Genomic DNA, 56,511 nt, shown 5'->3' on the forward strand with positions numbered 1-56,511 from the left:
TAAAGCCTTGCCTTTGTCAGACATCGAAAGTGTGTTACAAGCAAACCCTGATGTAGTGGTTTTGGTAGATGAAGCTTATGTGGATTTTGGTGCTGAAAGCGCGAGTCGTTTGATTCATCAATATCCGAATTTACTGGTCGTGCAAACCTTCTCTAAATCTCGCGCTTTGGCCGGTATTCGAGTGGGCTACGCATTAGGGCACCCAGACTTGATCGAAGGGCTTGAGCGCCTGAAGAACTCGTTTAACAGCTACCCAATCGACCGCATCGCCCTTGCTGGCGCCACCGCTGCCGTTGAAGATGCGGACTATTTAAAAGAAATCTGTGACAAAACCATCGCCACCCGCAAATGGACTCACACCCAGCTCACGGACCTTGGCTTCAACGTTCTGCCATCCGCTACTAACTTCGTTTTTGTGACCCACCCAGAAAAAGACGCAGAAAGTGTGTATGCAACCTTGAAAGAGCAGGGTATCCTGGTGCGTTTCTTTGGCAGCAATAAAGCCCGTATTGGCAACTACCTCCGCATCACCATCGGCACCGATGCTGAAATGCGAGCGCTGATCGACGCCCTAAAAGCACTCTAATACACCAAATGTAGGTCGGCATTTATGCCGACAAATACCTGCACGGTATCAAATACCTTTGAAGCACAAAAAGCCTGCGTCTTTTCTGCTTGCGTCACTGTCGTCGTCAGCGCAGAAAAAACGCAGACTTTTCATCTAGCATCACATCACACCTAAAATGAACACCTACTGTAGGTCGGCATTTATGCCGACAAATACCTGCTCGGTATCAAATACCTTTGAAACACAAAAAGCCTGCGTCTTTTCTGCTTGCGTCACACCTAAAATGAGAGCCTGCTGTAGGTCGGCATTTATGCCGACAAATACCTGCACGGTATCAAATACCTTTGAAGCTCAAAAAGCCTGCGTCTTTTCTGCCTGCGTCACTGTCGTCGTCAGCGCAGAAAAAACGCAGACTTTTCCACACCTAAAATGAACATCTACTGTAGGTCGGCATTTATGCCGACAAATACCCGCACGGTATCAAATACCTTTGAAGCACAAAAAGCCTGCGTCTTTTCTGCTTGCGTCACTGTCGTCGTCAGCGCAGAAAAAACGCAGACTTTTCATCTAGCATCACATCACACCTAAAATGAACACCTACTGTAGGTCGGCATTTATGCCGACAAATACCCGCACGGTATCAAATACCTTTGAAACACAAAAAGCCTGCGTCTTTTCTGCTTGCGTCACTGTCGTCGTCAGCGCAGAAAAAACACAGACTTTTTATCTAGCATCACATCACACCTAAAATGAACACCTACTGTAGGTCGGCATTTATGCCGACAAAACCATCTAACCCCGCGACCCCCTCTAGGAACATAAAATGTAAATCCGGCCTTCAGACCAACAACCGTTTTAGAGGCACGATGGTAATCGAATTACGCCAAGCCTATGAACAAGGAGCGTTATCGACGATTGAAAAAACAACATTGGGTGGCACACTGAGACATTTTATGAGCCGTCCATGGGTTGTTTATTGCAAATCGACATGAGAAAAGAATGGCATTAAGTCGTGACAAGAGAAAAAATATCAAGTAATGAGACCTGAGGGATCTTACTTGCCTAATGCTTAAAATTCGAGTAATAGTATTAAACAGCAATATGAAAAAGTCTAAAAACACGAAGGTGTTTTAAAAGTCACCTTCGAAGAGTACAAAAAAACACCGCGATTTAAACAGGGGCGTCGCCAATCTTGAAAAAGCAAATTCCCTATAAATAAAGCGGCCGTTCAACAGAGAGTTGTAACCTAATTAAATGAGGAGATACACGAATATGGAAGCGATAGGAATTATCGGAATGATATTTGGTTTGGCTGCATTTTATCGAGTTCATAAGCTTGAAAAAGAGTTAAAAAAATCAGGGGTACTTGATAAAGATTTTGATATAAAGAAATAATTCGCTATACCGAAACTAGTTATAACAAGTTTGTCAACTATCCTCGCTTCGTGACTGGATAGCTAAAAGCGTCAATAACCATTGAATTCATCATACAAGGTCCGGCCTTCAGGCCGACAAAGCGCTTTGAGTCATCCAAACTCTCTTGGAGCGCATGAATACAAAAAACTGCGTCTTTTCATGCAGCATCACATCATACCTAAAATGAGCATCTTCTGTAGGTCCGGCCTTCAGGCCGACAAAGCACTTTTGAGTCATCCAAACTCTCTTGGAACGCATAAACACAAAAAACTTACTTCTTTTCATGTCGCATCGCATCACACCTAAAATGAGCGTCTTCTGTAGGTCCGGCCTTCAGGCCGACAAAACTATCTAACTCCGAAAACCCTATTGGAACATAAAATTTAGGTTTGTCTTTAGGCCAACAAAGCGCTTTTAAGTCATCCAAACTCTCTTGGAACGCTTTTAACTTAAAAAGCCTGCGTCTTTTATGCTTGCGTCACTGTCGTCGTCAGCGCAGAAAAAACGCAGACTTTTCATCCACACCTAAAATGAGCATCTTCTGTAGGCTCGGCCTTTAGGCCGACAAAACTATCTACCCCCGCAAACCCTATTGGAACATAAAATTTAGGTTGGTCTTTAGGCCAACAAAGTGTTTTAGAGGCGCGATGCCAAGCCTACCAACAAGGAGCGTTATCGACGGTTGAAAAGGCAACGTTAGATGGCACACTGAGTCATTTAATGACTCATCCATGGGTTGTTTATTGCAAGTCCGCTTTGGAATATCGAGAAACTTTAGTCAGCTATTTAGCGCGTTATACTTATCGAGTTGGTTTAAGTAATCATCGCCTTGAGTCATGGAAAGACAATCAAGTGACCTTGTCCTATTTTGATAATAAAGCCAAAAAGGCAAGTCGATTGTCACTTGAACCCGCGGAACTGATTAGGCGTTTTCTTTTGCATATCTTGCTCAAAAGTTGCCCAGAGGGTTCATGCGTATTCGTCATTATGGTTATTTATCGAATGCTGTAAAAAAGCGATCTTTGGAAAAGATTAAACGACACAGCGGTGAACCAACAAAGAAGGCAGAAAAAGTAGAGACAGATACGGCACTAACAGGGTGTCGATGCCCATCCTGTGGTGAATCAAAGGTAGTTTATCTAGGAGATAACAACCATGATACTCAGTTGAGGTTAAATAGTAGTTAGAAAAGAATGGCATTAAGTCATGACAAGGGAAAAATATCAGGTAGTGAGACCTGAGGGCTCTTACTTGCCTAATACTTAGAATTCGAGTAAAAGTATTAGGCAGCAATATGAAAAATCTAAAAACACGAAGGTTTTTTAAAAGAAACCTTTGAAGAGCACAAAAAAACACCGCGATTTAAACAGGGACGTCGCCAATCTTGAAAAAGCAAATTCCCTATAAATAAAGCGGCCGTTCAACAGACGGTTATAGCCATGGCTTCGCCACTGTATAACCGCTTAGTAGTTATAACTACAAGGAGGTTTCATGCCAGATTTAGCGTCAATATCTACAGCATTTCAGTCCCTAAAATTAGCATCAGATATGGTAAAAGATATAAGGCAGTCAACTACGACATTAAAAGATGCAACTATCAACTTTAAGATAGCTGAACTTACAAATGCACTTGCTGACCTTCAATTAGCATTAGCTGATGTTAAAGTAGAAAACCTGGAACTAAGAGAAGAGTTAGCTGAACTATCTAAAACAGAGGATTTACGTAATTTATTACGGTTAACTGATAATGCTTATTGGCCTAAAGGTGATGAAATCATGGGATATGGTAGTGGCCCATGGTGTTCAAAAATGTTTTGATACTGAAGAAAAGTTGATTATGCTTCATCATAAAGTAGCTTCAATGTTTAACGATTTTGTTAGCTATAAATGGGAATGTCCAAGTTGTAAATCAGCAATATCTTCCTCTAAAAAGTAGTTATAACAAGCTGTTTAACAAGGACAAAATACAGTTGGCTTTTGCTCCTTCGTCGCTTATTTTAGCCAACTATATTTTGCCCATTAACAGGGCGTTACATGCTCAAAATATAAGGAGTCAATTTTGAGGTTCATTTTTGTAGATGCAGAAAATATTGGTCTAAAGGAAGTAGAAGCAATAAACGCGTCTATTTCGGATAAGGTTCTGGTTTTCTCAAAGAATGATGCAATAAAAAGCGTTTGTGAAAGAAAGTTATTCCTTTTAAATTCAAGTTATCCTACAGGACCTAATCAAGCCGACTTTTATATCATTGGTAATTTGGTAGGTATTATTGCTTCTATAACAGAGCAACAGCGAACAGCTTGTCAATTTGTTTTATATTCCCAAGATAACTCTTTGGTAACGGCTTTTTCTTTTCAGTGTAAACTCCATAAAGTTCAATGTATTATATCTTTAGAGCCAAAAGAAAAACCCAAAGCCCAACCTGTTATTGAACAAAAAAATCCTGCACCAACTCTTGAGCAGCAAATTTTTGAACACTTTAAATCTGAGACCAAAACTGAAACGGTTAGAAAAAAACTTAAGCAACCAAAGTCTGACTTTACTAGAGCATTAAATAATTTAATTAACTCAAATAAAATCCAACGAGTTTCAAAAAATAAGAAAACATGGATTCGTGCAAAATGCATGTAACAAGCGCATTAAAAACGCACCAATAGTGCTGGATTCGCAACAAGTTGCTCGCCTTTTATGTGGGCGTTAGGCGCCAACTGTTGAGTTGTGGTGCGCATCACGCTACACTTGCGCCATGATTAAATCATTTAAACATAAAGGTCTGAAGTTATTTTACGAGAAAGGTAAAACTTCAGGTATCCAATCAAAGCATTCGAAGAAACTCAGAATGCAATTAGCTGCAATTGATACTGCAAAAGAAATTGAAGATATCAATTTGCCAGGGTTCTCGTTACATCAATTGAAAGGAGAACGCGACAGTATATGGTCAATATCAGTTAATGGTAATTGGAGAGTTACATTTGAATTTAAGGATGGTAATGCTTTCATCCTGAACTACGAGGATTATCACTAATGAACATGTATAACCCCCCTCATCCTGGTGAATTTATTGAATCTATCTACCTTGAACCACATGGTGTTAGCTGCAGAACACTCGCTACCCATTTAGGCGTCGCTGCGTCAACATTGAGCCGTGTAGTTAAAGGGAAGAGCGCAATAAGCCCTGAGATGGCGTTGCGTCTTTCTAAAGTTTTGGGAAGAAGCCCTGAAAGTTGGTTAAGTATGCAGGATAACTATGAATTATGGCAGGCAAAAAAAAGTGTAGATCTACAACATTTACACCCACTAGATTTGCATGTCGCCTAACAATCCATTCAACTGGACCCATACTCGCTGGCTGGCGCTCGTGCCTCGCAATTTTAGCCAGCAAGTCTGTGCCGTTTAATAGGGGCGTTCAGGCTGTAGAAAAATAGCCACAGCCCACGACGGATTCCATTGTTTTCGGTAAAATCGTATTTTACCGCTGATAGGCAATCCCATGGCTAATTTTTTAGACGATAACTTAAATCAAAGTGTCTTTTTGGATACCAACTATCTGGAAGTGCTCGGTAAAAATACATTCGAATTTTGTGTCTATCAACTCGTAACACATCAGTTTGATCTAACTGAATTCACCGATCGTTATAAAAATCAATCCGTTGGCTGAAAAGCCTATCCGCCAGCATTATTGTTACGTGTTATTTTTTACGCTTACTATCGTGGGATTACCTCAAATCGCGCGATAGAACGAAGTTGTAAAACCGATTTGAAATTTATGGCATTGGCTTCAGGGCGAACACCACACTTCACCACCATCGCAGACTTTGCCAGTGATCATTGTGATGAAATTAAAAATCTTTTTCATAAACTACTCATGATCTGCTGTAAAAGTGGCTTAGTTGGCAGAGAACACTTTGCCATTGATGGCTGCAAGCTTCCTTCGGATGCCTCAAAAGAATGGAGTGGTACTCACGCTGACTTAAAAAAGAAATCAATAATCACAAGCAATAAAAGATTAAACAAACTGAGCTTACGAGGCCAAGCAAAGGTTACCTGCCAGTGGATGATGCTTTGTATGATTCATAATATTGAAAAGTTGTGGCGTTATGGGAATAAAAAAGAAGAAGTAAGCCTGATTTAAGGGTTACAAATAGCCAAAGCAACGCTCATTGAGGTCAATATGACTGTATTAGACAATTATTGGTGATATATTGGCCTAAAGTTCCGGCCAAGCGGTTTTTTTACAAGCAAGGTCGAGATTTCAATAAAATTGTCGCTGTAGGGAAACGTGCTGGCTTCAAAGTTAATTTTTCTACAGCTTGGTCAGTTGCTCCTCTAGTTTTTGTGACATTATAACGCTATAGTGCTATAGTCTTTTCATTAAATAAATGGAGCAATTTATTATGAGTAACTTATCTAAACGTTCGACTGTTTATTTTGAACCCGACATACATCAAGCTTTAAAAATGCGTGCGGCCACAACACACCTTTCTGTATCTGAATTAGTTGATGAAGCTGTACGACTTTTAATGCGTGAAGATCAAGAAGATTTAGCTGCAGTTTCAGAGCGAGCAAATGAACCTGAAATATCTTATGAGGATTTGTTAAACGATTTGAAGTCACATGGCAAAATATAAAATAACGTTTAAAAAATCTGTTGCTAAAGATTTACGAGTTATACCTAAAAGCGATATACAAAAAATATTAAGTAAAATAGATTCTTTATCTGAAAACCCTCGTGGTGAAGGGTGTATAAAATTATCAGGTAAGGATAGTTATAGAGTTCGACAAGGGTTATATCGAATCATATATGATATTAAAGATGATCTGCTAGTTGTTAATGTCGTTAAAGTAGCTCACAGATCGCATGTTTATAAGAGCAACTAAAAACAGTAGGCTTTTGCTCCTGCGTCGCTAATTTTAACCAACTGTTTTTTGCTGCTTAGTAAAGCCTTAGCCTTATAGTTGTAACCTCGAGTTTGCGTGATACTATAGTGATACATTGTTTGATTTTAAATAGGTCTTATCATGAAAGTTGAGCTCGTAACAACACTGAAACGTCAAGCGACTAAAATCTTGGCTGATCTTCATACTTCCAAAGAACCCGTCTTAATTACGGAACATGGGCAACCATCCGCTTACTTAGTTGATGTTGATGATTATGAGTTTATGCAACAGAGAATGGCTATCCTTGAAGGAATTGCACGCGGTGAGCAAGCAATTAAAAATGGTAATACATTTTCAAATCAAGTTGCGAAAGAGAAAATGAGTAAATGGCTGAAGTAGTATGGTCATCTCCAGCGCTTGATGATTTAAATGGTATAGCTGAATACATTGCTGTAAGTAATATTCCTGCGGCTAAAAAGTTGGTTCAAGACCTATTTGATAAAATATCAAGGTTAGTAAGTCATCCTGAATCAGGGAAAAGATCACAGGAGTTAGTTAACTTAAATTATCGCGAAATTAATGCTAATCCCTGTCGAATTTTCTATAAAGTTGATGGTGACAAAGTGTATATTTTGCATGTTATGCGGCAAGAACGAGATCTACGTAGATTTCTTCTACAGAGCTAAATACGGCTAACAAGCCATTAAAGCAGGACAAAAAACAGTTATTTTTGCGCCTTCGTTGCTTATTTTAACCAACTATTCTATTGCTTCTTAATGAGGTGTTAGCTGTATGGAAACGGTATGTTGTTGATCGGAACTATCTTACTTTTAATCATTGGTATTATTCATTCATATTTAGGTGAAAAATATTTATTAATCCGTTTGTTTCGACGTGATGATTTACCTAAATTACTTGGTAGTGATTGGTTTACTAAACGTGTTCTAAGGTTTGCTTGGCACTTAACTACCCTAGCTTGGTGGGGGTTTGCTGCCATACTGTATGTTTTATCAAATCCAACCGTAAATGTTCAAAACGAAATACTCATAATAATTGCAGTAGTATTTGCATTAAGTGGGGTAGTTTCATTCTCATTTACTCGTGGTAAACATTTGTCTTGGTTGTTCTTTTTTACAATAGCCGCAATAAGTTACTACGGTGTAGCATACAGCTAATAAGGCGTTCAAACGGACAAAAAGCAGTTAGCTGTTTCACTTCGTTCACAATTTTTATTAACTATTTTATTACCTCTTCATGAGGCGTTATAAAGCTACGGAAGGTTTAGCATATGCGTAAATTATTTACATCACTATTTCTAGTCTTCGTTCTATTGCAATCGATTTGTCTGGTTCAAGCCGCTTCAATAAAATCAGCATATGAAAATCATCAAAGTAATGTACAAGTTAAAGGAAGTGGTATAGTTATTCGCATTCTTAACGATGACAATAAAGGTTCTCGTCATCAAAAATTCATTTTAAAGTTGTCCTCAGGACAAACCGTTTTAATTGCACATAACATTGATCTTTCCCCTAGAATCAATTCAATATCTAAAGGCGATCAGGTTCAATTTTACGGTGAATATGAATGGAATAAAAAAGGTGGTGTAGTTCATTGGACTCATCATGATCCTGATGGTCGCCATATTGGCGGCTGGTTAAAGCATAACGGTAGTATGTACCAATAGCTTTGTAACAAGTCGTTAAAGCAGTGCAATACAGGACATCCATCGGGTTATTGAAGTTTCACGTTGAGCGTCTTTGATTTCGTCGGATGGCACACTGAGCTCATTTACTGAGCCGTCCATGGGTTGTTTATTGCAAATTAACATGAGAAAAGAATGGCATTAAGTCATGACAAGGATAAAAATATCAGGTAGTGAGACCTGAGGGCTCTTACTTGCCTAATACTTAAAATTCGAGTAAAAGTATAAGAATGTAAAATATAAGAAACACGAAGGATTTTTAAAAGTCACCTTCGTAGAGTACAAAAAAACACCGCGATATAAACAGGGACGTCGCCAATCTTGAAAAAGCAAATTCCCTATAAATAAAGCGGCCGTTCAACAGACGGTTATAACCATGGCTACGCCACTGTATAACCGCTTAGTAGTTAGCTTTAAGAGTAACTAGATAATGAAAATTTGGTATTTTCCAATTCTATTGTTGTTGGTAGCTTTAACGTACTCTTATTGGGCGGGTTATACTCCGGCATTTCTAGGCGTGGCTTATTTCATTGTAAGCTTAGTATCCTATCTGCTATATGCAAAAGATAAAAAGGCAGCTAGATCCGGAGCTTGGAGGGTATCGGAAAATACTTTGCACCTCTCTGCTCTGGTCGGTGGCTGGCCAGGTTCAATAGTCGGACAGCAAAGGCTTCGTCATAAAACCCAAAAGGTCAGTTTTCGTATCGTATTTTATATTATGCTTTTATTAAACGTTGGACTGCTTTCGTTCTTACATACTCCTTACGGTTCGCATAAGTTACATACTTATATCTATAACATGGAGAACTGGACTGTCAGTCAATTTGATAGCAATCTAGGCGTTACAGTTTTATTAAAATTAACTAAATTTCGCTATGACGAGTGAAGTTGCTACAAGCTGGCAAGGCCATACACTGGAAAACAAAAGCTACGCGTTCACTATAAAAACACGGAGACCTGATGGAGACTGGATCTCATTATTTTTGGCATTGATAGCGACAGCGTCTGCCACAATCATTTAGGTTGTTTACTGGTCCGCAACTGATTCTGAAGTAATTGTCTAGGAATTAAAAGGACCGGGGTCCTTTAAACTGAAACGCCTACGAGCCACATTGGAGGCATCGATAATGACATTAAAAACAGTATCATTTGCACTTGGCCTGCTAGCAACCAGCAGCGGATCGGTGGTCGCAGAAGAAGACTATGCGGACCTATGCGGAAGCAACATTGAAGGCGTGAACCTCTCTATGCCGAAGGCCGAGGTTCAGTTAACGTTGGCAAGCGGTGGCTACGAAAAAACCTCTGATAGTGACGATAGTAAGAAGAAAAAAAGAATCGGCCCGAATCGATACAATCGTTGCTCTTTCAAACTGAAGACCGGCAACCCAATGCCGATTTCATCCGTTCTGTAAGTTGGAAGCGTACTCTTTCGACCGGACATAATACAATCTATGCGACCTATGTTGCGCCGACCGATCCTGCTCGATTGAAAACCTATGAAGCGTTCTGGCGTTCTAAGATAACTGACTATTGCATGCATGAGATCGACACATTACGTGCGACATCCTCAACCTCGAGTGTTTCGAAAGTGTCGAGAATGACCCCGAACTCCATGTCACCTATGCATGAATTTTGCGAGAACGCCTTGCAGGGCGTGTTTCGCACTAACGGTATAGGCCATGCTCAAACACCTCCAGATGCATTGCATATCACCGATGCACAGGGCTGCAGAGCTTTTTACAGAAACGTCAATCTTCGAGGTTTTACTTCTAGTTTCATCATCGGTATTGAGCACACACGATAATGGTTTGTGAATGACGTCATAATGTCTAGAGTAAAAAGGGCTGACTCCTTTAACCTCCTATCGAGTTATTGAAATATCCGCGTTGGGTGTTTTTTGTGATTTTTTCTTGTTAATTGACATTTAATCATCATTTATTTATCATTTTTCTGTGATTGAAAATAAACAAGGATTTTATATTTTAATCACTCTCTACTATGAATTAATTTTATAACCATTATTTTTATATATTTATAAGTAATAAGGTAGTCAATTATGAATAGTAGACAAGATTTTTGAATCAAATAATACTTAGAGCATTTTCTGAACCATAAGGTTTACCTGGGTATTAAAATGAGATTAATCAATTTAGAAAGGAGTTCTATCTATGTCACGAATCTATAAAAAATACCATTCTATAAACTCAATCTCTGTATCGAACATCGCTTTTGGCGGTGGCGGCGGTGGCGGCGGTGGTGGCAGCAGCAGTCGCGAATATTCAGCCACACCAGTATCATCCTTTTACTCAGATATTGACTCTGATTGCCTTTGGGGGGAGCGGGTGCTGTAGTGGCAACGGCTGCGGCAACGGCGGCACCAAGCCCTATAACAGTTGCGGCCGCCGCTATTGCATGGGGAAATGCGATAGACCAATGTTCCGGAGATAATTAAATTTATACCGTCTTACCTTCAAAGTAAGACGGTATTTTTTGGTATGAAAAATGAAATTAAAAATTAGCTATTACGTAATATTTGTTTTGTCTTCTGTCGGTGTTTTTTTCAAGGACTATTTGAATATGATTCACCTGTTCTTTTAATTATAATGATTTATTTTGGAATAAAAATATCAGATTTAGAAAAAATAAATGACCGATTAACGAAATTAGAAAAAAACATGAGAAATGATATAAAGTAATAAAATCTTTATTCAATTATCTAATGAACTGGTTTTCTTAATTTTGTATTTTAAATATTTTCCAGTAAGTGTTGGGTGATATTGGGTCTTTGTTGAGTTTTTTAAAGAAAGTGGTGGATAGTGTGAAAGACAGCGCTGGAAAAGGAACTCCCCAAGCCACCCATATGCCTAATCTCTATATTTCAATTGGTTACGATTTTTCATTCGAATGACCCAGTAAAATGCATTGCCAATATTTTGAAATTAAATTGAACCGTATTTTGTACACGTATTCATTTTCAAGCTGAAGTATGTCATCGATTCCTCAAAATAAAACCTTATGATCGGTATTTTTGGTTTGGAGTTTGGTGCGCTTTGTTGGTTTAATGAGGTACACCACCTTATGGTAGACGGTATGATTTTTATTGGAATAGGCCGCTTTTATGACAATATCATTTGACACTCAGAGGCTGAAAGTAGAGGAAATTTCAGGTGAGTTACGCTGGACGGACCAGTCGGTTCTACTTGAAAAGATACCTAGTATTCTAACGTCATTAGTCGTTGAAAACCTACCTCCATATTTACATGACATTACTTCTAGCGAGTCGGCAGAAATTTGGCTTGACCGAATGTTGTTGGAGAGTCGGCTTCTTCAAGTGAAATCTAAGCAGCACGAGTTAATTGGTTTTCTGTTCGCCTATGTAGAAAATGGCAGCGATGCACATATCGGTTATTTACTCTCTAAAGAAAATTGGGGAAAAGGGCTGGCGAGTGAGTTATTGCAAAGCTTTATCGAAGAGGTGGCTAAGACTGAGCCGTGGTCAAAGCTTATTGGTGGTGTTGAAAAAGCAAATGTTGTATCCGCTAACTTACTTAAAAAGTTAGGTTTTGTAGAGCAACCCATAAATGAAAATAGTGTGGTTTTCTATGAATATACGATTTCCAGACAACCATCATGATCACTCACCATGTCCCCCATCCCTATAGGACAGGTTGAAGGATTATGTCTGTATTCGATTTCGACCTGTTTGTTTAGCGCGATACATTTTCTGGTCTATTTCTACCAAAATACTTTCTAAAGAGTGGTTGATGGTAAATTCTGATAGCCCGAGACTAACAGTAACGTTAATTTGCAAGGGAAAAGTGTGTGAGTGAATCGCTAAAAATACATTTTCAGCGATGGTTAGTGCCATTTTTTGATCTGTATTTGGGCATACGATAACAAATTCTTCACCACCCCATCGTCCTAATGTGTCTGTTTTGCGAATCGTTGTTTTAATGACTTGAGCAAGCTTCACTAGCACCTGATCACCCACTTCGTGCCCGAACGAATCATTCACTCGCTTAAAGTGGTCTATATCAAACATAAGTACACTAAAGGGACGATGTTTTCGCTGATAAAGGCTGACTTCCGCATGAAGTACTTCCATCATTTTGCGACGGTTTGCTATCGATGTTAACTGATCCGTATGAGAGATCGTACTGAGCAAGGCGTTTTTGTCTTTCAACTCAATGTTTTTCTGAATCAATGCTTTTTCAGTGAGCTTTTCAATGGCTTCCGAGATCTTACCTATTTCGTTGTTAGGGAAAACGTATTTGTCTAATTCATCTTTTCCTTCGGTAATGTCTTGTACCCTTTTTTGTAATTTTTTCAGTGGTAAAATCAGGTGTCTACTTAATATAGAACTCATTAACCAGGTGGTAAAAAGAGACCCTATAACAATCATCAATAAAGTAGATGTAATGGTTTTTACAATCGGTTGGCGAATATCAGACAAATTAACTTCAGTAACAACAATCCAGCCTAACTCATCAATACGATTAAAGTGAGCCAATCTTTTCTGTTCTCCATCGCTGTAGGAAAGGCTTCCTGAAGCATGCATTTTACCTGGTAAATGAGAAAAAATTTGTTGATGCAGTGTATCGGGGAGCGTTTTATCAGGATGTATCAGTATCTTACCTTCAGTGTCCATAACAAAGTTGTATATAGTCGGATACTTTTCATCCGGAATGGCCAGCGCTTTAACAATGGCATCCATGCCTGCATCGATGGATATTACACCAACAATCTTGTTACCAGCGTCTACCAGTGTTTTCCCAAACGAAACCACCCACTTTTTGGAGTTAATGTCTTGGTAAGGGATGCCATCAGACATAAATGGGTGTGATTTTATCGCCGCTTGATACCAAGGACGAATAACGGCATTGAAATCTGAGGGGGGAGTGTAATCATTGATCAGTAAAGAGCCGTCTTCATAGCCAGAAAAAATGAAGTGTATGTTAGGTATTGTGTTTTGCAGTATCTCAAACAGACTTCGGATTTTTTCTTGTGTTTCTTGCTCACGAAAGTGATTATGATCAATACCTGAAGTAGGGCGGCTAGTGTATTCGACCGCTTTACGTAAGGGAGCAACATAACCATTTATCAGTGTTGTGACAGATCGATTTTTGTTGCGAAGTACTGATTCAGCGTTATCTATCCCTTGTGTATACAAAAGAGAGGCAATACCGACACTTATAATAACAATGGTTATCAAAGCTAAAGTGGTTGTGATAGAAAAAATTTGGCGATGTAACTTGGAAAACTGTTTCATATAGAATGTCGAATAAGCTCGAGTCTCCGCTTCAGAAACGAAGCGCTATTTAGACGGGTTTACGGCGGTAAATTAACCAATCTTGTCAAGAAAAACTCAATTTGTCCACCTATACTTCGTCAAGGTCGAAGGAGGGCCCATCACTTCATAGATGTTTCTTTGATCAGCGATTATATGAAGTGATAAAGTTTTTAATCTATATATTTCAATGGCTTATTCTCTTTTTTAGACTGAGGATCGACACAAAATGTAGGGCCAAAATTTATTCAATAATGATAATGACATTGCATAAAGAGTGGAGAGGGACATTATCGACTTCCTAGATTTATGCTGTTTTCTATCGATGTGTCTTGAGCAATAGATAGGCCTGTTAGCGTTTAGTCATTTTGGATTGCAGAGTGCTTCAAAGGGTTGGCTCGTGACATTTTTAATTAAAGGATCCATTTACTTAAATACTTTACGTCAGACACTGGGCGATACTTGAATCTTTAGATTGCGCCTACAGGCGATAACACTCTCTAGTTGTTTCATCGTTTCTTAGAATAGAATTTGTACTGGTAGGTAATGTAAAAACGTTTTAGTATCGAAGAATAAGCAATCCCAGAGTGTTTGAATTTAGGAAGTAACGCCCTGTGGTTAAGTGAAAAACACGTATGCTCGTTTTACCGTTCCCTATTTTTTTAATAGTTTTATAAAAATAGTATTTTTCATGTATTTATAAGAATTTTTTGACGGTTTTTAAGTGTTCTAAACGTGTATACGGATTATGAAAACGTTAGCGGATAAAAAGTCTTTCTTATAAAAAATTGGAGTACCTATGAAAGGTCATGGTGAGTGTTTGTGTGGTTCAGTAGTTTTAGAGTTGGAATATACTAGCAGTGAGGTAGCGGCGTGCCATTGTAGTATGTGTCGCAATTGGGGTGGTGGCCCCATGATGGCAATCGACTGCTCTGATTCTGTAAAAATCTCTGATGAGGCAAATGTCGTAAGGTATTCATCGTCAGAGTGGGCGGAGAGAGGGTTTTGTAATAAATGCGGAACACATTTATTTTATTACCTTAAACCCGCTAATCAATACCATATTCCTATTGGTTTGCTACAAGCAAATAACGATTTCACGTTTACCCACCAAATATTTATCGATGAAAAACCTGAATATTACGACTTTAAAAATGAAACTCACAATATGACAGGTGCTGAGGTATTTGCTCATTTTGAAGAAGGGTAGGTCGTTGGCATATCATTCCGCGCAGACACACAAAGTTAGGTTATTTCAGAGGGCTAGAATGAATATATATTTTTATAAATGCGTCTAGAACCTCTATTATTTTGGTGAGAGTACAAGTCAAAGCGACACGACGAAACGAAATAAATCAAACTCAAAGATGAGGAGGCTTGTGTCATCCTCATCTTTTTCACAGTCGTTATTCTCAGGGTTTTACCCTAGCTAGCCATAAATTTTTCAAGCTTAGGTTTTAGCACCAGTGACATCATTAATGCCATGAACAACCCAAAAGGCAGAGCCGCAGTAAAAGCGGGTAGCCATGCGCTGACAAAAGCCGCCGAGCTTGTAAATCCTATTAAATTTACCGTGGTACTAGCGGCCAATATTGATTCCATAAAGAGCGCCATGCAAACGCCAGTAATGATTTGATGGAGAATTTTATGACCATTAGGTAGAGCCCATTTAAGGAATTTACCAATGAGGCTCATAAACACTAAGCCAATCGGAGCCATGACCAAGGCGGCAATAGCAAATGAAGAAAACCAGTCAATCCAGAAGCTTTCTCTGAAACCTACATTCATGTAAGTCATGATCCCAGTTAAAGAACCAATAACAAAGCTTATGAGACAGGCTAATATGAGTATTTTTTGGTACAGGGGATGTTTCGGTGCATTCATTTTTATGACGGTATCTGACATGGGTTTTTCCTCTAAATCTTGAACTTGCTTGCTAGTTAGTTGATAATGACAACTATAATAAGAGTGGTTGACATTGTCAACTACTATAATTTGAGGATTGTACTATGTTCAATGCCATCACTATCGAGGCGACTTTTCATTTAGCCCACGCCATTAAGCAACAACTTAGCAGTTTGCTGGAAAACCAAGACCTTGGAGTTGCGTCCATGCACGTACGGGTCTTAAAGGTTATAGGTAAATCAAATGCTTCTACGGCAATGGATATTGCAGGGCTTTTTAAACGTGACAAAGCGCAGATTACTCGCTTAATTAATCAGCTTATTGATCAAGGACTTGTGCAAAAGAAGCCGAATCCTGACGACAAACGAAGTCAACTTCTGGCACTGACCTCTGCTGGTCAAGCATTACAGGAAATATTACGCACTCTCTCTGATGAGATGGAAAGTAAAATGACCCAGGGCATTGAGGCGGAGGATCTAGCGACTTTTACTAGGGTTGCTCAGAAGATGACAAGAAACCTCGAAAATTCGTAAATGCATGGGAATTATAGGGTTAAACGAGTTATTCTAAAATCTCACTCAGTGTATTTTACTAACAATTCATCCCCCTAATTACGGAGATTTCATATGGTACACGATCTACAATTGAATAAAGAAAATGCTGTGGCATTTTACCGGACCGCCTATTTAGGTAATCCATCTAAGGCTGTTGAAATGTATGTTGGAGAGGAGTACATACAGCACAACCCTGTAGTCGGTGATGGGAAGAGAGCATTTATTGACTACTTCGATGAAATGGCCCGAGATTATCCTAATAAATCAATAGAATTTGTGCGGGTCATTGCAGAGGGTGATCTTGTTGCTCTTCATACACATCAAACTTGGCCAGGAAATGATCAGTATGTCACGATGGACTTTTTTCGTTTTGATACGAATGGAAAAATAGTTGAGCACTGGGATTCAATACAAGAAGTGCCAAGTGAATCAAAGAATGGCAACCCAATGTTCTAAGCATATACATAGTAAGGCGAATTGTTGCTCAAGTTCATTTTTTGCGGACTTACCGCTATGCGAGTTATATCATTATTAATAAGATACTCATAATATGAAAGGGGTCAGAATGCTTAAAACGTAATCCCGTCTGATTTTATAGCACCTTAGTGATTTAGGTCTCTTTCTTCAAAATCGTAAGTCTTTTAGTATCGATATCTATACAATCTCTCCTTAATTCTTGCTTATTTCTACAACATTTCTGACTTAATCTTACCTGCGTTTGACTATATGATACGACACCAAATTATGGCGTGATTGTCATGTCGCAATTTAGTTATATTAATCGATTTATGAGAGCGCTTTTTTGAAATCATTCTTTACTTCCTTGTCCTATTTTTCTCCAAAACCGTTAGTGTTACTAAAGGTGTCTGTTTTGGCATCTTTGCTTATAAATACATTTGGTATGGTCTATGCTCAACAAGACATGGATTCGAAAGACTATATTTTTTCTCACCAGACAGTGATTGATTTAGCGAAAGACCTGTCCTTATCGCCTATGTTGCCCGCTGAAAAAGCGCCCAAAACTTTGATTAATATGGATTATTCCACGTACCGACAGATTAATTATCAGCAGAATCAGGCGGTTTGGGGAAATACCCCGACAAAATTTTCAGTGCAATTGTTTGCTCCGGGCTTTTTATTCCAAGACTTAGTGTCAATTGATGTGGTTGAGAATGGACGCGCTTTTCCTTTAAGTGTGTCATCTAACTCTTTTATTACGCCAAACGAAGAAATTAGTGAATTGATTTCAAAAGTCGGAAAGTATGCTGGGTTGCGTTTGCATTATCCGATAAATAACGCCGAACGTAATGATGAGTTTGTGGTGTTTCAAGGCGCGAGCTATTTTAGAGCCGTATCGAAGGGGCAGTCTTATGGATTGTCTGCACGTGGGCTGGCGGTGGATGTGGCCCAACCGAAAGGGGAAGAGTTTCCGATGTTCAAGCAGTTTTGGATTGAAAGACCGTCTTCGAGTCAGGAGGCAATTGTTGTTCATGCATTGCTGGATAGTAAAAGCATAACGGGAGCCTATCGCTTTGGTATATACCCTGGGAAGCCAACTCGTATCGAGGTAAAAACAACGCTTTTTCCAAGAGTGGATTTAAAGCATATTGGGATAGCGCCATTAACGTCAATGTTTATGCATAACCGTGCTCTTGATGTTCCTGACTTCCCTGATTATCGACCAGCAGTCCATGATTCCGAAGGGCTGCAAATATTAACCAGTAAAGATGAAATGATTTGGCGTCCTTTAAATAATCCAAAAACCTTACAAGTCAGTGCATTTAGTGACATTTCACCAAAAGGATTTGGCTTAATTCAACGTCACCGGAATTTTGAGGATTATCAGGATTTAGAAGCCCGTTACGATACTCGTCCATCTGCCTGGGTTAAACCGGTTAATGATTGGGGGGAGGGGCACATCGAATTAGTGGAAATCCCTTCTGATGCAGAAACGAACGATAACATTGTGGCGTTTTGGCAACCTAAAGATGGATTGAAAAAGGATCAACTTTATACGTACCAATATTTAATGACGTGGTCCAACGACACGCCTGTATCCATGGATGTACCAAGGACGGTTCGCAGTGCCAAAGGGGCTAAAATATTCACCGATCTCCCAGAAGTGGTGATTGATTACAATAAAATGGCGGATATAGATATTGATGAATTGGCGCTAGATACCTATATTAGTAAAGGTAAAATAGTGGAAGCTATAGTACTTAAGAATCCTAATAATAGAGGGGTTAGAGTATTTGTTACTTTTGATCCTGAAGAGGCTAAGCTGGCCGAATTAAGAATACAATTGAAACAGGGTGAGGTCGCCGCCGCGCCAACGTGGTTGTATCGTTGGATAAAGGAATGAGTACTGTTGTTAAAGGCATGTTGGATAACCACAAGATAGCGCAACGGGCGTTGCCTCTAGAGTCTCCTATGGCGATGCCAAGGCATGAGGTCAATGAAAAGTCCCTAGCTAGAAAAGTAGCTTTTACACCGAGTTATCTTCTTACTCTATTGTCTCGCTTGTTGGTCTTAATGGGGACTCTAGGTTTATCCTGGTATGGTGCCAGTGAAATGTATGCTGTCTTGAGTACGAATGGTATTGCAGGGTTGCAATGGTTATTTCTCGTTTTATTTTGTATCAACTTTACCTGGATATCCTTTGCCTTTTCTCAAGCCACTCTGGGGTTGTTTTATCAGATTTGGCCTTTCTCACGTAAACGAAAAGAGAAAGAGGTTGATCGCATTACGGCGGTTTTACTGCCAGTATACAATGAAGATCCCTTAAGAATCAGAGCCAATCTTCAAGCCATGTACGAAGATATTATGGAAAAAGCGCCAGGTAAATTTGCTTTCTTTATCCTCAGTGATACGAATAAGGCGGATGCTTGGATTTCTGAGGAGCAGGCCTTTTACCCTATCCTAAATGACGATTCAACTGGCTGCCCTATTTTTTATCGTCGACGATACGATAACTCTGAACGTAAAGCCGGTAATATCGCTGAATGGGTGACACGTTTCGGTGGTCATTATGAATGCATGATAGTCCTAGATGCAGACAGTTTGATGGGAGCGGATTGTTTTGTTTCCTTAACTCGCCGAATGAGTGCCGATCAAAACCTAGGTTTGATTCAAACCTTACCGACGATAATTCGTGCAAATACTTTATACAGTCGTTTACAGCAGTTTGCTAACCACTGCTTTGGGCCTATTTATGCTTCTGGACTGGCTGCATGGCATGGTAACTCATCTAATTTTTGGGGACACAATGCGATTATTAGAACCAAGGCATTTGCCGACGCCTGTGGTTTACCTATTTTGGCAGGCAAAGCGCCATTTGGTGGTCATGTTATGAGCCATGACTTTATGGAAGCGGCGTTGTTACGTCGAGCGGGTTGGGGAGTGCGTTTTGATACTGATCTCACCGCTTCTTATGAAGAAGCGCCGCCTTCTTTAGTGGATGTGATCGTACGTGATCGTCGCTGGTGCCAAGGCAATCTGCAGCATAAGGCGTTTGTTTTTGCCAACGGGTTTCATTTGGCCACTCGTTTGCATCTGCTTTCCGGCATTATGTCTTATTTAAGTGCTGTATTTTGGCTGTTATTAATCGTGGTTGGCTTTGCATTAGCGGTGCAGGCGTATTTTGTGCGTCCGGAGTACTTTGCTAATCCATCCTTATTTCCCACTTGGCCTGTATTTGATTTTGAAAAGGCGCGATCTCTATTTATTTTATCCATGGCGCTTGTTCTGGCGCCTAAGGTATATGGCTGGTTGGCCGCCATGCTCAACATTCGTCGTTGCTTTCAGTTTGGTGGCCCCATTTTACTGACACTGAGCACGCTTATTGAAGCGATATTATCGGCTCTGTATGCCCCTATTTTAATGCTTTCTCAGTTTCAAGTGGTTTATAGTGTTTTTAAGGGCAAAGACAGTGGTTGGAAGCCTCAGGTCCGTGATGACGGCGCAACCTCATGGAAAGTCGTGGCTCGTGCACATTATAGCCATACCTTATTAGGCATAGGTTTAGCGAGTGGGGCGTTTTTTTTAAGTGAAGCACTTTTTTATTGGTCTTTACCTATTAGCTTTGGTTTAGTCTTTTCTATACCTCTTTCTTGGTTGAGTGGGGGGAGCAAACGAGGCAATCTAATTCGTTTTTTCGGGCTTCTACGGGCCCCAGAAGAAAAAAGACCACATCCCATTGTCACACGACAACAGCAGCATACGACGAGCTTAGAAAATCTGTCTTCTTCTGACGCATTACCCTCTCTGAAGCGCTTATTAGCAAATCCATCACTATTTTACTGGCACCTTGCTCAGATGCCTGTAGATAAGGTTAATAAAGAGTTCTGTCGTGATTGGATTTGCGCCGAATGGCAGATTTTAAACAGTGACAGCCTAACTAGCTTACTCGATCATTTAAGTGAAGCTGAGTGTTTAGCTATTTTACAGCATCAAACTCTTATGAAAGCCATGCAGAAATATCTACCATCATAGAAGGTGGAGACGCGTCGTCTTTGTATTTAAGATAGCTCTGTATCAATGAGAGTAAGAGGTGAAATACCTAACAGTTTAGGTTATCGATAACGGGGCGATATGAATAGGAAACGCCATGCTCTTGAAGATAGCCTACTGCTTAAAAATAGGAATATTTAGCGCCATTAGCTAGATTTTTATCAACAATACTTTTTTGGTTACTCTATTTATCTCTTCTTTAATCCGCAGGTTAAGTCGTTTTTTATGAGTACTATTAGGTATCTTTAATTGAAGTGTAATGAATTCGTTACAATGATTTCTTTGTGATGCCCTAAAATGGTTCATTTTTTTTGCAGCATGAGGTAAGGTGCGGTTCCGAAAATTTCAATGGACTCTTTTCTAATGACGTTAAATCAAAAACCATCGTTATTACAGCGCTATCTGAATGGTAGTTTGGTACTGCAAATTGCCATCGGCATTGTCTGTGGTATTGCCTTGGCCTACGTTGCTCCGAATGCGGCCCTGTCAGCGAGCTTACTGGGCGATTTCTTTGTTAAAGCATTAAAAGCCATCGCACCTATCTTGGTCTTTTTATTGGTAATCGCTTCTATTGCCAATCACAAGCAAGCCCAGCAGAGTCATATTCGCCCGGTGCTTGTACTGTATTTGTTAGGCACTTTTATTGCGGCATTAACCGCCGTCGTATTCAGTTTTGTATTTCCAACACAACTGCATTTAGTGGCCTCTGACTTTAGCCAAAGCGCACCTCAAGGTGTTGGTGAAGTGTTGCGAACATTGGTTTTTAAAATGGTTGATAACCCTGTGAATGCCTTAGTGCAGGGTAATTATGTGGGTATTTTAACTTGGGCGATTGGCTTTGGTTTAGGTCTTCGCCATGCGTCTGAGGGGACGAAGGCCCTGCTACAACATTTATCAGGTGGCGTAACGAGTATTGTGTCGGTCATTATTCGACTAGCGCCATTTGGTATCTTTGGCTTGGTAGCGAGTACTATTGCGACAACAGGTTTTGATGCTTTATTGGGCTACTCTCATTTGCTAGCGGTTCTGATTGGTGCCATGTTATTTATTGCATTTGTAACGAATCCGCTATTAGTGTTTTGGAAGCTTCGCCGTAATCCTTATCCTTTAGTATTCAAATGTTTAAAAGAGAGCGGAGTTACGGCCTTCTTTACACGTAGTTCAGCCGCAAATATTCCGGTTAACTTAGATCTTTGTAAGCGCTTGGATTTGGATGAAGATACTTATTCTGTATCCATTCCTTTGGGTGCGACTATTAATATGGCGGGTGCAGCAATTACCATTACGGTACTGACTTTAGCTGCAGTACATACGTTAGGCATTACATTGGATTTTGGGACTGCATTGCTGCTTAGTGTAATTGCGGCCGTATCCGCATGTGGTGCATCCGGTGTGGCTGGGGGATCATTATTATTGATTCCATTGGCTTGTAGCTTATTCAATATTCCCAATGAAATAGCCATGCAAGTAGTGGCTGTTGGCTTTATTATTGGTGTATTACAAGATTCAGCAGAGACGGGGCTTAATAGCTCGACAGATGTTTTGTTCACCGCAGCCGCCTGTCTGGCCAACGGTAAACGCTAGTAAATAGGTTAAGTTAGAGAAGGGGATCATAACATTCCCCTTCTTTATAGACCTGAGTATCTTCTTTAAGTTTTAAACCATTCAGCTAACCTACGGGACACGACTCTGGCGGCTGAAGAAGCGGGTTCGGACTCACGAATTAAAGCGGACCAATTAAGATCAAGTTTTTCTTTACCCACACTGACGGCAGATACGGAACCGTTTTTAATCGCTGACTGCACCGCCCAGCGAGAAAGGATACTAACGCCAAACCCCGCCGCAATCAGTTCGATAATGGCGTCAGTCACTTCGACTACTGTGACGAGATGAGGTACGACACCAGAAGGGCGGATAAAACGTTCGTATTCAAACCCCGGCTGTGCTGATTTGCTGTATGTTAGGTAATCTTCACCCGTTAAATCCGTTGCTTCAATAAACGCTTTACTGGCTAACCTGTGTTGATTTGGTGTAATTAAAACCAGCTCATCTTGGAAGGTTGGAATGGCATCAATGCCTGGAATAGCCAGATGACCAGGAGCTAATATGACGTCTACATCACCATGTTGAAGGTTTTTCATAGGGTTTTGTGTCGCAGAGGCAACCAATTCTAACTGAATATCAGGTTCCTTTTTAGACATTACTTTTAAAAATGCAGGTAACCAATGGTAGTAGCTATAAGCCGCGATACCAAAGCGGACAACGGTGGTTTTATTTAATGCCATTTGTTGAAAATCAAATTCCGCCCGTTGCAATGCTGGTATGATCTGATTTGCTGTTTGTGTCATGGCTCGTCCAGCGGCCGTTTGTCTAAGTCGACGACCTTCTCTTTCAAATAATAATCCTCCCAAACGTCTTTCTGCTTCTGCAAGTCGATGGCTTAATGCGGACTGTGTTATACCAAGAACAAAGGCGGCTTGTCGTAATGTGCCAGTTTTATCGATTGCATTGAGCATCTCCCAGTGTTTGATATCTAATCTCATGAACGAGCCTCATGTTTTATCGATAGGACGTATTTTATACATGCATAGTATTAATCAGTAAGGTAATTTATTCACTATTTATTTAATCAATGACGCGTTATTGTTTTGATCTAAACCAATCCAATGGAATGTTATTGAGATGCATAAAAAAATCACATTAGACGGTCAGTACTTGGTCTTAATAGCCGCTTGCTTTTATGGACTAAATCCGTTTTTTGCTCAGATGCTATTTAGCGACGGTTTGGGTGCGGAAATGGTCAGCTTGTATCGATTTATTTTACCTGCTTTATTCTTGGTCTTCTTTCTACGAACACCAAGAGAAAACCTAACTGAAGCGGTGAGAAGCCTAGTGCTTGGTGTGGTGAGTGGCATTTCTATTTTTGGTTATTTCTATGCTCTGGAGACACTTCCAGCGGCAACGGCTATTTTAATTTATTACAGCTATCCTGTTTTTAGCGTATTGATTGGTTGGCTGGTGTTTAATCGAATTCCAACTCAAAACACCCTAGTTTCTGCGGCGTTGGTGGCTATTGCCGCCTCTTTAACAATACGACCAGAAACACTGACTGAAGGGGCATTTGTCGCTGTAGCCGCTTGTTTTCTGGCGCCTTTAGCAGTGGCTACTCAAGTGCAGTATTTATCTAATCCTAGCCAGCATATACCTACTAAAAATAGACTAGCTTGGATTACGATAGGGCATGTATTGGTGTTGTTGCCTATTGCTATGTGGGTTGATCCTATACAAGTCTTCCCCGTTTCTCTTATTGGCATAGTGTCTGTTTTGGGCATAGCCGTACTGGCAGCGGCCTTACCTCAAATTCTCTTTATGATTGGAGCACCTAGATCCTGTGCGGACAAAAATGCCTTAACCGGGTCTCTCGAGTTAGTGGTGGCCTTAATCACAGGAGCCATATTACTTGGAGACAGTTTAGATAGGCTTGAGGTAACGGCTATGGTACTTATCGTATTGGCGCTATTTATTAAGCAAGTGAAAAATAAGCCTCAGTCTGCCAGCGTAATCAACAATCGACCACAACGATATTAACCTGAAAGTTCTCGATATTCTGTTTTTATCTATAGGGTGAGTTCTTCATGATAGAGAAATTTTCTTGGTTCTTGTGTTAATGGGTCAATGAACAGAATCTTGTTTTCTACTTTCCTATAATACACTCTTTGTTGTGCTTGAAAGGGCGTTTGTGCCGTGATGAGTGTGCCGTGATGCCAATGAACCTTTCCATCTGCGAGGCGCTGTTGCCATGTTTTAGCACTAATGTAAGGGAGTTTCATGATAAGGTATTCCAGTACTGTGGCGACGCTTGGGTTTGTCTGCGGTAAACTTAGTTGTGAAGAATACTTAGAAGTGGCCATTTTCTCGCTTAAATTTTTGACTATAACATAGGGTTAAAAATCCCATTGATGATTCATGTGTTATCGCTGGTTTTTTTCATTTATTAACTGATTACGATTTCAAAAAGGCTTAAAATGGAGCGTCCTACTAAGGAAGAGATTAGAACATTACCCCTGTATGTTGGGCTTGATCTTGGGAAGATACATATAGTTGAAACTGATCTGGATGCAAAAAAAGCATTGGAAGAATTAAAAGGCGAAACCCACCTTGGTTTTGATACGGAAAGCAAACCCATTTTTTTGAAAGGGGAGGTAAGTCCTGGGCCGATGTTAATTCAACTTGCGACCGAATTTAAGGCGTATTTATTTCCTACTCGGTTTCCCTTTGCTGTTTCTGCGGCGGCGGCTGTGTTAAACAATCCCGCTATTCAAAAAGTAGGTTTTGGCCTTAAGGATGATAATAGAGAACTGCGTGGCAAGCTCAATATAGACATAGTAAACACCAAAGATTTATCGATAGTGTTAAAGCATCTTGCTGGTGAAAAAAATAGTATAGGGGCTCGGGCGGCAGTGGCTATGATGCTGAAGGCCCGTTTAGGAAAAGGGGCACAAAAATCCAATTGGGGCGCTTATCCGCTGAAGGATAATCAAATTCTGTATGCGGCAAATGATGCTCATGCAGCGATCTCTATTGAAAGAATACTTCATAAAATGAATAAATTTTACCATTTAACGTGAGATACCTAAAAAACCATCTATGACCTATGGTAAAGAGAGGGCTGCTTGAGTTTATCTAAAATGACATTTTTCGAACGCTTTGAAGCCGATATTTTATCGTGTAAAAAAACCATTACTATTAGAGATGAGCTAGAAAAAGATTATGCTGAAAATAGCTTAGTTCAGGCGTCGACTTATGAAGATGACCGATGGTTTTGTGCTCTGTTAATAAAAAGTGTTGAAGCCATTTGCTTGTCTCAGTTATCAGAGTTTCATGCAGAACAAGAAAACATGACATTGTCAGAACTGCAAACCGTGATTCAAGAAATCTACCCTGATCAGCAACACTTGTATGTTATTTCATACGAACTTGCTAGGTAAACGGAATCACTGAACCTGAAACGATTCTGGGTTGTTAGCATCGATCAGGTCTTATTCTTATTACCAATAGAGTAACAATAAATGCACGTAGAATCAGAGTGTTTTAGTGTTTTGCTCTGGTAGTATTGTGTAAATTTATCACTCTACTCTTCTTTGAGTTCTATGGTTTATTGGCCGTGTCCTTGAGTGGGTAACGTGCAAGTATTCTTTTAACAGAAAACCAAATTATACTGGTAAGCATTAAAGCAAAATATCCATCTACAGCATAATGCCAACCTAAATGTACAGAGCCAACCATAATAAGTAAGGCATAACCCCATGCTATACCTCCAAATGTCTTATTAAAATGATAGATCGTCATAGCAATAAGAGAGGCGACAGAAATATGCATGCTTGGCATTGCGGAAATGCCTGATGTGATTCCATGATTACTTTGGACATAGCTTTCCCATAATATGTCCTGTGTTTTTAAGGCCCACACATTGAAAAAACGGTTGTTGTTAAGTAACCAGTCATTCTGTTCATTTAATCTGCTCATTAGTTCGATGTAGGTATCTGAACCTGAGCCAATCATAGAATAAAAGCAAGGTCCTGCAGAAGACAGTAATACTGCTAGCACATTGCCATTAATAATCCATATAAGGCAAAAACAAATGAGGGCTTGCCTTCTAATCCCTGGTCGATTTACCCAGCACATTAAGACTATAAGGAAACTCCAGCATAAGAAAAACCAGAAATTATATAAAAAATTAAGTATTGCTGTAGAAACAGGTGAAGAAAATATAAAGTGTGTAATCTCCCAAGGTGCATATCCAAAATGTAAAAATAGATCAAGTTCGACGAGAGTAGAATCTAAGTAAAAAGGGATCGCAATTGGTATTGAGGATTTAACAGAAGAAAATACGGATAAAATTATAGAGATAGCTATACAGAGCAGAAAGAAATTGATGCTCTCTCTCCAATAAATAAAGGGAAGTTTTATAAGCCTTAAATATGAATTAATTGGATGAGGGTCAAGTTTTATCATTAGATAAAAGAAGTACATAATTATAAAAGCAATGCCAGTAAATACGGTTGCTTGCATAAAAATTAATAGGAACTTGTTTAAATCATAAGGGAATCCTCCTAAAAATAAATAGTAAATACTATAAGCTATGGATGTAAAAATACAAATTAAATAAATTGATTTGTCTCTAAGTATAGGCTGAAATATGGACTTTAATAATAGAATCACGTTTTGACTCTTCTGATTATAATTAATAGTATATGTTTATATGAATGTAACGTTTAAAAATATTTTTGCTTTATAATTTTTAATATAATAAATTAGCGAGTGAATCTCTATTGTTGACATGAGAGAGATTAAATAGAATATAAAAGATAATAAAATCCTATATAACTATACTAACTGAAAATGTAGAGAAAAATTATGTAGTGTTATATATAAAACTATCTTTTATTATAGGATCAATTGCTGACTTTTAAAAGTTGACATAGATGAGTTTGGAATTATAAAAGTCTTATTAATACTGTTCAATAGTTTAAAGAGCCTTATTGTTACCGTATGTCCGCCTAAAGTTCCTTTTTTTATGATCAGTCATAGGCTACATTGTATCAAGCCTCTCTGCCTTTTATTAGATATACCTCGAAATTAATTCCATTAAGTGCATTAGTAAACTAAGATTAACGTAAGTTTTAAGCTTCTTGGGAGAGTCGTTTTTGATGTTTTCAAGCACTTTTTGTTCAGACAATCTATCCCAAAAAATGATGCGTGTTATTTTCTCCATCTATTTGGGTGTAACTAGCTTAATTACAGGTATGCAGTTTACAACTGAATATCTAAAAACTCAGAATTCAATTTTAAATGAGCTGAGGCAGTTGGAAGAAACCGTTCGTGACCCCATGTCTATTAGTTTATGGCAATATAACCAGAATCAGTTGGATGTTCTCATTGCTGGACTTGTTAAAATGCCGATTATCGAAGGGGTAGATGTTTTAGATGATCACCTAATAAATAAGGTGACTGAACGATCTTACTCCCCAGGCTCCGCTCCTTTGTCAGTCTTCGATGTACAATCGGATTTATATTGGGACTTAAATGGTGAGAAGGTCTTTCTTGGTACCTTAGTACTTTATTCCTCTTCCGAGGTTGTTTTGGATAGAGTCCTATTTGGTTTTGCTTTGATTGCAATTACGGCCATCATCAAAATGTCCGTTTTGTTTTGGCTGTTTATATGGGCTTTTAATCGGTATTTAGCTATTCCGCTTAAAGAGTTGATGTCTCAAGTGAATGACATTCAATTAAATCAAAATATATCTAAGAGAATAAGCCTTTCAAACTTAGAAAATAACGAGTTAAAACAGCTGCAGGAACATATGAATAATATGCTTTCTGCTATTGAGATAGATAGAGAAAAACTCTTAGAAGATGAACAAGCTAAACGCAATTGGTTAGAAGATGCGGTAGCAAAACGGACAGAAGCACTGCAGTTTTCTAATGACGTGCTTAAAGAGCTGGCAACGAGAGACTCTTTAACGGGGGTGTTAAACAGAGGCAGTTTTTTCGAAAGCGCACAACATCAACTTGTACTTTCTCAAGAGCAAAAATCGCCAACTTCTTTTGTTTTAATGGATTTAGATTATTTTAAAACCATTAATGACACTTATGGGCATTTTATTGGTGACCAAGTACTTATTCATTTTACGAAAACAATTCAAAGGTTATTAAGGAAATCTGATCTAATAGGAAGAGTTGGAGGAGAAGAATTTGCTCTATTTCTCATAAATACAGATATTGATGGCGCTTTCTTACTTGCAGATAAAATACGTGAGGCCGTTGCGGATTCAACGTTGGATATTGATGGCAAACAGGTCTCCTATACTGTCAGCCTCGGTGTTGAGTCAGCACTTCCAGCAGATCATCTAATTGGAGACCTTTTTAAACGTGCAGATGTAAAACTTTACGGAGCGAAAGATAAGGGGCGTGACCGTGTCGAAAAATAGCAAACAGGCCGTTAAAAAGTTGCAGGCATTCGTTACACTTTCTTTGTGTCTTATCTTAGCTGGGGTGGCGAGTATTGGTCACACTAAAACATTGAAAGTCTGCTATGACCACTGGGCACCAATGACTATTTTTCCATCAGAATCATCCCCTGATCGTGGTGTTGTTATTGATATGTTAGAGCAAATCTATGAATCAGAGGGATATACACTGATCTATTATGAGGTTCCTCTAGCGAGAGGTCTGAATATGGTGGAGGAAGGCCTGTGTGACATGCTACCCGAGTACCTTTTCTCGAAAAAATCGACGGTAGGTTTTGCCTATGCAAAAGAGGAAACGTTTTCTTATACAACCGCATTTGTTGTCAGAAAAGACGATCCCTGGGTTTATAGTGGAATTCAATCTATAAAAGGGAGACGTATTGCGACGGGCCCTGGTTGGGATTACAGCTCTATGAGTATGGATTACCAAGATTATCTGGATGATCCGAAAAATGCTAAGAGTGTCGAAGTTATCGCAGGTTATGATGATGTAGTTGACCGAATTTTTAGGATGATAAAAGAAGGTAGAATTGATTTGTATGCGGATAATGAGCTTGTTCTTCAGCATGTGTTAAATCAAGTAGATCTTAATAATGAACTTAAAATTGTGTATCCTGGTTTAGAAAATAAATTGATTGAAATGCCTATTTTTTCCAAAAAAATACCTCTTATAAAAAGACAGGAAATTATAAAAATTTGGAATAAAGGACGATTGTCTATGAGAGGGAAAGAAGAGACTTTGCTCAAAAAATATAAGATAAAGTTTGAGGAGTAGTATTTTATACTTTAAATGAGAATAATGTGAGTGTGTAAGTTTGTTTATTGGTAAATAATCAAAGTATAATTCATATTATCGTTCATATTAATGGCTGCATTATATTTAACCCGTTATTATAGGCGTTATTGAAGTGGATTGATTCTGCTTTGCCTACTTAATTTAGGATACTAATGAAAAAGACGTTTGTTCTATCTAACCCTAAAATGTCGTATCAGCGCATTATTGAAACGGCAAAAAATGATGTTAAAAAACACATAAAAGCAGAACGCAACAAAGATTTGCCTGACAATGCCGATTATTGGGGATTTGAGTGTAAATTTGGTCAAACTGCCGAGAATGCTAAACATATTCATGAAGGCGACATCAATAGCAATATCAGTTCTGCACAAAGCCAACACTGGAAGTCTTTTTACCTAGAAGTCGTCTCCGTAGCCAAGGTTCGTACCAAGAGTATAGATGTTGATGCTAACAGCGCTAATGGTTAACAGAATGAAAACACTATAATTGTGTTTTACTGGAAATACAGGATAAATAGGCAGATAAGGATTGTCTGCTATTCGCTCCTCCCTCAGGCTCTATTTGTTAAGAATGGGATCTTAAGTCTAAAATTTTCTTATCCACTGCGGTATATCTCTATTCTCTTCACACTTTAAAATTAGTATTTTCTAATACCAATTTCATTATAATCAGAATTTTTATTTTCTCTCTACTACTTATATATTTTAAGTAAAGGATAAGAGGTTTTGGATATTTAACGCTATTCTCTAATCAGTGAAGCGTTAGAAGTTCAATTTTTTATTGTCTTTTTTATAACGAATGCTTTGTAGGTTTAAATTCTATGATTAAGAAAAAATTCTTTTAATATAATATTATTTAATCTAACCTGTAGTAACGTAATAAATTCTATCAAGGTGTGAATATGAAAGCAGTTAATGAAGAGTGGTTTCAACACCCATTTAATGGCCCATACATAAATACCTCATATAAGAACAATAGGTTAGGAGTGGCTCACTGGAGAAGTTATATGGAAGCGACCGGTGGCGGCTTTAATAAAGGTGGGATTGCAGGACCATTTGTTTTGCCGGCAGGGATGGAGTTATGGAAACTGTCTGCTTATAAAGTCGGTGGTCCGAAAGCAAAAGTATCTGAATGGTGGTGTGCAAAAAATCCTTTTAAAGAACAAACTCATGGATTACGACGTTCTCTTGAAGAAGCAGCGCTTAATGGCGTGCCTCTGAATGTGTATGCTCGTATTGCAAGCTGTGTAAAAATCGAATGGAACACATTAGATACGTTGCAAATTATTAAATTGAACAAACCTGTTAAGGCATTATGGGGGAAGTTTGCCCCTATGAATCTTCATGATATAAAAAATCCAAAATATTGGACGGATAAGAATGATGCACGCTTAAAGCAAATGCAGCAAAGTGGGTATGATCCCGCTTTAGGGGATGCTGTCCTAGGTGGATTAGGCGCATATCAGCTATTTATTCCTGGAATGATAGGAGAGGATGTGACGGTTGTCGGCTATGCAAATGCGAATGAACAAAATTATTCTGAGATAAAAAGACTTCTCGGTATTAATAGTTTGCCTAGTGGTCCTAATGATTTAGGTTGGAGTAGGTCTAAGTAATCCGGTTTTTAAACATGTTCTAAAAATTAGTAAGGTAATTAATCATTGCTGTCTATTTTAATCTTTATATGCTCAGGGATGAGTATTTTATAATAATGAAGATGCTTTTTGGGCTTTTAGTTTCTACTATCAATCCTATTCTTTCTTAATAAAAATCATTCTCTTCTTTCTTTATATCGTGTCTTATACCAACTTGCTTTAAAGGCAATACTCTACTTCTATTGCTCCTCAATAATTCAAATTAAACTATTTTTTTAACGAATACTGAATAGGTTGACTATATCGGTACTTTCTTAATTCATTTGGTAGTAGGGTATCTTTAAGATATCGATCTAAACTAAAGACATATTGTTGTATTTATCTATTTTGACGGTGGTAATGACCATAGAAGGGACTAACCATGAACTCACGATTTACTGTTCCACTGCTGCTACTGTTTACACTTGCTCTGTTTGGATGTCAGGAGGCGGAATACACTTATGCTATGGGGAATATTGAGCGAGATCGAATTAGTTTATCAGCCCCCAGCTCAGAACAAATTGTTACCGTGATGGTTAGCGAGGGAGAAGTTGTTGAGAAAGGAGATGTGTTGTTGCAATTAGAAGACCGCAGTGTCAATGCTTTAGTGGCTCAGCGAGAAGCAGAGCTTATTCAGGCCAAGGCGGCGCTGAGTATGTTAACGGCTGGTACTCGACCTGAGCAGTTAAGTGCGGCGTTAGCGGCGTTAGATGCAACTCAGGCAGCGAGCACCGAGGCTGAATTGAAATATCAGCGTTATAGCAAACTTTATCAGAGTAACGTTATCGGGAAAGCGGATTTGGACGCAACAAAAGCGAATAGAGACAGCACTAAAGCAAAGGCTCAGCAATCCTATGACCAATGGCTTGAATTAAAAAATGGTGCACGAGAAGAAGATATTCAACAAGCGAGCGCTAGGGTTCAAGGGGCTCAGGCGGCGTTATTATGGCAGCGAAAAATGCTTGAAGACTTAACGATTAGAGCGCCAGTAGACGGTATTATCGATACACTGCCTTGGCATGAAGGTGATAGAGTTGTGTCGGGTACTCAGTTGGTTAGTTTACTTTCAGCGGCATTACCTTATGCTCGAGTTTACTTACCTGCAAACGCTTTAACTAAGGTTAAAGCGGGAGAGACTATTGAAGTTTTTGTAGATGGGGTAGAGGATTCGCTTCAAGGAAGAATACGAAATATCCGTTCACAACCTGCATACACGCCTTTTTATGCCTTAAATGAACGAGACAGGGCCCGTTTAATGTATTTAACCGACATTGAGTTGTTTGAAGCTGATGCCTTGCCTACTGGCTTGGCTGTTGAGGTACGTATACCATGACAGGTAAGGTCTTTAAGGAAGGGGGACATCTTGAGTATGCTATAGAAGCGAAAGGGCTGAGTAAAAGCTTTGGTCAACATATAGCGATAAATCAGTTAGATTTACAAATACCCAAGGGTCGTATCTATGGCTTTTTAGGGCCTAATGGTTGCGGCAAATCCACTTGTATTCGTCTACTTACAGGTTTGTTAGAGGCGAGCAATGGAGAGGTAAATATCCTAGGCAAACCTCTGCTAGGGAATGAAGAGTCTCTAAAGCAACGTATAGGTTATATGACACAGAAATTTTCCTTGTACGATGATCTCACTGTCAAAGAAAACTTGAGTTTTGTTGGGGCTATTTATGGTTTTACTGGTAAACAAAAAAAAGCCCGTATAAACGAGCTGCTTTCTTTGTATGATTTAGAAAAACAAACCAAGCAGTTTGCCGGGTCCATGAGCGGAGGTCAAAAGCAACGTCTTGCTTTAGCTTGTGCCACTTTACATTCACCGGAGCTGTTATTTCTTGATGAGCCTACTTCCGCCGTGGATCCTGAGAATCGAAGAGAGTTCTGGGAGCGACTGTTTGACCTTTGTGACGCTGGGACGACGATTTTGGTATCCACTCACTATATGGATGAAGCTGAACGTTGCCATGCTTTAGCCATCTTAGAAGAAGGAAATAAGCGTGCGGATGGCTCTCCTCAGCAGTTAATGGAGGCTATGCCGGCTAAAGTAGTCGAGGTTAGTGGTGATAATTTAAGGCGCCTTAAGCAAAACTTAATACAACACCCTGACATTATGTCTGCAGCGCAAATCGGCGCACACTTGAGGGTGTTGGTTAAACAAAAAGTAGCAAATCCACTTCGCTTCATTTCACAGCTGAGTGATGGCCGAGTAGCTGTATTAGCTCGCCCCAGTCTTGAAGATGTGTTTGTCGCTTGTACTGGTGGTCGTCATGTGGATTAGAATTTATGCGGTTTTTATAAAAGAGTTAAAACAACTCTCCCGCGATAAAATGACCTTTGGCATGATTGTAATGATTCCTCTGGTACAGTTGATGCTCTTTGGTTATGCCATTAATACGGATGCAAGACACATCCCCGTCGGTCTTGTGGATCTTAGTCAAACATCAGAGAGTCGTGCCATTGAGCAAGCGGTTATGGCAACGCAATCGGTGGATTTCATCGCTCGTTATGCCTCTATAAAAGCCGCTGAAATGGCGATTACTAAGGGTGAAATTAGAGCCGTACTTTATTTGCCTGTGGATCTTCCCCGTCGTTTATTTTTACATCCCAGCTATGACCATATGCAAATGCATTCAGCACTGACTTTACCCATTGGCCAATGGATTGTAGATGGCTCAGATACGGTGATTGCCTCTAGCATTCGAGTATTAAGAAATATGCCATTAGATGAAGTGGCTGGTCATGAAGTGACCCAAACATCAGCGAGTTTTGAAGTCGTGCAATATTTTAATCCTGAACAAAGAACCGTAGTTAATATCGTTCCAGGGTTGGTGGCAGTGATTCTTACTATGACAATGATTTTGTTCACTTCTGCGGCGATTGTTAGAGAGCATGAGCATGGAAATATGGAGTTCTTGATCACAACGCCAATACGTCCGATGGAATTAATGGTCGGTAAAATCACGCCTTATGTCATAGTTGGACTTATACAGGTTGCCATTATTTTAAGTGTTGGCTATTGGGTCTTCTCTGTCCCAATTAAAGGTGGGTTATTTTCTCTTTTTTGTGCCTCAATCCTATTTATTTTTGCTAGTTTAACGCTCGGGTTAGTGATTTCAACAGTGGTCAAAAACCAGCTGCAGGCAATGCAGATGACGATTTTTATATTGTTGCCATCCATTTTGTTATCGGGATTTATGTTTCCTTACGATGCCATGCCAGTAGCGGCCCAATGGGTTGCTGAGTCGTTACCTGTTACTCATTTCATGCGTATGATTCGAGCCATCGCATTAAGAGAAGCGAGTATTATGCTCTTAGGGAAAGACGCGCTTTGGCTCGCGGTGTTTACAATAGTTGGGATTATTATTGCCTCATTACGCTTTAAAAAGAAGCTAGAATAAAGTGGGAGCAGCAAAGGCGATTAATCTTATTGACGTTCTTATACATATCTTAACGGAACTCCCCTAAACACAGACTGGTTTTAGGCATATTATCCTGCACCTAATTATACCTTTACAGAAAAATACATTTTAAAGAAGGATTACTACTATGTCGGAACTTCTAGAAAACCTAGATGTTAATCAATATGTACCTCTTGCGTTAGATTGGACCACAAATATTTTACTTGCTGTAGCGTTACTTTTAATTGGGTTGTGGGTCGCCAGCAGTGTTAATAAACTCGTGGTTGGTATTAGTAAAAAGCACGCTCAGTTAGACGATACATTATTTCGCTTTCTAGGCAGTGTCGCACGTTATATTGTGTTGGCTTTTGTTGTTATTGCCATTCTGAATAACTTTGGCGTACAAACAGCATCGATTGTTGCTCTATTAGGCGCAGCCGGTTTGGCGGTTGGTCTCGCTTTGCAAGGTGCTATGTCTAACCTTGCTGCGGGTGTGATGTTGCTTATTTTTCGACCATATAAAGTGGGTGATTTTATCGATGCGGCTGGGCGTTTTGGTAACGTTACTGAAATAGATATGTTTACGACTATTTTGCAAACATTTGATAATCAACAAATCATCATTCCAAACAGCCAAATTTGGGGTGAACAAATTATTAACCACTCGCACTATAGTGAACGTGGTGTTGATATGCGTTTTAGTGTTGCTTATGCTGAGAATACGGATAAAGCGCGTGGGGTTATTGATGCTGTATTGGCCAATCATCCACATATTTTAAAAACACCAGCGCCATTTGTTGAAGTCGAAACGCTGAATGACAGTTCCGTTGATTTTATTGTTCGTCCTTTTTGTAAAGGTGAGCATTATTTTGATGTGCTTTATAGTGTACCAGAATTGATCAAAAAAGCGCTTGATGAGAATGGTATTGAGATTCCGTTCCCACATCGTAAAGTTATTTTAGTGAATGAAAAACCATAACGTTTTATTTACAGAAATACCTTATTAAAAAATACTAATGAAGAGGCCAAAATCTTTTAAATTAAGCATTCACTTTTGATGTGCTGTGCTGCTATTTAAGATTTTGGCTGATTTATAAAAGATCTCTTTATCAGTCAACCCCATATAATCATCTTAGCTTTTATTCAAAAGCGAATTGACCTTCCCCGTTCTTTGTTAGACTGTTTTTATAATCATTGATAACAGAACTAAGCATGATTAAACTCATATCTTCTAAGAATGCATTCCATTTATCTTGGTTAGCCGTATCGGCTCAAGGGTTTTTAAGACTTACTTTAGGTGAAACCGCTTACTAAAGGATTAGCAGGGCGCTCAGGTCGATGGCTCATGTATACTCATATGCTGTGATCTAGTTTACGCAGGCTACTTTATGTCGAGTCAAGCTAAAGCCAGCTAGAGCGACGAAGAATAAAATCAACCAAGATCCCATGATAACACCTGTCCAGCCATTCGCTTGCCAAAAGGGATCAAGATAAAATCCGCCTAAACTAGCGCCTAAATAGTAAAAGACTAAATATAAAGAAGAGGCGCTGGCTTTTGCGTGTTTTGCCGTACGACTGACAAAGCTGCTGGCGGTGGAGTGGCAAAGAAAGAACCCTAAACTGTTGATCAACAATCCTAAAATAATGGCCTGTAACGAATCACCTAGTGTGACCAAGGAACCAAAAATAAAAATGCAAGTTCCTAACACCATGATGTTGGCTTGACCCCAACGCTTAGCTAATTTTCCAGACATAGCCGAACCGAGAGTGCCTGACAGATAGGTTAAAAACAGTAAACCAACGTATTTCGCGGAAAGATGATAAGGGGCGGCTTCGAGTAAGAAAGTGACGTAGCTATATTGATTGATGAAAATAAAGAAACTAAACCCGCCAATGAAATAGCAGGTTAATAAGCGGCGGTTTTGTAGATGATCTTTCATATTCATCAGAATATGGCCAATTTTTAATGTCTTAGGCTCAAAGTGCTGCGATTTTGGTAGTAAGATATAAAAAGCTAATAGACAAATAAGACTGATGCCACTCATTACCGCAAAGGTAGCTGATTGACCTAACCACTCGCCAACGAACCCTCCAATTAATCGACCGCCAATACCTCCTAACGTGTTACCACTAATGTACAAACCAACAGCGACCATTAACGCTTCTGGTGTGTATTCATCGCCTAAATAAGCTACAGCGATAGCAGGCAAGCCGGCTAAGAAGAACCCCTGTAGTGCTCGTAATGCTAATAACGATTCATAGCTTTGGACCAAGGATAAGCAAAATGTGGTTAGAGTTATGCCTGCCATTGTCATTACCATAATGCCTTTTCGACCTAAGGCGTCAGAGATAGGCCCATAAAAAAGTAATGAAAGCCCTAGGGTTAATGTCGTAATGGTAAAGCTGGCACTGGCTTGTAATGGACTAATGGAAAACTCATTGGCAATCATGGGAAGCAAAGGTTGAGTGACATACACATTGGCAAACACCATAAAAGAGCCAATCACTAAGGCGAGAGTGCCACGCCAAAATACAGAACTGCCTACTTCGATCACACTTCACTCCAATGAGATAGAACTCAAAAATCATATTGATATTATAGATTGACTATACGCCTAGATAATTTATCAATAAAATATATCTATCTTATCTAAACCATAAGGATTATTGATGGATATTAAACCTTTACGTTATTTTATGGCCATTGCCAATACGGAGAGCTTTACCAAGGCGGCACAACAACTAGGGGTAGCTCAGCCGGCCGTTAGTATGGCCATCAAAAAGTTAGAGGCTGATTTAGGACTGACCTTAATTCACCGTGCAGATCGAAATGTCGGTCTTACGGATGAAGGCAAAAAATTACTTTTGCATGCCGAAAAGATCATTCAAGCAACGGACGATGCCTTATTAGAAATGCGAGAACTCAAAGGATTAAGTCAAGGTGAAGTGCGAGTGGGGATTCCAAGTATGCTAGGTTCTTATTATTTTCCTCCAATTCTTATGGCATTTCGCCATCGTTACCCCACTATTATGTTAAAAGTCATCGAAGGCGGTACCTGGCAGTTACAAAAAATGCTTGAGAATGGAGAGCTAGATTTAAGTGTTATTGTTGCTGAAACCTTGCCTGACAGTTTACAAACACAGGCGCTTATTCGAGAAGAAATGTTAGTAACCATAGCAACGGACCATCCTTTTAGTACTTTGGATAGAGTGACTCCAGAAACCTTTTTCGAAGAAGAGCTGGTGATGTTTAAAGAAGGCTATTTTCATCGACGTATTGTTGATAAGTTGGCAAAAGCCTGTAAAAAAACACCTAAAATAGGTTTTGAAACCAACTTAATTCCTCTTATCAAGTCTATTACTCAACAAGGTTTTGGCATTTCGACGTTATTAGCCATGGTGATTGAAGACGACGATGAATTGATCACACGCTCTTTTGATCCGCCTATCTGGCTAGATCTTGGAATCGCATGGCGTAAAGACAGTTATCTCTCTAAAGCCAATCGCGCTTTTCTCGAATTTGTTAGTGAACATGGGCGTGGTTAAAGTGCATCAATAAAGGCGGTGATAAAAAGTTCTCAAGTGATACACTTTGGTAACAGTTAACTTTAGCTGGTTGGTTTTATAATGAACTACTCCTCTCTTTATATGAAGCATTAAGTACTATGAGCAAATTTGATTTTTCCGTCGTTAATAGAGAAACAAGCGATTCATTTCATAAGCAAAAAGCAAAAATAAAAAAGGTGTTGGCCGGTAAGGCTGTGGTATGTGATGTTTGTCAGCAAGGGCTTACTTTGGTGCCAGCGAATAAGGAAGGGCGTGCTTACATTAATTGCAAAAAAGGTTGTACCAATATTGAATTAGAAGTTGATGTCTAATATTTGTTATTAAAAATAAAAAAGCATTTGAGAGTATCAAATGCTTTTCATTTTCAGTCGCTTTTTTTAGGTTATTACAGCGAGTTTTGATCAACCGTTATATCAGGGCGCTTTGAGAAGATTCTTCTGACTATGACAAAAAACAAAGGCACAAAGAAAATCGCTAACACAGTCGCTGTTAAGGTGCCTCCAACAATGGCTGAGCCGATGGAAATACGACTGTTAGCGCCCGCACCAGTAGAGAGGACTAATGGAAGCGTGCCGACAATAAACGCCATCGAGGTCATAATAATTGGACGTAAACGAAGACGCGCGGCTTGAGAGGCGGAATCCCAGACATTTGCCCCGTTACGATAAGCCGCTTCGGCAAATTCTACAATCAAGATGGCATTCTTGGACGAGAGGCCAATGGTTGTTAATAACGCCACCTGAAAATACACATCATTTTCGAGCCCACGTAGATGAGCGGCCGCCGCAGCTCCAATCACGCCTAATGGAATAACTAAGATAACCGACAAGGGAACTGTCCAGCTCTCATAAAGTGCGGCAAGGCATAAGAAAACCACCAGAATAGAGATGGCGTATAGCATCTGCGTTTGCCCACTGGATAAGCGTTCTTGATAGGATAACCCACTCCAAGAACCTGTTACTCCGCCAGACATAGCGTCAGAAATACGTTGTAATTCGTCCATCGCGGCACCAGAGCTTACACCTGTAGCACCTGAACCTTGTATTTCATAAGAGGCCGCACCATTAAAACGACTTAAGCTCTTTGGTCCATAAGTCCATTCGCTTTCAGCAAAAGCAGAGAAAGGTGTCATGGTGTTATCACTACCGCGAACATACCAATTTTGTAAGTCTTCAGGGGATGAGCGGTATTGCGCAGCACCTTGCATGTAAACGGTTTTAACACGGCCACGATCAATAAAGTCGTTTATGTATCTACCTGCCCATGCACTGCTTAAGGTTGAGCTGATGTCAGAAAGGGACAAGCCGAGAGCAGAGGCTTTTTCTTGGTCAATATCAATATGTAATTGAGGCGCTTCTGATTGAGACCCTAAACGAACCCCATTTAAAAGAGGGCTGGCGTTGGCGTCATTTAATAGTGCATCACGCATTTCCAGTAGTGTTGCTCGATCCGTATTACCCGTCGCTTGCAGTTGGAACGTAAAGCCACTACTTTGTCCTAAACCTCGGATAGATGGCGGAATGAGAGAAAAGATACGAGCATCGCGTAAACCTGCGAAAGCACCATATGAACGACCTACAATAGCACTCGCCGTGTTTGCTGGACCAATACGTTCACTCCAATCCTTTAAGGCGATAAACGCCATTCCTGCATTTTGACCGCTACCCATAAAATTGAAGCCAGAAATAGTAAAAATGTCGCTAACATTATTCTTTTCTGTTTCTAAAAAATAGTCTTCTACTTCTCTCATGACTTTATCAGTACGAGACATTGCAGCCCCTTCAGGTAGCGATACCATCACCATGACTCGGCCTTGATCTTCTGTTGGTAGAAAACCAGATGGTAGTGAGGTCATTAATCCTGTTAGGCCAGCCACAATAAAGCCGTAGATCAGCATCCAACGAATGGGTTGTTTAATGATTCGGCTGACTCCGCCAAAATATTTGCCAGTGGCACGGTCAAAGGTACGGTTAAACCAGCCACCTAATCCTTTCTTATTGGTTGTGTGATTGGCTTTTAATAGAGTTGCGCACAAGGCTGGCGTTAGCGTAAGTGCCACAATAACGGAAAGCACCATAGAGGCAACAATAGTGATTGAAAACTGACGATAGATAACCCCAGTAGAGCCACTGAAAAACGCCATAGGTAAAAATACAGCAGAAAGTACAACGGCAATACCAATTAGGGCACTGGTTATTTCTTTCATTGATTTTATCGTTGCGGCTTTAGGGGAGAGTTTTTCTTCTTCCATTACCCTTTCAACGTTTTCAACGACCACAATGGCATCATCGACAAGTAAGCCGATAGATAGAACGACACCAAACATCGTTAAGGTATTGATGGAGAACCCAAACAGCTCTAAAACACCAAACGTCCCTAAAAGTACAACAGGTACCGCAATGGCTGGGATTAATGTGGCGCGCCAACTTTGCAAGAAGATAAACATGACAACGATAACTAAAGCGATGGCTTCAAATAGCGTTTTTACCACTTCTTCAATAGAGATACGAATAAAGTCGGTATTATCCACCGGATAGGCAAGTTTATAACCATCGGGTAAATTCTTAGAAAAATCGTCTAATACACTTTTTACACCTTCGGAAGTAGAAAGTGCGTTGCCTTCAGGTGAAAGCATCACTGCTAAACCGGACGCAGGGTGACCATTTAAACGGGTGATAAAGGAATAGGATTCATTCCCTAGCTCTACTTTAGCGACATTGCTTAAACGTACCGTTGCGCCACTATTGTCGTAGGTTAAGATAATGTCTTGAAACTGTTCCGCTGTTTGCAGTTTAGACTGAGCGGTCACGGTGACATTTAATTCTTGTCCCTCAATAATTGGATAACCACCAATACTACCTGCGGCTACTTGAGTGTTTTGTGCAAGGATAGCCGCAGAAATATCGGATGGCATCAATTTATACGATGCGAGTTTTAACGGGTCCAGCCAAATTCTCATGGAATATTCAGAGCCAAAAACCTGCAGACTACCAACGCCTTCCACACGAGAAATCGGGTCTTGAAGACTGGCAACAAGAAAGTCTGAAATATCACCAGATGAATTTTTATCCGTTTCATCATAAATCGCAACGACCATTAAAAAGTCAGAATTCGATTTTTTTACCGACACACCGCTTTGTTGTACGGATGTGGGGAGATTAGAGGACACCTGTTGGATCTTATTTTGTATTTGAACCTGAGCGATATCCGCGTCTGTGCCTTGTTCAAAAGTAACATTGATACTGGTACGACCACTGGAACTACTTGATGAAGAGAAGTACAGTAATCCGTCCAATCCGGTGAGTTGTTGCTCTAGGATTTGAGTAACACTGTTTTCGACGGTTTCTGCAGAAGCGCCAGAGTAAGTCGCTGAGATGTTAATTGTGGGTGGTGCCACATTTGGGTATTGGGATATGGGCAAGGTCGTAATCGATGCAATACCTGCAAGCATAATGGCAATAGAAATCACCCATGCAAAAACCGGTCGATTGATAAAGAAATGAGCAATCATAAATTAATTCCCTTGAGTTGAAGCAACACTAGCATTTTCCAAAACAATCGAACCGGTTAGGCTATCTCGTTTCATATTTACCATAGTCACCTCGGTGCCGGTTCTGGCTTTTAATGTGCCTTCAACAATCACCTTGTCTCCTGCTTCAATCCCAGAAAGTACTAACCATTGATTACCGATAGTACGTTCAACGGTCAAATCTCGACTTTCTACAATATTGTCTTTATTAACGATGTAAGCAATAGGATTGCCTTTTACGTCTCTAAAAACACCCTGTTGTGGAACTAAAATGGCGGCATTATGAGTGAGCTCATGAATCAAGCCACGAACAAACATACCCGGTAATAAAAGGTTATCAGGATTAGGAAACTCTGCTCTCAAGGTAACACTGCCTGTGGATTCATCTACGCTGATTTCTCGTGCTTTCAGAGAACCTTCATATTGATATTGAGAGCCGTCTTCTAGAATTAATGACACTTTATTAGAACCTTTATCAACATTGTCTTTAGATAAAAACGTACGTTGTTTAAGTTGGTCTAAACTGGTTTGTGCCAAATCAACAAAAATAGGGTCTAGGGAGCGAACCGTTGTCATTACCGTCGACTGATTACTGGTGACCAAAGCCCCAACGGTTACTTGAGATATGCCAATGCGCCCATCAATTGGGGATCTGATTTTTGTATAATCTAGGTTTATTTTGGCTCGTTCTAATGCCGCTTCAGAGCCTTTTTGTTTCGCAATGGCTTCTAAATAAGCCACGTGAGCATCATCTAGGTCCTGTTGAGAAACATTATTTTGTTTGCGCAGTTCGGTATAACGTGTATTTTTTAGTTGTGCCGATTTTAGGCTGGCGTTAGCGGACTCTAAATCGGCTTGAGCTTGCTTATAAGAAGAGACATAGGTTGAATCATCCAGTTCATAAAGTAGGTCGCCAGTATTCACATTTTGGCCTTCTTCAAAGAAACGCTTCTTGACTATGCCACCAACTTGAGGACGAATTTCTGCTACTAAGCTGGACGTTGTGCGCCCTGGTAACTCTGTCATCAGATCGGTTTTGTGTGTTTCTATAGTGACTACGCCCACTTCCACTTTAGGCTTTGGTGGTGGTGCTGATTTCGCTTTTTCTTCCTGACAACCAACCAGTAATAAAACCAGTAACACACTTGAAGCATATTTTAATTTAGGCAACATTGAGATGACTTCCTTTCGAAAACATGAAAAACGGCTATTGACCGATACTATAAACTAAGCTGAAGGGTTTTATACATTTTAAAAAGTGCAATAAATCAGCATTAGCATTATGAAAACGGCATTTATTCATTTAACTTATAGTAATTACAAAGCAAGTTTAATGCCATGCAATGCTAATAAAATCGTTTTAAAGGCTAGTCATAATGAATGATTGAGTTGAACCTAGATTTTTGGCTTAAAGTAAGAGTATGGTAAATGTTGAACAGGGATTTTAATAAAGAAAGTAAACCATCTAATAGTAAGAGAGTGAACATGCTTATTGACCCAACATCCTTGCGCTTATTTGTTTGTGTTATAGAGCAGGGGTCAATTGCTAAGGCGGCGGAATTGAATTTTATAGCGGCCTCAGCCATATCAAAACGCATTAAAGAATTAGAACAATTACTGCATACTCCATTAATGATGCGGACGAACAGAGGCGTGGTGGCAACTCCAGCAGGAAAAGCATTGTTGCAAATGTCACGTGGTGTATTGCATCAATTAGATGACATTTACAATCAGATGAATGAATTTTCACATGGCCTTCGTGGTCAAGTGAGAATGGTGGCGAACATCTCCGCTATTAGTCAGTTCCTTCCTAAGCAGTTACGTTCTTTTCTAAATCAAAATCCCCAAGTGCAAATCCATTTAGAGGAAAAGATAAGTAGTGAAATAGTCCGCGCCGTTGCTGAAAATTCAGCCGATATTGGTATTGTAACCATCGCTTCTCGAGAATATACAGACTTATCTATTTACCCTTATAAAACGGATAGATTGGTTGTTATCACACCTGTTGGTCATCCTTTAGGCCAATTTAAAGAAATAAATTATATTGATACTTTAGATTATGATTATGTTGGTTTACACACTGGCAGTGCGATTAATAATCAAATGCTGAAGGCGTCTGAAGCAGAAAGCTTACCACTTAATATGCGCATACAAGTCACTAGCTATGAAGCGCTTTGTAGCATGGTAGAGTCAGGCCTTGGCATAGGGCTTATGCCTATTGATATTGCTCGACCTTATATTAAAGCTTCACGAATAGAAGCCTTGCCTTTGTTAGACAGCTGGGCGCATCGAGAGTTGAAAATCTGTGTTCGTAGCTCCGATCAATTGTTTGATGCGGCGCACCATTTGTTGAATCATTTACGAACAACGTAAACGCTTCTTTTTAGCCATCTCTTTAGGAGATGGCAGCCTAACATATCAGTGCTTTTCTCCGGTTATTGTTTGGATGATGATATTTGTATCCAATAACAATAAACAGATAAGGGAAACGAGAATGAGCCAATGCGACTCGTCATCTAAAACGGACTCTCCTCATTCTACCGAACTGCCATTGAAAGGTGTTCGAGTTTTAGAATTAGGGTCTCTGATCGCCGGCCCTTATGCTGGCAGTATCTTTGCCCAGTTTGGTGCAGAAGTGATTAAGGTAGAACCGCCAGGAAGCGGTGATCCATTACGCAAATGGCGCAAAATGTACAAAGATACTTCACTTTGGTGGTATTCCCAAAGCCGGAATAAAAAATCGATCACTCTTGATCTTAAATCTCCAGATGCACAAGCAATTATTCATGATCTTGTCAAAGACGTTGATATTGTTATCGAGAACTTTCGCCCCGGAACATTAGAAAAATGGAACCTTGGGTGGGAACAGCTCTCCGCCATCAAACCTGAGCTGATTATGCTACGGGTTTCTGGATACGGACAGGATGGACCTTATTCCTCTCGTCCAGGGTTTGCCGCAATTGCGGAATCCATTGGTGGTTTACGTCACCTAGTCGGTTACCCAGATCAACCTCCTGTCCGTGTTGGCGTAAGTATAGGGGATACGTTAGCTTCCTTGTATGGTGTGATCGGCGCCATGATGGCTATGCACCACCTGAAAGTGAACAAAGGAACTGGCCAATTTATCGATGTGGCCTTGTATGAATCTGTGTTTGGGGTCATGGAGAGCTTAATTCCAGAATACGGCATGTTTGGCTTCATCCGTGAACGTACGGGGGCCAGTATGCCTGGTATTGCTCCATCAGGTTCTTATATGAGTAAAGATCAACGTTATATTGTAATAGCGGCAAATAGTGACAGCATTTTTAAACGCTTGATGAATGCAATGGAACGTCCTGACTTAGCGAACGACCCAGAATTATCTCAAAACGATGGCCGTGCTAAGCGATCCGATGAGTTAGATGAAGCCATTCAGGCATGGACATCACAACATACATTGAAAAGTGCCCTGGCTATTTTGGAAGCGGCGGCGGTGCCTTCAAGTGGTATTAATAATGCAGAAGACATTTATAATGACCCTCACTTCCATGCACGTGAAATGATTGTTGAGCATCCTTTATCAGGTGATGACAAAATTTCTTTGCCGGGTATTGTTCCGAAACTTAGCTTAACGCCTGGTCAAACTAAATGGCTAGGCCCTAAGTTGGGAGAGCATACGGAAGAAGTGCTGGGATCCTTGGGCCTTGATGAAGACAAAATTATGTCTTTGCGCGAAAGCGGTGTGATTTAGGAGGTCGTCTTATGTTTATGCAGAATCTACCGAGTGAGGTGCTTATTAATGAAGTATCCACTCGTGATGGCTTTCAAAGTGAGGCGGTTTTTGTTCCTACGGATAAAAAGATTGAGATGATCGATCGTCTTTCTTTGTTAGGCTTAAACAAGATAGAAGTAACGTCTTTCGTGTCGCCTAAAGCGATCCCTAATTTGCGAGATGCGGAAGAAGTCATGAACCGTATTACACGAAATCCAAAAGTCACTTACGTCGCCTTAGTACCAAATGAAAAGGGTGCTGAACGAGCGTTAGCAACGAAAGCGGATGAAGTGAATCTGGTGATGTCTGTAAGTGAGTCCCATAACCTTTCTAATATGCGAATGACGTGTGCACAGTCACTTGCTCAGTTTAGGCGAATTTGCGGCTTAATGGAGGGCAGTGATGTCCGCATTAATGCTTCATTAGCCACGTCTTTTGGCTGCCCGTTTGAAGGCATTATCGCACCTGAACGAGTAATTGATGTGATAGATCAATACCTTGAAATTGGTATTCAGAGTATTTCAATTGCCGATACTACAGGTATGGCCTCTCCGCGACAGGTATATGAATTGTGTTCTTTAGTACGCAGAATCTACCCCTCTGTCGACGTCACGTTACATCTTCATAATACTCGCGGTATGGGGCTTACCAATGCGCTGGCCGGATTGTCTGCGGGTATTAATCAGTTGGATGCGTCTCTTGGCGGCATCGGTGGTTGTCCCTATGCGCCGGGTGCGACCGGTAATATCTGTACTGAAGACCTTGTCCATATGTTGGAATCTATCGGTTTAAATACGAATGTGGATTTAATGAAGCTACTGGAAATATCACGTGAATTGCCGGCAATGTTAGAGCATGAAACGTCGGGACAAGTTGCTAAAGCAGGATTACGTACCGAAACTAGGCCATTATCTCAAAATGTTATTGACCTTAAAAACCGTAATGAAAAGCACTAAAAAGCTGTTATACAAGAATAAAATGTAAAAACCATAAAAAACTCAATAATAAAAATAGGACATTATCATGGATTATAAAACACTTCTAAAAACGGGCTTATTGGCATCGACTTTGATGGCTTCTTTGCCTGTGTTAGCTGAAACGACTTTAGGTATTTCTTTGCAATTACCGCTTAAGCATCATCTGGGTCAAAACCTAGTCGACTTTAAAAAGGAAGTGGAAGAGAAAAGTGGCGGTGATATTAAGATTAAGATTTACCCTTCTGCTCAATTATTTAAAGACAGCGAAGTGCATCAAGCGGTTAGCTCGGGTGCTATTGAAATGGGCGTAATGAGCCTTTCTCAATTGGCCGGGACGATTCCAGCGGTAGATGTGTTCTATGTTCCATTTATGTTCCCTTCTCAAGACAAGGTAGAGGCGGCGACTCGACCAGATAGTGCTGTCCGTAAACTCCTTGATGAAGCTATTCTAGAAACTGGAACACGCCCTCTTTGGTGGCAAGCTTATGGTGGTGTTGCGCTACTCTCTAAAAAGAAACCAGTACAACATCCTGAAGATATGGAAGGGATGAAGGTACGCGTATTTGGTAAAACGCTAGGAGAGTTTGTGAAAGCCGTTGGTGGCGCGCCAACCTCAATGGCGGGTTCAGAGCAATTTCTTGCTTACCAACGTGGCACTGTAGACGCTGGTATGACGGGTGTTTCAGCTGTTGGTCCGCGTAAATTGTATCAAGTAATGGACTACCTAACGCTAACAAATCACGCGGATATCGAGTTCTTGACTGTTATCAATGAAAAGACATGGGCGTCTTTATCTACGGATAATCAAAAAGTAATTTCTGATGCCGCTCGTAAAGTAGAAGTTCAGCTAAGAAATAAAATTAAGCAAATTGAAAGTGATGCGATTGCTGATGCTGAAAAACACATGCAAGTGATTCATTTGGACGAGAATGATATTACTGAATGGCGTAAAGCGACAACGTCTGTTAAGCAATCTTATTTAGATAATTCAGGTCCCCTTGGCGCTAAAGTGATTCAAGCGGCTGAAAACCTGTAAGCTTAAAAAAATATACCGTGGGGTACTTTATTCCACGGTATTTCGTTGTTTTTTGGAGTATTAGCTATGTCCAACGAGACAAAAAAAGAAAAGGACTTATCCGCTTGGCGCGCAGAACATCCCTCTCTTTGGGTCCGTTTAAATTATAGACTCATTAAGGGGTGCGGTCAGTTATCCGCCGCTTTATTTGTATTGGTTGCGGTCATTATCACCTATGAAGTTATTGCTCGTTATGTTTTTACCGCACCCACTATTTGGTCAGAAGATATTTCACTACTTTGTCAAATCTGGGCCACTTGTTTAGGCGCGAGTTGGGTATTACAGCATAAGGCGCTTATTCGCATCGATTTTTTAACCAGTATGCTAGGTGAACGAGTACAGAAAATGTCTGACTTTGTCGCCTTACTTTCTATTATATTTTTTGCAGGTTTTGTTGCTTATTACGGTTTTGAGTTGTTAGCGGAATCTATTGCAATGGGGTCGGCTTCTGCCAGTATGCTTGGTTTACCATTATGGACAACGAAATCTGCTATTCCTATTGGTTTTGGTTTGCTGACACTACAAGCCATCTTAGAAATATTCCTATTGTTTGCCAGTGATTACCAAGAACATGAAGAGGTTTCTCTATAATGACGATTATTCTGTTATTGGTTATATTGGTTCTAGCCTTATTGATTGGTGTTCCTGTGGCTTTTGCCTTGGGTGGATTAGGTTTAGGTATGCTGTTATTAGCGGGCTTCTCACCTATGATGGCACCGCTCGCGCTTTACTCGTCTTTTGACAGCTTCATTTTATTATCAGTACCGCTCTTTCTGTTGATGTCGAATATTTTATTACAAGGTGGTATTGGTCGAGATTTATTCCGAGCCGTACAATCTTGGGTCGGTCATTGGCCAGGTGGACTTGGTATTGCAACCATTGCGTCTTGTACGATTTTCTCAGCGATATCAGGTTCTTCGGTTGCGACGGCGGCAACCATAGGGAATGTGGCAATTAAGGAGATGACAGATAGGGGATACAACAAACCTTTTGTTTATGGACTTATAGCGGCTGGTGGCACATTAGGCATATTGATACCACCTTCTATCCCAATGATCGTTTATGGGGTGATTACTGAAGAATCGATAGTTGACTTATTTTTAGCAGGGATAGTTCCCGGTTTATTAATGGCCAGTGCCTTTATATTGTACTGTTTCTTTTATGCCCGTTTTAGCAAAAACTATACACCAAGTGAAAAGTCGACTGCAGCAGAGCGTAAAAATGCCAGTTTACGTGCGCTTCCGACATTGGCGTTGGCGAGCATAATTATAGGTGGAATTTATACAGGGGTCTTTACTCCGACAGAGTCGGCCGGAGTTGGCGTCGCGGTTTCTCTGATTATCGTGATGATGATGGGAACGTTCAGCCTTGAAAAGTTCAAAGCGGCCGCGATCAGTACCATGAAGAATACGGTGACCATTTTTCTAATTATTGCTGGTGCAAAAGTTTTTGGTAAAGCCATTACTCTCTATCAAATCCCTCAAGACATTTCGATGTTAGTGAGTGAAAATATATCTGAAATAGGTTTATTTATTGCTGCCGTATGTTTTGTCTTATTGATTATGGGGTTCTTTCTTGAGTCTGTATCAATGCTATTAATTATGATGCCAGTATTGTATCCATCTCTAGGTATGTTAGGCATTGATCCAATATGGTTTGCTATCATTTTTGTGATTATGATTGAGTGTGCCTTGATAACACCACCCGTGGGGTTAAACCTCTTTGTGATTCAGTCGGTATCTGGAGGCAAGTCTTCAGAAGTAATTCAAGGTGTATGGCCATTTATTTTAATCATGCTAGCTTGTCTATTGGCGGTCTATTTCTTCCCAGCCATCGCACTTTATATTCCGTTTTATCTTTAACTTAAACCACGCATGTTACTGCTTATTATAGCTAAATGAGCAGTAACATAGCAGTTGACTCTAATGAGATGACAGTTTCTTTATCTTTAATAAAAAAAGCGAATCCATTTTTATTAAACGAATTCGCTTTGTATTAGATGGGTCTGTTAATCAGTATAAAATCTAATTAGTCCGTTGCTTTTTCAAGTGCTTGAGTGACATCCGCAATGATGTCGTCAATGTGTTCAATACCTACAGAAATACGTATAAGGTCTTCGGAAACCCCTGCCTTAGCCAGCTCTTCCGCATCCAGTTGACGGTGTGTTGTACTCGCTGGATGACAAGCAAGCGACTTAGCGTCTCCAATGTTCACTAATCGAAGTATCATTTCTAATGCGTCAATGAACTTGCCGCCAGCGACTTTACTTGCTTCTGCTGTATCTGCTTTTATCCCAAAACTGATGATGCCAGAGGCTTTACCCGCTGATATTTTTTGGCAAGTGGCATTGAATGGACTGTCTGCTAGGGCCGCATAGTTTACCCAGCTGACTTTTGGATGGTTATTAAGGTACTTTGCCAGTGCTTCGGCATTACTGCAATGACGCTCCATGCGAAGGCTTAATGTTTCTAAACCTTGCATGAGTAGAAAGGCACTTTGTGGTGAAAGTGCCGCACCAGTATTACGTAATGGAACCACTCGGCAACGGCCAATATAAGCCGCCGCTCCCAATGCTTCAGTATAAACGACACCATGGTAAGATGGATCAGGCTCATTTAACACTGCGAAGCGGACTTTGTCTGCCGTCCAATCGAATTTTCCTGAATCAATAATGATTCCACCAATAGTCGTACCGTGACCACCTACGTATTTAGTTAAAGAGTGAACCACAATATCGGCACCATGCTCAAATGGGCGACATAAAACAGGCGTGGCCACTGTGTTATCGACAATCAAAGGCACGCCGTTTTTATGGGCAATCTCAGCCAATTTTTGTAGATCAACAATGTTGCCCGCTGGGTTGCCTATGGATTCACAAAACATGGCTTTGGTTTTGTTATCAATCAGTGCTTCTAATCCCGCGTAGTCATCCGCGGCGGCCATACGAACATCAACGCCTTGGCGAGGTAGAGTGTGAGCAAATAAATTATAAGTGCCACCATATAATTGGCTGGTGCTGACAATGTTATCACCCACTTCAGTCAGCGCTTGAATCGCATACGTGATGGCCGCCATGCCTGAAGCAACCGCTAATCCCGCAATTCCACCCTCTAGTGCCGCCATGCGCTGCTCTAACACATCGGTTGTCGGATTCATAATACGAGTATAAATGTTTCCCGCGACTTTTAAGTCAAATAAATCTGCCCCATGTTGAGTGTCATCAAAAGTATAAGAGGTGGTTTGATAAATTGGCACCGCTGCGGCTTTCGTTGTTGCTTCAGAGGTATAACCGTGATGTAAGGCAATGGATTCTGGTTTCATATTGAACTGTCCTATTCTAGAGTCATTATTATTGTTTAGTTTCAGTGTCTGAAAATACTACTCGAAATTGCCGGAAGAAGTAATACAGGATAATGATTAAAGAGGCTTTAATGAATAAGGTTGTTAATATGCAATAAGAGCGTATTTAATTAGGTTAAATACATCGGCTTCAAGCAAGTTGAAAATGACTTTTATTTTAAAAACGTACTAAGCTAGGGATTCAGGTTAGCTAAAATAGGAGGCTGAAATGGAGCGAATTACAATATTAAAAAAAGACATTCAAAACTGTACCTTATGCTCAGAATCGTTACCTTTTGGCCCTCGTCCTGTGATTCAAGTGGCGGCCGATTCTCGGATTCTTATTGTCGGGCAAGCACCAGGAAGACGCGTGCATGAATCTGGGATACCATTTGATGATCCCAGTGGTGATAGGTTACGGGATTGGATGGGGGTTTCAAAAGAGGTATTTTATGACGCCAGTCAAATAGCATTAGTTCCCATGGGGTTCTGTTATCCAGGAACGGGTAAAAGTGGAGATCTAGCGCCCAGAAAAGAATGTGTGGCGGCGTGGCGGGCTGAACTACTATCGGCTTTGACTAAGGTTGAATTAACTTTGGTCCTTGGTCAATATGCTATGAAGTACCATTTACCTAACACTAAGCGGACTCTTACGGATACTGTGTTTTCCTGGAAAGCGTTTTATCCCGATGTGATTCCTCTGCCGCACCCTAGCCCTAGAAATAACATCTGGTTAAAGCGCCATCCTTGGTTTGAATCTGAGTTATTACCAGCATTAAAATTAGCGGTAAGATCAGTACTCGATTCTTAATATACGCCAAACAGGAACGGATTTATTCACACCAGCCACCCCTATGGCCACCGTCATACGGTCGAGCTAAACCACCGATAATAAGCTTCTCAGACAGTAATGTTTCATCAATATAAACATCGGCGAGAAAACGGAAATATTTACCACGTTTTAAGTTTCTAAGTTCGACTCTGGCGCCACTTTCCAGTAATGAGCGGGTAAAGTCTCTCGCAATTTTAGCCTGTACTTTTTCCGATTCACATTTTCCGCGGATCTCTGGGGCATCAACACCCAAGACTCGAATAGGCATATTTTTTCCCACAATATCAGGCCAGCCTTCGATATCAACACGGAAGGTATCCGCATCGTAAACAGATACAACACGGCTAACGATGATGTCTTGGGCGAAGATAGATAATGGAAGTATAAGTAAAAAAGTACAGAAGAGGCGTCGTGTTGCATGGTTAAGCATGGTAGTTACCTAATTGAAAGGCATCCTGCCATTGAATAGTGGGCTATCATAACGGTTCTTGAATTTGTTATAAACACGCTATGAATATTTTGAACGGTATTATAACGAGAGTACAAGCGGCTATAAAAAAATATGGTAATGGTTTTAAATTTAAAGATGTATGGGATAGATTTGAACGTAGGAGTCATATAACAATACAACAAATACTCTAAATAGGGATAATTATGGAAGAAATAAATTATGCGTTGATTATGTTGGCGGCTTTTGTGGCTATTGCCAGCCCAGGGCCATCTACCTTAGCTATTTCCAATATGTCCATGAGCCAAGGCCGAAAACATGGCGTCGCTTTAGCTACAGGGACTTTGACTGGCTCAATGTTTTGGTCTTGTTTAGCGGCTTTGGGGTTTGGTACTTTACTCTATGCCAATGTCTGGCTATTGGACGTGTTTCGATATTTTGGTGCTTGTTATTTATTGTACCTATCTTATAAATCCATGTGTTCGGTATTGACTACGGGTAGCTCGGATACGGTAATTAAGACGAAGTCGGGGATCAAAACCGCTTACTTAAAAGGGTTATTTATTCATTTGTCTAATCCTAAGCCGATTTTGTTTTTTGGTGCTTTGTATTCATTAGGTGTGCCTAATGGAGCGACCAGTATAGACATTATTAAAATTATGCTCTCAATTGGCTCTCTTAGCGTAACGGTCTGTTTAGGGTATGCCTTGTTGTTTTCGATACCAAAAGTACGTCATTTGTATTTTCGCTCACGTAAAATCTTTGAATCTGTTTTTTCAATCTTTTTTGCTGGAGCGGGTATGAAAATGTTGATGAGTAAACTGGAAACAGAGTGATAAATACCTTAGACAAAGCCAATTTTTGATTGAGTAGAGATATGACCATAACCTTTCGACAAGCCAGAGTGAATGATGCCGAAGCCATTGCCACCTTAGTGGTAGCGTTAACAACAGAAATATGTGAGCGAGCAAGTGCTCCCTTGTTAAATGTGAACCTTGATGACACGATTCATCTTTGTCATGAATTAATGTCTCAGGGGCATTACTTTGCAATTGTTGGAGAGTCTGATAATTCGTCGAATCCAATTGCGGTGGTTACTATGGTTGAGACTTATGCCCTGTATGCAGGTGGTAAAATGGGGGTTATTCAAGAATGTTATGTTGCCCCAGATTATAGGGCGACAGGTGTTGGGTCATTGTTGATAGCGCAGGCGAAAGAGTATGCTCAAAAGCAAGGTTGGTCTTGTATTGAGCTTTGTACACCGCCTTTACCGGCCTTTGAACGAACGCTAAAATTCTATCAAAAGAACGGCTTAATCCCTGTTGGTGGTCGTAAGATGAGACAAAAGTTTCAATAAATAGGTTGTAGGGTTTGCCATCCTTGGCGTTTTTGAAATTGGTTTTTTATATGTTAGGGGTTTTACTTTGACACGGCTTTGGTTTTTCTCATAGATGAGAATGACCAATTAAATTTAACGGCGGATACGGCTAATAAAATGAATATGACGCCTACTACTTGAAGCAGGCTTATTTGGGTTGAGAAGGCAAAATAATCCACAAAGAGCGCCGTTACAGGATAAATGAAAGACAGCAGGGCAATTAAACTCGTTGGTAACTTCTGGAAGCTGTCATACATAATGATATACATAAAGCCAGTCAGTACGGCGCCGAGAATAAGAAGATCGATCCATTGACTTGTCTGTTCTGGTAAACGGTTAAAATCAACAAAGGGGAATAGCATGCCTATGCCCACAACAACCTGTACTAGGGCGACAAAAGTGGAAGGGATTTGACCGACTTTTTTGGTAATAAGCGTTGTCGCTGTGTAAAGTAAAGCTGCGCTTAATGCCAGTAATAGGCCAAATAGGGCTCCGGATTCTATATTATTCTCGTTAGCTGGCTTGGGCTCATCATAAAATAACTTGCGTATTTCATTGATGTCTAATTCAACGATTAAAAATAATCCAATAAACGCCATTCCTAACCAAAATAGCAACGCAGCGGATAATTTATCTTTGGTTAATAACGCGCCTGCTAATACCAGAAACAGAGGTTGCATATGATAGGCCACCGTCGCGATGGAAAAAGGAATGTAATCGAAAGAGGCAAAGAGAAATACCCAATTGGCAACAAGTGTGATGCCACCTAAAATGATCATCAATAAGATGCTGGGTTTAAAGAAATCTTTACGAACTATACCTGAATAGTAGGCATAGGCACCTAACGCTATAGCACCGATAACACAGCGAAAAAACACCACATTCCAAAATGACTGATCTGAGCTGATAACAAAGTAACCAATGGTTCCTGACAGTACCATAGCAAGCGCTAACTCTATGCTGCCTATGGTGTGATTTGAATTCTGCATGCTGTACTCCAATGAAAGTCGAATTATGTTCTTCCTAACCATTTGCTTCCAATATTTTCTAAATACGGAACCTTTAATCAGTGTTTTTTGAGAAGAACTGATTTATGGTGAATAGAATAAAGTGGAAAGCATTACTTTGGCAGTAGTAAAAAAAGATAAATTTGACTATAAACCGTATTTATTAGAGGCAAAAATGCAAAATCACCTTAAAAAAGAAATAATTCATCTAGATGGCATTGATTCTAGGCTCATTGAGCTACTTTATGAAAATGCACGTACTCCAGTGACCGAGTTGAGCCGCGCTGTTGGAATGACGGCTCCTAGTGTTAATGAACGTTTAAAACGGCTTGAAGAAAAGGGTGTGATTGCAGGTTACCGAATAGAGGTGAACCCCACTGTTCTTGGCTACAGCTTGATTGCGATCGTCCGTATGCGACCTTTACCAGGGAAATTAAAAGCATTGGAAGCGCTGATTGTTTCTATTCCTGAATTTGTTGAGTGCGATAAAGTCACCGGAGAAGATTGTTACATTGCGCGTTTGTATTTAAAAGACATTAGTGATTTAGACCCTATTCTTGATCGATTCTCGGAGTTGGCGGATACCAATACGGCGATTGTAAAATCCACCCCAGTGAAACGACGATTGTTGGTATAAATGAATTATTGGCGACGTACTCCTAACAATGTGCACTTGTCGAAGTTCATTGATTGTTATTGGTTTTTAGAAAAAGAAGTCGGGGATTTAAGTCATAATTACCCTAAATTGAATCCTGATCCGACTACGCATCTAATTATAGCTTCTGCGAATCATCCGTATCAATATGATCAAGGGACTCTTTCTCAGAGAGGGTATGGTAGCCACTGGATTTTTCCTCATCGGCATACTTTTACGATGGATCATTCTTCTCCTTTTCAAATCATTGGGATTAAATTTAGAACTGGAGCCTTATACTCTCTTGAAAAATCCTTTTCCGAGACGTTAGGGTTCGCGTTAGAGAAAATACAGACAGTGTACCTTAATGAATTGATGGGGTTAGATAAATGGACGATTAACGAGCTATTGAGGGAATCGATTACGTACTCAGAAAATGTGTGTACTAAGCTAGATGACCTATTTGAGCCGTGTATTGGTCACGTTCGTGAAGATAAACACAGTGAATTAGTTCGGCAGATTTTGCCCTTGTTAAGTTGCACATCTATTGCCGATATTGGTGCCAAATTACATCGTTCTCAACGCACGGTTGAACGCAGCTTTCTAAGAGTCACTGAGCTCACCTTAAAGCAGTGCCAATCTATGATTCGATTGGAAAACATGCTCAATTATCTTTATCAAAGAAAGTCAGAGGAAATTGATTGGGGCGATTTAGCGGCCCAGTTTGAGTTTAGTGATCAACCGCATTTGATTCGTCATCTAAAAAGTACAATCGGTAAAACCCCAGGAGAATATTTATTACAACGAGACCTGACCATTGATATCTATGGCGATTTTGAGGTCAGCTAAAAACTGTCGTATTTATTCAATCCATACTGTTTTCAAACCGATAAAGTGATGGCTAAGATTATTAACGAAAACAGGAAAGACAATGAATATAACGATTCGACAATATCAGCAATCAGATTTAGAGAGTGTGCTTAACTCATGGGAAAGCGCGACACGTCTGGCGCATGAATTTATGACGGATGAGTTTATCGCAAAGCAAAGAGTGAATGTAGAAAATGTATATTTACCTAACACGGATACCTGGGTAGCCGAGATAAATGGTTCTGTTAAAGGCTTTATTTCATTAATGGGTAATGAAGTCGGAGCGATATTTTTACAACCCGAACATCATAGGTTGGGGATAGGTAAAGCCCTGATTAATAAGGCGAAGTCATTACATGATGAACTGGAACTAGAGGTATTTAAAGTAAATAAAATTGGACAAAGGTTTTATGAAAACTGCGGATTTT

The 56,511-nt window shown here is 40.0% G+C and carries 64 protein-coding genes and 3 pseudogenes (2 of these 67 only partly in view); 56 read left to right on the forward strand and 11 right to left on the reverse strand.

The features are described from left to right. The 25 genes and pseudogenes from hisC to O1D97_RS07865 all read left to right on the forward strand — a co-directional run. A protein-coding gene (hisC, locus tag O1D97_RS07745; RefSeq protein WP_269124411.1) for a histidinol-phosphate transaminase crosses the window boundary here: on the forward strand, positions 1-586 show its 3' portion. It extends 476 nt beyond the left edge of the window; only the last 586 of its 1,062 coding nucleotides appear in the window; its start codon lies off the left edge, out of view; it ends in the stop codon at positions 584-586. Between the two features lie 24 nt (positions 587-610). Continuing rightward, a complete protein-coding gene (locus O1D97_RS07750; RefSeq protein ID WP_269124413.1) occupies positions 611-742 on the forward strand; it encodes a hypothetical protein in 132 nt (43 codons plus the stop codon). A gap of 28 nt (positions 743-770) precedes the next feature. Continuing rightward, positions 771-1,001 carry a hypothetical protein gene (locus O1D97_RS07755; protein WP_269124415.1) on the forward strand — a complete coding sequence of 77 codons (231 nt, stop codon included), beginning with the start codon at positions 771-773 and terminating at the stop codon, positions 999-1,001. Between the two features lie 23 nt (positions 1,002-1,024). Beyond that, positions 1,025-1,156 (forward strand): hypothetical protein, encoded by a 132-nt coding sequence (locus O1D97_RS07760; protein WP_269124417.1) that lies wholly within the window; start codon positions 1,025-1,027, stop codon positions 1,154-1,156. A gap of 28 nt (positions 1,157-1,184) precedes the next feature. Next, a complete protein-coding gene (locus tag O1D97_RS07765; RefSeq protein WP_269124419.1) occupies positions 1,185-1,316 on the forward strand; it encodes a hypothetical protein in 132 nt (43 codons plus the stop codon). A gap of 97 nt (positions 1,317-1,413) precedes the next feature. Further along, a pseudogene (locus tag O1D97_RS07770) lies at positions 1,414-1,554 on the forward strand (IS91 family transposase); the annotation flags it as partial. A 286-nt stretch (positions 1,555-1,840) separates the two neighbouring features. Continuing rightward, positions 1,841-1,963 carry a hypothetical protein gene (locus O1D97_RS07775; RefSeq protein ID WP_269124423.1) on the forward strand — a complete coding sequence of 41 codons (123 nt, stop codon included), beginning with the start codon at positions 1,841-1,843 and terminating at the stop codon, positions 1,961-1,963. A 672-nt stretch (positions 1,964-2,635) separates the two neighbouring features. Beyond that, a pseudogene (locus O1D97_RS07780) lies at positions 2,636-3,171 on the forward strand (IS91 family transposase); the annotation flags it as partial. Between the two features lie 304 nt (positions 3,172-3,475). Next, positions 3,476-3,802, forward strand: a complete 327-nt coding sequence (locus O1D97_RS07785; protein ID WP_269124425.1) for a hypothetical protein — start codon at positions 3,476-3,478, stop codon at positions 3,800-3,802. Between the two features lie 241 nt (positions 3,803-4,043). Continuing rightward, positions 4,044-4,613, forward strand: coding sequence for a hypothetical protein (locus O1D97_RS07790; RefSeq protein WP_269124427.1), 570 nt, complete (start codon positions 4,044-4,046; stop codon positions 4,611-4,613). 115 nt (positions 4,614-4,728) lie between these two features. Continuing rightward, complete coding sequence (locus tag O1D97_RS07795; RefSeq protein ID WP_269124818.1) at positions 4,729-5,007, forward strand: type II toxin-antitoxin system RelE/ParE family toxin; 279 nt, start codon at positions 4,729-4,731, stop codon at positions 5,005-5,007. Then, entirely contained in the window at positions 5,007-5,300 is a 294-nt protein-coding gene (locus tag O1D97_RS07800) for a HigA family addiction module antitoxin (RefSeq protein ID WP_269124429.1), read from the forward strand. Before O1D97_RS07795 ends, O1D97_RS07800 begins: the two co-directional genes overlap by 1 nt. A gap of 172 nt (positions 5,301-5,472) precedes the next feature. After that, positions 5,473-5,640 carry a hypothetical protein gene (locus O1D97_RS07805; protein ID WP_269124430.1) on the forward strand — a complete coding sequence of 56 codons (168 nt, stop codon included), beginning with the start codon at positions 5,473-5,475 and terminating at the stop codon, positions 5,638-5,640. A gap of 15 nt (positions 5,641-5,655) precedes the next feature. Then, positions 5,656-5,790 (forward strand): annotated as a pseudogene (locus tag O1D97_RS07810) (transposase); the annotation flags it as partial. 57 nt (positions 5,791-5,847) lie between these two features. Beyond that, positions 5,848-6,114, forward strand: a complete 267-nt coding sequence (locus O1D97_RS07815; RefSeq protein ID WP_269124820.1) for a transposase — start codon at positions 5,848-5,850, stop codon at positions 6,112-6,114. Positions 6,115-6,376: 262 nt separating this feature from the next. Next, complete coding sequence (locus tag O1D97_RS07820; protein WP_269124431.1) at positions 6,377-6,610, forward strand: ribbon-helix-helix domain-containing protein; 234 nt, start codon at positions 6,377-6,379, stop codon at positions 6,608-6,610. Next, the gene (locus O1D97_RS07825) at positions 6,597-6,860 is read left to right on the forward strand and encodes a type II toxin-antitoxin system RelE family toxin (protein ID WP_269124432.1); all 264 of its coding nucleotides are present in this window, start codon (positions 6,597-6,599) and stop codon (positions 6,858-6,860) included. The genes O1D97_RS07820 and O1D97_RS07825 overlap by 14 nt, the downstream gene beginning before the upstream one ends. Before the next feature lie 141 nt (positions 6,861-7,001). Further along, positions 7,002-7,259 (forward strand): type II toxin-antitoxin system Phd/YefM family antitoxin, encoded by a 258-nt coding sequence (locus O1D97_RS07830; RefSeq protein ID WP_269124433.1) that lies wholly within the window; start codon positions 7,002-7,004, stop codon positions 7,257-7,259. Beyond that, a complete protein-coding gene (locus tag O1D97_RS07835) occupies positions 7,247-7,546 on the forward strand; it encodes a type II toxin-antitoxin system RelE/ParE family toxin (RefSeq protein ID WP_269124435.1) in 300 nt (99 codons plus the stop codon). Before O1D97_RS07830 ends, O1D97_RS07835 begins: the two co-directional genes overlap by 13 nt. Before the next feature lie 117 nt (positions 7,547-7,663). Then, positions 7,664-8,035: a hypothetical protein gene (locus O1D97_RS07840; protein WP_269124437.1), complete on the forward strand. Its 372-nt coding sequence runs from the start codon at positions 7,664-7,666 to the stop codon at positions 8,033-8,035. Positions 8,036-8,148: 113 nt separating this feature from the next. Then, complete coding sequence (locus O1D97_RS07845; protein ID WP_269124439.1) at positions 8,149-8,544, forward strand: DUF3465 domain-containing protein; 396 nt, start codon at positions 8,149-8,151, stop codon at positions 8,542-8,544. A gap of 448 nt (positions 8,545-8,992) precedes the next feature. Continuing rightward, positions 8,993-9,448, forward strand: a complete 456-nt coding sequence (locus O1D97_RS07850; protein ID WP_269124441.1) for a DUF1294 domain-containing protein — start codon at positions 8,993-8,995, stop codon at positions 9,446-9,448. Between the two features lie 241 nt (positions 9,449-9,689). Further along, positions 9,690-9,974 (forward strand): hypothetical protein, encoded by a 285-nt coding sequence (locus O1D97_RS07855; RefSeq protein WP_269124443.1) that lies wholly within the window; start codon positions 9,690-9,692, stop codon positions 9,972-9,974. Positions 9,975-10,730: 756 nt separating this feature from the next. Next, entirely contained in the window at positions 10,731-10,913 is a 183-nt protein-coding gene (locus O1D97_RS07860) for a hypothetical protein (protein ID WP_269124445.1), read from the forward strand. Between the two features lie 767 nt (positions 10,914-11,680). Continuing rightward, a complete protein-coding gene (locus O1D97_RS07865) occupies positions 11,681-12,196 on the forward strand; it encodes a GNAT family N-acetyltransferase (protein ID WP_269124447.1) in 516 nt (171 codons plus the stop codon). Between the two features lie 42 nt (positions 12,197-12,238). Here the strand turns inward: O1D97_RS07865 and O1D97_RS07870 are convergent, their stop codons facing one another. Further along, positions 12,239-13,831: a sensor domain-containing diguanylate cyclase gene (locus tag O1D97_RS07870; RefSeq protein ID WP_269124449.1), complete on the reverse strand. Its 1,593-nt coding sequence runs from the start codon at positions 13,829-13,831 to the stop codon at positions 12,239-12,241. Positions 13,832-14,648: 817 nt separating this feature from the next. Here O1D97_RS07870 and O1D97_RS07875 point away from each other — a divergent pair. Then, complete coding sequence (locus tag O1D97_RS07875) at positions 14,649-15,059, forward strand: GFA family protein (protein ID WP_269124451.1); 411 nt, start codon at positions 14,649-14,651, stop codon at positions 15,057-15,059. 215 nt (positions 15,060-15,274) lie between these two features. On the opposite strand, the gene O1D97_RS07880 is transcribed toward O1D97_RS07875, so the two are convergent. Next, on the reverse strand, positions 15,275-15,754 hold the full coding sequence (locus O1D97_RS07880; protein WP_269124453.1) for a DUF2798 domain-containing protein: 480 nt from the start codon (positions 15,752-15,754) through the stop codon (positions 15,275-15,277). 104 nt (positions 15,755-15,858) lie between these two features. On the opposite strand from O1D97_RS07880, the gene O1D97_RS07885 reads away from it, so the two are divergent. From O1D97_RS07885 to sstT, 5 genes are all read left to right on the forward strand, one after another. Next, a complete protein-coding gene (locus tag O1D97_RS07885) occupies positions 15,859-16,287 on the forward strand; it encodes a MarR family winged helix-turn-helix transcriptional regulator (RefSeq protein WP_269124455.1) in 429 nt (142 codons plus the stop codon). A gap of 93 nt (positions 16,288-16,380) precedes the next feature. Next, a complete protein-coding gene (locus tag O1D97_RS07890; protein WP_269124457.1) occupies positions 16,381-16,764 on the forward strand; it encodes a nuclear transport factor 2 family protein in 384 nt (127 codons plus the stop codon). 415 nt (positions 16,765-17,179) lie between these two features. Then, positions 17,180-18,670, forward strand: a complete 1,491-nt coding sequence (locus O1D97_RS07895) for a glucan biosynthesis protein G (protein ID WP_269124459.1) — start codon at positions 17,180-17,182, stop codon at positions 18,668-18,670. After that, positions 18,667-20,799 carry a glucans biosynthesis glucosyltransferase MdoH gene (gene mdoH, locus O1D97_RS07900; RefSeq protein ID WP_269124461.1) on the forward strand — a complete coding sequence of 711 codons (2,133 nt, stop codon included), beginning with the start codon at positions 18,667-18,669 and terminating at the stop codon, positions 20,797-20,799. Before O1D97_RS07895 ends, mdoH begins: the two co-directional genes overlap by 4 nt. A gap of 381 nt (positions 20,800-21,180) precedes the next feature. Beyond that, positions 21,181-22,401 (forward strand): serine/threonine transporter SstT, encoded by a 1,221-nt coding sequence (gene sstT, locus O1D97_RS07905; RefSeq protein ID WP_269124463.1) that lies wholly within the window; start codon positions 21,181-21,183, stop codon positions 22,399-22,401. A gap of 65 nt (positions 22,402-22,466) precedes the next feature. Here sstT and O1D97_RS07910 read toward each other — a convergent pair whose 3' ends face one another. Beyond that, positions 22,467-23,360 carry a LysR family transcriptional regulator gene (locus tag O1D97_RS07910; RefSeq protein ID WP_269124465.1) on the reverse strand — a complete coding sequence of 298 codons (894 nt, stop codon included), beginning with the start codon at positions 23,358-23,360 and terminating at the stop codon, positions 22,467-22,469. Positions 23,361-23,499: 139 nt separating this feature from the next. Here O1D97_RS07910 and O1D97_RS07915 point away from each other — a divergent pair, with 139 nt between their 5' ends. Then, on the forward strand, positions 23,500-24,405 hold the full coding sequence (locus tag O1D97_RS07915; protein WP_269124467.1) for a DMT family transporter: 906 nt from the start codon (positions 23,500-23,502) through the stop codon (positions 24,403-24,405). A gap of 29 nt (positions 24,406-24,434) precedes the next feature. Here O1D97_RS07915 and O1D97_RS07920 read toward each other — a convergent pair whose 3' ends face one another. Next, positions 24,435-24,728 (reverse strand): hypothetical protein, encoded by a 294-nt coding sequence (locus O1D97_RS07920; protein WP_269124468.1) that lies wholly within the window; start codon positions 24,726-24,728, stop codon positions 24,435-24,437. A 114-nt stretch (positions 24,729-24,842) separates the two neighbouring features. Between O1D97_RS07920 and O1D97_RS07925 the strand changes: the two genes are divergently transcribed. Both O1D97_RS07925 and yqfB read left to right on the forward strand, forming a co-directional pair. Next, positions 24,843-25,445, forward strand: coding sequence for a 3'-5' exonuclease (locus tag O1D97_RS07925; RefSeq protein ID WP_269124469.1), 603 nt, complete (start codon positions 24,843-24,845; stop codon positions 25,443-25,445). 45 nt (positions 25,446-25,490) lie between these two features. Continuing rightward, entirely contained in the window at positions 25,491-25,805 is a 315-nt protein-coding gene (yqfB, locus tag O1D97_RS07930; protein WP_269124471.1) for a N(4)-acetylcytidine aminohydrolase, read from the forward strand. Positions 25,806-25,965: 160 nt separating this feature from the next. On the opposite strand, the gene O1D97_RS07935 is transcribed toward yqfB, so the two are convergent. Next, a complete protein-coding gene (locus tag O1D97_RS07935; RefSeq protein ID WP_269124473.1) occupies positions 25,966-27,039 on the reverse strand; it encodes a phosphatase PAP2 family protein in 1,074 nt (357 codons plus the stop codon). A gap of 488 nt (positions 27,040-27,527) precedes the next feature. Here O1D97_RS07935 and O1D97_RS07940 point away from each other — a divergent pair, with 488 nt between their 5' ends. From O1D97_RS07940 to O1D97_RS07975, 8 genes are all read left to right on the forward strand, one after another. Further along, complete coding sequence (locus tag O1D97_RS07940) at positions 27,528-28,808, forward strand: GGDEF domain-containing protein (protein WP_269124475.1); 1,281 nt, start codon at positions 27,528-27,530, stop codon at positions 28,806-28,808. After that, positions 28,795-29,622: a substrate-binding periplasmic protein gene (locus O1D97_RS07945; RefSeq protein WP_269124477.1), complete on the forward strand. Its 828-nt coding sequence runs from the start codon at positions 28,795-28,797 to the stop codon at positions 29,620-29,622. Before O1D97_RS07940 ends, O1D97_RS07945 begins: the two co-directional genes overlap by 14 nt. 173 nt (positions 29,623-29,795) lie before the next feature. After that, positions 29,796-30,110, forward strand: coding sequence for a DUF6172 family protein (locus O1D97_RS07950; RefSeq protein WP_269124478.1), 315 nt, complete (start codon positions 29,796-29,798; stop codon positions 30,108-30,110). 434 nt (positions 30,111-30,544) lie between these two features. Next, positions 30,545-31,258, forward strand: coding sequence for a hypothetical protein (locus O1D97_RS07955; RefSeq protein ID WP_269124480.1), 714 nt, complete (start codon positions 30,545-30,547; stop codon positions 31,256-31,258). 400 nt (positions 31,259-31,658) lie between these two features. Next, positions 31,659-32,609, forward strand: a complete 951-nt coding sequence (locus tag O1D97_RS07960) for an HlyD family secretion protein (protein ID WP_269124482.1) — start codon at positions 31,659-31,661, stop codon at positions 32,607-32,609. Beyond that, a complete protein-coding gene (locus O1D97_RS07965) occupies positions 32,606-33,556 on the forward strand; it encodes an ABC transporter ATP-binding protein (RefSeq protein WP_269124483.1) in 951 nt (316 codons plus the stop codon). Before O1D97_RS07960 ends, O1D97_RS07965 begins: the two co-directional genes overlap by 4 nt. Continuing rightward, on the forward strand, positions 33,546-34,676 hold the full coding sequence (locus tag O1D97_RS07970) for an ABC transporter permease (RefSeq protein ID WP_269124485.1): 1,131 nt from the start codon (positions 33,546-33,548) through the stop codon (positions 34,674-34,676). Before O1D97_RS07965 ends, O1D97_RS07970 begins: the two co-directional genes overlap by 11 nt. A 148-nt stretch (positions 34,677-34,824) precedes the next feature. Then, a complete protein-coding gene (locus O1D97_RS07975; protein WP_269124487.1) occupies positions 34,825-35,655 on the forward strand; it encodes a mechanosensitive ion channel family protein in 831 nt (276 codons plus the stop codon). A gap of 388 nt (positions 35,656-36,043) precedes the next feature. Here the strand turns inward: O1D97_RS07975 and O1D97_RS07980 are convergent, their stop codons facing one another. Further along, positions 36,044-37,231, reverse strand: coding sequence for an MFS transporter (locus O1D97_RS07980; RefSeq protein ID WP_269124489.1), 1,188 nt, complete (start codon positions 37,229-37,231; stop codon positions 36,044-36,046). 115 nt (positions 37,232-37,346) lie between these two features. Between O1D97_RS07980 and O1D97_RS07985 the strand changes: the two genes are divergently transcribed. Beyond that, positions 37,347-38,222 carry a LysR family transcriptional regulator gene (locus O1D97_RS07985; protein WP_269124490.1) on the forward strand — a complete coding sequence of 292 codons (876 nt, stop codon included), beginning with the start codon at positions 37,347-37,349 and terminating at the stop codon, positions 38,220-38,222. A gap of 119 nt (positions 38,223-38,341) precedes the next feature. Continuing rightward, on the forward strand, positions 38,342-38,554 hold the full coding sequence (locus O1D97_RS07990) for a hypothetical protein (RefSeq protein WP_269124491.1): 213 nt from the start codon (positions 38,342-38,344) through the stop codon (positions 38,552-38,554). Positions 38,555-38,628: 74 nt separating this feature from the next. On the opposite strand, the gene O1D97_RS07995 is transcribed toward O1D97_RS07990, so the two are convergent. Continuing rightward, on the reverse strand, positions 38,629-41,754 hold the full coding sequence (locus O1D97_RS07995; RefSeq protein WP_269124493.1) for an efflux RND transporter permease subunit: 3,126 nt from the start codon (positions 41,752-41,754) through the stop codon (positions 38,629-38,631). A gap of 3 nt (positions 41,755-41,757) precedes the next feature. Continuing rightward, positions 41,758-42,945: an efflux RND transporter periplasmic adaptor subunit gene (locus O1D97_RS08000; RefSeq protein ID WP_269124495.1), complete on the reverse strand. Its 1,188-nt coding sequence runs from the start codon at positions 42,943-42,945 to the stop codon at positions 41,758-41,760. Between the two features lie 312 nt (positions 42,946-43,257). Between O1D97_RS08000 and O1D97_RS08005 the strand changes: the two genes are divergently transcribed. The 6 genes from O1D97_RS08005 (at position 43,258) to O1D97_RS08030 (ending at position 49,437) form a co-directional block, all read left to right on the forward strand. Beyond that, positions 43,258-44,145 carry a LysR family transcriptional regulator gene (locus O1D97_RS08005; protein WP_269124497.1) on the forward strand — a complete coding sequence of 296 codons (888 nt, stop codon included), beginning with the start codon at positions 43,258-43,260 and terminating at the stop codon, positions 44,143-44,145. Between the two features lie 121 nt (positions 44,146-44,266). Beyond that, entirely contained in the window at positions 44,267-45,502 is a 1,236-nt protein-coding gene (locus O1D97_RS08010) for a CaiB/BaiF CoA transferase family protein (RefSeq protein ID WP_269124499.1), read from the forward strand. An 11-nt stretch (positions 45,503-45,513) separates the two neighbouring features. Then, the gene (locus tag O1D97_RS08015; RefSeq protein WP_269124501.1) at positions 45,514-46,479 is read left to right on the forward strand and encodes a hydroxymethylglutaryl-CoA lyase; all 966 of its coding nucleotides are present in this window, start codon (positions 45,514-45,516) and stop codon (positions 46,477-46,479) included. 67 nt (positions 46,480-46,546) lie between these two features. Beyond that, entirely contained in the window at positions 46,547-47,536 is a 990-nt protein-coding gene (locus tag O1D97_RS08020; RefSeq protein ID WP_269124504.1) for a TRAP transporter substrate-binding protein, read from the forward strand. A 66-nt stretch (positions 47,537-47,602) separates the two neighbouring features. Beyond that, positions 47,603-48,166: a TRAP transporter small permease gene (locus tag O1D97_RS08025; RefSeq protein WP_269124506.1), complete on the forward strand. Its 564-nt coding sequence runs from the start codon at positions 47,603-47,605 to the stop codon at positions 48,164-48,166. Then, a complete protein-coding gene (locus O1D97_RS08030) occupies positions 48,166-49,437 on the forward strand; it encodes a TRAP transporter large permease (RefSeq protein WP_269124508.1) in 1,272 nt (423 codons plus the stop codon). The genes O1D97_RS08025 and O1D97_RS08030 overlap by 1 nt, the downstream gene beginning before the upstream one ends. Before the next feature lie 166 nt (positions 49,438-49,603). Here O1D97_RS08030 and O1D97_RS08035 read toward each other — a convergent pair whose 3' ends face one another. Then, on the reverse strand, positions 49,604-50,896 hold the full coding sequence (locus O1D97_RS08035) for an O-acetylhomoserine aminocarboxypropyltransferase/cysteine synthase family protein (protein ID WP_269124510.1): 1,293 nt from the start codon (positions 50,894-50,896) through the stop codon (positions 49,604-49,606). Positions 50,897-51,143: 247 nt separating this feature from the next. On the opposite strand from O1D97_RS08035, the gene O1D97_RS08040 reads away from it, so the two are divergent. Continuing rightward, positions 51,144-51,725: a uracil-DNA glycosylase family protein gene (locus O1D97_RS08040; RefSeq protein WP_269124512.1), complete on the forward strand. Its 582-nt coding sequence runs from the start codon at positions 51,144-51,146 to the stop codon at positions 51,723-51,725. A 22-nt stretch (positions 51,726-51,747) separates the two neighbouring features. Here the strand turns inward: O1D97_RS08040 and O1D97_RS08045 are convergent, their stop codons facing one another. Further along, positions 51,748-52,176 carry a thermonuclease family protein gene (locus O1D97_RS08045; RefSeq protein ID WP_269124514.1) on the reverse strand — a complete coding sequence of 143 codons (429 nt, stop codon included), beginning with the start codon at positions 52,174-52,176 and terminating at the stop codon, positions 51,748-51,750. Between the two features lie 224 nt (positions 52,177-52,400). On the opposite strand from O1D97_RS08045, the gene O1D97_RS08050 reads away from it, so the two are divergent. Then, the gene (locus O1D97_RS08050) at positions 52,401-53,030 is read left to right on the forward strand and encodes a LysE family translocator (RefSeq protein WP_269124516.1); all 630 of its coding nucleotides are present in this window, start codon (positions 52,401-52,403) and stop codon (positions 53,028-53,030) included. Positions 53,031-53,071: 41 nt separating this feature from the next. After that, positions 53,072-53,551: a GNAT family N-acetyltransferase gene (locus O1D97_RS08055; RefSeq protein WP_269124518.1), complete on the forward strand. Its 480-nt coding sequence runs from the start codon at positions 53,072-53,074 to the stop codon at positions 53,549-53,551. A gap of 62 nt (positions 53,552-53,613) precedes the next feature. Here the strand turns inward: O1D97_RS08055 and O1D97_RS08060 are convergent, their stop codons facing one another. Beyond that, on the reverse strand, positions 53,614-54,561 hold the full coding sequence (locus tag O1D97_RS08060; RefSeq protein WP_269124520.1) for a DMT family transporter: 948 nt from the start codon (positions 54,559-54,561) through the stop codon (positions 53,614-53,616). A gap of 136 nt (positions 54,562-54,697) precedes the next feature. Here O1D97_RS08060 and O1D97_RS08065 point away from each other — a divergent pair, with 136 nt between their 5' ends. The 3 genes from O1D97_RS08065 to O1D97_RS08075 all read left to right on the forward strand — a co-directional run. Next, positions 54,698-55,216 (forward strand): Lrp/AsnC family transcriptional regulator, encoded by a 519-nt coding sequence (locus O1D97_RS08065; RefSeq protein WP_269124522.1) that lies wholly within the window; start codon positions 54,698-54,700, stop codon positions 55,214-55,216. Beyond that, positions 55,217-56,062 carry a helix-turn-helix domain-containing protein gene (locus tag O1D97_RS08070; RefSeq protein WP_269124523.1) on the forward strand — a complete coding sequence of 282 codons (846 nt, stop codon included), beginning with the start codon at positions 55,217-55,219 and terminating at the stop codon, positions 56,060-56,062. Positions 56,063-56,144: 82 nt separating this feature from the next. Continuing rightward, positions 56,145-56,511 carry the 5' portion of a GNAT family N-acetyltransferase gene (locus tag O1D97_RS08075; protein WP_269124525.1) on the forward strand. Its footprint extends 80 nt past the window's final position, so 367 of the gene's 447 nt are visible here — the first part of the coding sequence; its start codon is at positions 56,145-56,147; the stop codon falls past the right edge of the window.

This window comes from Marinomonas phaeophyticola (assembly GCF_026966905.1).
GTDB lineage: Bacteria > Pseudomonadota > Gammaproteobacteria > Pseudomonadales > Marinomonadaceae > Marinomonas > Marinomonas phaeophyticola.

Bases quoted from the DNA above. Each gene is read 5' to 3' on its own strand.
- O1D97_RS07785 (WP_269124425.1), top strand. From the start codon at position 3,476: ATGCCAGATTTAGCGTCAATATCTACAGCATTTCAGTCCCTAAAATTA.
- O1D97_RS07925 (WP_269124469.1), top strand. From the start codon at position 24,843: ATGGAGCGTCCTACTAAGGAAGAGATTAGAACATTACCCCTGTATGTT.
- O1D97_RS07750 (WP_269124413.1), top strand. From the start codon at position 611: ATGCCGACAAATACCTGCACGGTATCAAATACCTTTGAAGCACAAAAA.
- sstT (WP_269124463.1), top strand. From the start codon at position 21,181: ATGACGTTAAATCAAAAACCATCGTTATTACAGCGCTATCTGAATGGT.
- O1D97_RS07995 (WP_269124493.1), bottom strand. From the start codon at position 41,754: ATGATTGCTCATTTCTTTATCAATCGACCGGTTTTTGCATGGGTGATT.
- O1D97_RS07975 (WP_269124487.1), top strand. From the start codon at position 34,825: ATGTCGGAACTTCTAGAAAACCTAGATGTTAATCAATATGTACCTCTT.
- O1D97_RS07800 (WP_269124429.1), top strand. From the start codon at position 5,007: ATGAACATGTATAACCCCCCTCATCCTGGTGAATTTATTGAATCTATC.
- O1D97_RS07795 (WP_269124818.1), top strand. From the start codon at position 4,729: ATGATTAAATCATTTAAACATAAAGGTCTGAAGTTATTTTACGAGAAA.
- O1D97_RS07760 (WP_269124417.1), top strand. From the start codon at position 1,025: ATGCCGACAAATACCCGCACGGTATCAAATACCTTTGAAGCACAAAAA.
- O1D97_RS07865 (WP_269124447.1), top strand. From the start codon at position 11,681: ATGACAATATCATTTGACACTCAGAGGCTGAAAGTAGAGGAAATTTCA.
- O1D97_RS07845 (WP_269124439.1), top strand. From the start codon at position 8,149: ATGCGTAAATTATTTACATCACTATTTCTAGTCTTCGTTCTATTGCAA.
- O1D97_RS07825 (WP_269124432.1), top strand. From the start codon at position 6,597: ATGGCAAAATATAAAATAACGTTTAAAAAATCTGTTGCTAAAGATTTA.
- O1D97_RS07920 (WP_269124468.1), bottom strand. From the start codon at position 24,728: ATGGCCACTTCTAAGTATTCTTCACAACTAAGTTTACCGCAGACAAAC.
- O1D97_RS08050 (WP_269124516.1), top strand. From the start codon at position 52,401: ATGGAAGAAATAAATTATGCGTTGATTATGTTGGCGGCTTTTGTGGCT.
- O1D97_RS08000 (WP_269124495.1), bottom strand. From the start codon at position 42,945: ATGTTGCCTAAATTAAAATATGCTTCAAGTGTGTTACTGGTTTTATTA.
- O1D97_RS08035 (WP_269124510.1), bottom strand. From the start codon at position 50,896: ATGAAACCAGAATCCATTGCCTTACATCACGGTTATACCTCTGAAGCA.
- O1D97_RS07940 (WP_269124475.1), top strand. From the start codon at position 27,528: ATGTTTTCAAGCACTTTTTGTTCAGACAATCTATCCCAAAAAATGATG.
- O1D97_RS07835 (WP_269124435.1), top strand. From the start codon at position 7,247: ATGGCTGAAGTAGTATGGTCATCTCCAGCGCTTGATGATTTAAATGGT.
- O1D97_RS07990 (WP_269124491.1), top strand. From the start codon at position 38,342: ATGAGCAAATTTGATTTTTCCGTCGTTAATAGAGAAACAAGCGATTCA.
- O1D97_RS07855 (WP_269124443.1), top strand. From the start codon at position 9,690: ATGACATTAAAAACAGTATCATTTGCACTTGGCCTGCTAGCAACCAGC.
- O1D97_RS07870 (WP_269124449.1), bottom strand. From the start codon at position 13,831: ATGAAACAGTTTTCCAAGTTACATCGCCAAATTTTTTCTATCACAACC.
- O1D97_RS07985 (WP_269124490.1), top strand. From the start codon at position 37,347: ATGGATATTAAACCTTTACGTTATTTTATGGCCATTGCCAATACGGAG.
- O1D97_RS07885 (WP_269124455.1), top strand. From the start codon at position 15,859: ATGTTCAATGCCATCACTATCGAGGCGACTTTTCATTTAGCCCACGCC.
- O1D97_RS07910 (WP_269124465.1), bottom strand. From the start codon at position 23,360: ATGAGATTAGATATCAAACACTGGGAGATGCTCAATGCAATCGATAAA.
- O1D97_RS08060 (WP_269124520.1), bottom strand. From the start codon at position 54,561: ATGCAGAATTCAAATCACACCATAGGCAGCATAGAGTTAGCGCTTGCT.
- O1D97_RS08020 (WP_269124504.1), top strand. From the start codon at position 46,547: ATGGATTATAAAACACTTCTAAAAACGGGCTTATTGGCATCGACTTTG.
- O1D97_RS07970 (WP_269124485.1), top strand. From the start codon at position 33,546: ATGTGGATTAGAATTTATGCGGTTTTTATAAAAGAGTTAAAACAACTC.
- O1D97_RS08005 (WP_269124497.1), top strand. From the start codon at position 43,258: ATGCTTATTGACCCAACATCCTTGCGCTTATTTGTTTGTGTTATAGAG.
- O1D97_RS07875 (WP_269124451.1), top strand. From the start codon at position 14,649: ATGAAAGGTCATGGTGAGTGTTTGTGTGGTTCAGTAGTTTTAGAGTTG.
- O1D97_RS08025 (WP_269124506.1), top strand. From the start codon at position 47,603: ATGTCCAACGAGACAAAAAAAGAAAAGGACTTATCCGCTTGGCGCGCA.
- O1D97_RS07860 (WP_269124445.1), top strand. From the start codon at position 10,731: ATGTCACGAATCTATAAAAAATACCATTCTATAAACTCAATCTCTGTA.
- O1D97_RS07950 (WP_269124478.1), top strand. From the start codon at position 29,796: ATGAAAAAGACGTTTGTTCTATCTAACCCTAAAATGTCGTATCAGCGC.
- O1D97_RS07915 (WP_269124467.1), top strand. From the start codon at position 23,500: ATGCATAAAAAAATCACATTAGACGGTCAGTACTTGGTCTTAATAGCC.
- O1D97_RS07830 (WP_269124433.1), top strand. From the start codon at position 7,002: ATGAAAGTTGAGCTCGTAACAACACTGAAACGTCAAGCGACTAAAATC.
- O1D97_RS08070 (WP_269124523.1), top strand. From the start codon at position 55,217: ATGAATTATTGGCGACGTACTCCTAACAATGTGCACTTGTCGAAGTTC.
- O1D97_RS07850 (WP_269124441.1), top strand. From the start codon at position 8,993: ATGAAAATTTGGTATTTTCCAATTCTATTGTTGTTGGTAGCTTTAACG.
- O1D97_RS07820 (WP_269124431.1), top strand. From the start codon at position 6,377: ATGAGTAACTTATCTAAACGTTCGACTGTTTATTTTGAACCCGACATA.
- O1D97_RS07815 (WP_269124820.1), top strand. From the start codon at position 5,848: ATGATCTGCTGTAAAAGTGGCTTAGTTGGCAGAGAACACTTTGCCATT.
- O1D97_RS07965 (WP_269124483.1), top strand. From the start codon at position 32,606: ATGACAGGTAAGGTCTTTAAGGAAGGGGGACATCTTGAGTATGCTATA.
- O1D97_RS07955 (WP_269124480.1), top strand. From the start codon at position 30,545: ATGAAAGCAGTTAATGAAGAGTGGTTTCAACACCCATTTAATGGCCCA.
- O1D97_RS07755 (WP_269124415.1), top strand. From the start codon at position 771: ATGCCGACAAATACCTGCTCGGTATCAAATACCTTTGAAACACAAAAA.
- O1D97_RS07890 (WP_269124457.1), top strand. From the start codon at position 16,381: ATGGTACACGATCTACAATTGAATAAAGAAAATGCTGTGGCATTTTAC.
- O1D97_RS07775 (WP_269124423.1), top strand. From the start codon at position 1,841: ATGGAAGCGATAGGAATTATCGGAATGATATTTGGTTTGGCTGCATTT.
- O1D97_RS07765 (WP_269124419.1), top strand. From the start codon at position 1,185: ATGCCGACAAATACCCGCACGGTATCAAATACCTTTGAAACACAAAAA.
- O1D97_RS07805 (WP_269124430.1), top strand. From the start codon at position 5,473: ATGGCTAATTTTTTAGACGATAACTTAAATCAAAGTGTCTTTTTGGAT.
- O1D97_RS08045 (WP_269124514.1), bottom strand. From the start codon at position 52,176: ATGCTTAACCATGCAACACGACGCCTCTTCTGTACTTTTTTACTTATA.
- mdoH (WP_269124461.1), top strand. From the start codon at position 18,667: ATGAGTACTGTTGTTAAAGGCATGTTGGATAACCACAAGATAGCGCAA.
- O1D97_RS08040 (WP_269124512.1), top strand. From the start codon at position 51,144: ATGGAGCGAATTACAATATTAAAAAAAGACATTCAAAACTGTACCTTA.
- O1D97_RS08055 (WP_269124518.1), top strand. From the start codon at position 53,072: ATGACCATAACCTTTCGACAAGCCAGAGTGAATGATGCCGAAGCCATT.
- O1D97_RS08010 (WP_269124499.1), top strand. From the start codon at position 44,267: ATGAGCCAATGCGACTCGTCATCTAAAACGGACTCTCCTCATTCTACC.
- O1D97_RS07880 (WP_269124453.1), bottom strand. From the start codon at position 15,754: ATGTCAGATACCGTCATAAAAATGAATGCACCGAAACATCCCCTGTAC.
- O1D97_RS08030 (WP_269124508.1), top strand. From the start codon at position 48,166: ATGACGATTATTCTGTTATTGGTTATATTGGTTCTAGCCTTATTGATT.
- O1D97_RS08015 (WP_269124501.1), top strand. From the start codon at position 45,514: ATGTTTATGCAGAATCTACCGAGTGAGGTGCTTATTAATGAAGTATCC.
- O1D97_RS07960 (WP_269124482.1), top strand. From the start codon at position 31,659: ATGAACTCACGATTTACTGTTCCACTGCTGCTACTGTTTACACTTGCT.
- O1D97_RS07840 (WP_269124437.1), top strand. From the start codon at position 7,664: ATGTTGTTGATCGGAACTATCTTACTTTTAATCATTGGTATTATTCAT.